46 protein-coding genes and 1 pseudogene are annotated in these 49,343 nt (G+C 65.0%); 19 read left to right on the top strand and 28 right to left on the bottom strand.

Annotated elements, in window-relative coordinates:
- Positions 1–459: 459 nt before the first annotated feature.
- The 3 genes from Q0R27_RS10885 to Q0R27_RS10875 all read right to left on the bottom strand — a co-directional run bounded on the left by Q0R27_RS10885 (position 460) and on the right by Q0R27_RS10875 (position 2,895).
- Positions 460–981, bottom strand: coding sequence for a superoxide dismutase family protein (locus Q0R27_RS10885; RefSeq protein ID WP_293944400.1), 522 nt, complete (start codon positions 979–981; stop codon positions 460–462).
- A 313-nt stretch (positions 982–1,294) separates the two neighbouring features.
- Positions 1,295–2,056, bottom strand: coding sequence for an SDR family oxidoreductase (locus Q0R27_RS10880; RefSeq protein ID WP_293944398.1), 762 nt, complete (start codon positions 2,054–2,056; stop codon positions 1,295–1,297).
- Between the two features lie 26 nt (positions 2,057–2,082).
- On the bottom strand, positions 2,083–2,895 hold the full coding sequence (locus Q0R27_RS10875) for an SDR family oxidoreductase (protein WP_293944397.1): 813 nt from the start codon (positions 2,893–2,895) through the stop codon (positions 2,083–2,085).
- A 283-nt stretch (positions 2,896–3,178) separates the two neighbouring features.
- Here Q0R27_RS10875 and Q0R27_RS10870 point away from each other — a divergent pair, with 283 nt between their 5' ends.
- Positions 3,179–3,988 carry an SDR family oxidoreductase gene (locus tag Q0R27_RS10870; protein ID WP_293944406.1) on the top strand — a complete coding sequence of 270 codons (810 nt, stop codon included), beginning with the start codon at positions 3,179–3,181 and terminating at the stop codon, positions 3,986–3,988.
- Here Q0R27_RS10870 and Q0R27_RS10865 read toward each other — a convergent pair.
- Positions 3,985–4,497 (bottom strand): VOC family protein, encoded by a 513-nt coding sequence (locus tag Q0R27_RS10865; protein ID WP_293944395.1) that lies wholly within the window; start codon positions 4,495–4,497, stop codon positions 3,985–3,987. The genes Q0R27_RS10870 and Q0R27_RS10865 overlap by 4 nt on opposite strands.
- Positions 4,494–5,309 carry a TIM barrel protein gene (locus Q0R27_RS10860; RefSeq protein ID WP_293944392.1) on the bottom strand — a complete coding sequence of 272 codons (816 nt, stop codon included), beginning with the start codon at positions 5,307–5,309 and terminating at the stop codon, positions 4,494–4,496. The genes Q0R27_RS10865 and Q0R27_RS10860 overlap by 4 nt, the downstream gene beginning before the upstream one ends.
- A gap of 80 nt (positions 5,310–5,389) precedes the next feature.
- Between Q0R27_RS10860 and Q0R27_RS10855 the strand changes: the two genes are divergently transcribed.
- The 4 genes from Q0R27_RS10855 to Q0R27_RS10840 are packed head-to-tail and all read left to right on the top strand — an operon-like array spanning position 5,390 to position 9,009.
- Complete coding sequence (locus Q0R27_RS10855; RefSeq protein WP_293944391.1) at positions 5,390–6,601, top strand: aromatic ring-hydroxylating dioxygenase subunit alpha; 1,212 nt, start codon at positions 5,390–5,392, stop codon at positions 6,599–6,601.
- Positions 6,602–6,626: 25 nt separating this feature from the next.
- Positions 6,627–7,787 carry an acyl-CoA dehydrogenase family protein gene (locus Q0R27_RS10850; protein ID WP_293944389.1) on the top strand — a complete coding sequence of 387 codons (1,161 nt, stop codon included), beginning with the start codon at positions 6,627–6,629 and terminating at the stop codon, positions 7,785–7,787.
- Between the two features lie 2 nt (positions 7,788–7,789).
- Positions 7,790–8,101, top strand: coding sequence for a Rieske 2Fe-2S domain-containing protein (locus Q0R27_RS10845; protein WP_293944387.1), 312 nt, complete (start codon positions 7,790–7,792; stop codon positions 8,099–8,101).
- Positions 8,098–9,009: a glutathione S-transferase family protein gene (locus tag Q0R27_RS10840; protein WP_293944385.1), complete on the top strand. Its 912-nt coding sequence runs from the start codon at positions 8,098–8,100 to the stop codon at positions 9,007–9,009. The genes Q0R27_RS10845 and Q0R27_RS10840 overlap by 4 nt, the downstream gene beginning before the upstream one ends.
- Here Q0R27_RS10840 and Q0R27_RS10835 read toward each other — a convergent pair.
- Both Q0R27_RS10835 and Q0R27_RS10830 read right to left on the bottom strand, forming a co-directional pair.
- Positions 8,964–9,458, bottom strand: coding sequence for a MaoC/PaaZ C-terminal domain-containing protein (locus tag Q0R27_RS10835; RefSeq protein WP_293944384.1), 495 nt, complete (start codon positions 9,456–9,458; stop codon positions 8,964–8,966). The two genes, Q0R27_RS10840 and Q0R27_RS10835, sit on opposite strands and share 46 nt — an antisense overlap.
- Before the next feature lie 7 nt (positions 9,459–9,465).
- Positions 9,466–10,812: an aromatic ring-hydroxylating dioxygenase subunit alpha gene (locus Q0R27_RS10830; RefSeq protein ID WP_293944382.1), complete on the bottom strand. Its 1,347-nt coding sequence runs from the start codon at positions 10,810–10,812 to the stop codon at positions 9,466–9,468.
- A gap of 153 nt (positions 10,813–10,965) precedes the next feature.
- Between Q0R27_RS10830 and Q0R27_RS10825 the strand changes: the two genes are divergently transcribed.
- Positions 10,966–11,499 (top strand): VOC family protein, encoded by a 534-nt coding sequence (locus Q0R27_RS10825; protein WP_293944380.1) that lies wholly within the window; start codon positions 10,966–10,968, stop codon positions 11,497–11,499.
- Here Q0R27_RS10825 and Q0R27_RS10820 read toward each other — a convergent pair.
- On the bottom strand, positions 11,496–13,604 hold the full coding sequence (locus tag Q0R27_RS10820; protein WP_293944377.1) for a PQQ-dependent dehydrogenase, methanol/ethanol family: 2,109 nt from the start codon (positions 13,602–13,604) through the stop codon (positions 11,496–11,498). The genes Q0R27_RS10825 and Q0R27_RS10820 overlap by 4 nt on opposite strands.
- A 153-nt stretch (positions 13,605–13,757) precedes the next feature.
- Here Q0R27_RS10820 and Q0R27_RS10815 point away from each other — a divergent pair, with 153 nt between their 5' ends.
- Positions 13,758–14,318 (top strand): carboxymuconolactone decarboxylase family protein, encoded by a 561-nt coding sequence (locus tag Q0R27_RS10815; protein WP_293944375.1) that lies wholly within the window; start codon positions 13,758–13,760, stop codon positions 14,316–14,318.
- A gap of 56 nt (positions 14,319–14,374) precedes the next feature.
- Here the strand turns inward: Q0R27_RS10815 and Q0R27_RS10810 are convergent, their stop codons facing one another.
- Positions 14,375–16,867: a TonB-dependent receptor gene (locus Q0R27_RS10810; protein ID WP_293944373.1), complete on the bottom strand. Its 2,493-nt coding sequence runs from the start codon at positions 16,865–16,867 to the stop codon at positions 14,375–14,377.
- 259 nt (positions 16,868–17,126) lie between these two features.
- Between Q0R27_RS10810 and Q0R27_RS10805 the strand changes: the two genes are divergently transcribed.
- Genes Q0R27_RS10805 through Q0R27_RS10790 form a run of 4 tightly spaced genes read left to right on the top strand, consistent with a single transcriptional unit; the run spans position 17,127 to position 19,948 of the window.
- Positions 17,127–17,423 (top strand): antibiotic biosynthesis monooxygenase family protein, encoded by a 297-nt coding sequence (locus Q0R27_RS10805; RefSeq protein ID WP_293944370.1) that lies wholly within the window; start codon positions 17,127–17,129, stop codon positions 17,421–17,423.
- Positions 17,420–19,060: a class I adenylate-forming enzyme family protein gene (locus Q0R27_RS10800; RefSeq protein ID WP_293944368.1), complete on the top strand. Its 1,641-nt coding sequence runs from the start codon at positions 17,420–17,422 to the stop codon at positions 19,058–19,060. The genes Q0R27_RS10805 and Q0R27_RS10800 overlap by 4 nt, the downstream gene beginning before the upstream one ends.
- The gene (locus Q0R27_RS10795) at positions 19,057–19,362 is read left to right on the top strand and encodes an antibiotic biosynthesis monooxygenase family protein (RefSeq protein WP_293944366.1); all 306 of its coding nucleotides are present in this window, start codon (positions 19,057–19,059) and stop codon (positions 19,360–19,362) included. Before Q0R27_RS10800 ends, Q0R27_RS10795 begins: the two co-directional genes overlap by 4 nt.
- Positions 19,363–19,366: 4 nt before the next feature.
- Complete coding sequence (locus tag Q0R27_RS10790) at positions 19,367–19,948, top strand: nuclear transport factor 2 family protein (RefSeq protein ID WP_293944365.1); 582 nt, start codon at positions 19,367–19,369, stop codon at positions 19,946–19,948.
- Positions 19,949–19,955: 7 nt separating this feature from the next.
- Here Q0R27_RS10790 and Q0R27_RS10785 read toward each other — a convergent pair whose 3' ends face one another.
- The 6 genes from Q0R27_RS10785 to Q0R27_RS10760 are packed head-to-tail and all read right to left on the bottom strand — an operon-like array spanning position 19,956 to position 26,250.
- Positions 19,956–21,353, bottom strand: a complete 1,398-nt coding sequence (locus tag Q0R27_RS10785) for a dihydrolipoamide acetyltransferase family protein (RefSeq protein ID WP_293944364.1) — start codon at positions 21,351–21,353, stop codon at positions 19,956–19,958.
- 10 nt (positions 21,354–21,363) lie between these two features.
- Positions 21,364–22,374: an alpha-ketoacid dehydrogenase subunit beta gene (locus Q0R27_RS10780; RefSeq protein WP_293944362.1), complete on the bottom strand. Its 1,011-nt coding sequence runs from the start codon at positions 22,372–22,374 to the stop codon at positions 21,364–21,366.
- Between the two features lie 12 nt (positions 22,375–22,386).
- Positions 22,387–23,316 carry a thiamine pyrophosphate-dependent dehydrogenase E1 component subunit alpha gene (locus Q0R27_RS10775; RefSeq protein ID WP_293944403.1) on the bottom strand — a complete coding sequence of 310 codons (930 nt, stop codon included), beginning with the start codon at positions 23,314–23,316 and terminating at the stop codon, positions 22,387–22,389.
- Between the two features lie 53 nt (positions 23,317–23,369).
- Complete coding sequence (locus tag Q0R27_RS10770; RefSeq protein ID WP_293944360.1) at positions 23,370–24,698, bottom strand: aromatic ring-hydroxylating dioxygenase subunit alpha; 1,329 nt, start codon at positions 24,696–24,698, stop codon at positions 23,370–23,372.
- A 28-nt stretch (positions 24,699–24,726) separates the two neighbouring features.
- Positions 24,727–25,488: an SDR family oxidoreductase gene (locus tag Q0R27_RS10765; protein WP_293944358.1), complete on the bottom strand. Its 762-nt coding sequence runs from the start codon at positions 25,486–25,488 to the stop codon at positions 24,727–24,729.
- Positions 25,489–25,500: 12 nt separating this feature from the next.
- Positions 25,501–26,250, bottom strand: a complete 750-nt coding sequence (locus tag Q0R27_RS10760) for an SDR family oxidoreductase (RefSeq protein WP_293944356.1) — start codon at positions 26,248–26,250, stop codon at positions 25,501–25,503.
- 173 nt (positions 26,251–26,423) lie between these two features.
- Here Q0R27_RS10760 and Q0R27_RS10755 point away from each other — a divergent pair, with 173 nt between their 5' ends.
- Positions 26,424–27,098: a TetR/AcrR family transcriptional regulator gene (locus tag Q0R27_RS10755; RefSeq protein ID WP_293944354.1), complete on the top strand. Its 675-nt coding sequence runs from the start codon at positions 26,424–26,426 to the stop codon at positions 27,096–27,098.
- Here Q0R27_RS10755 and Q0R27_RS10750 read toward each other — a convergent pair.
- Positions 27,086–27,817, bottom strand: coding sequence for a ThuA domain-containing protein (locus Q0R27_RS10750; RefSeq protein WP_293944352.1), 732 nt, complete (start codon positions 27,815–27,817; stop codon positions 27,086–27,088). The genes Q0R27_RS10755 and Q0R27_RS10750 overlap by 13 nt on opposite strands.
- 74 nt (positions 27,818–27,891) lie before the next feature.
- Here Q0R27_RS10750 and Q0R27_RS10745 point away from each other — a divergent pair, with 74 nt between their 5' ends.
- From Q0R27_RS10745 to Q0R27_RS10735, 3 genes are read left to right on the top strand one after another with little or no spacing between them, the layout of a single operon-like run.
- Positions 27,892–29,097 carry a CoA transferase gene (locus Q0R27_RS10745; RefSeq protein ID WP_293944351.1) on the top strand — a complete coding sequence of 402 codons (1,206 nt, stop codon included), beginning with the start codon at positions 27,892–27,894 and terminating at the stop codon, positions 29,095–29,097.
- The gene (locus tag Q0R27_RS10740; protein ID WP_293944350.1) at positions 29,094–29,450 is read left to right on the top strand and encodes an OB-fold domain-containing protein; all 357 of its coding nucleotides are present in this window, start codon (positions 29,094–29,096) and stop codon (positions 29,448–29,450) included. Before Q0R27_RS10745 ends, Q0R27_RS10740 begins: the two co-directional genes overlap by 4 nt.
- Before the next feature lie 2 nt (positions 29,451–29,452).
- Complete coding sequence (locus tag Q0R27_RS10735; RefSeq protein WP_293944349.1) at positions 29,453–30,604, top strand: thiolase; 1,152 nt, start codon at positions 29,453–29,455, stop codon at positions 30,602–30,604.
- Between the two features lie 5 nt (positions 30,605–30,609).
- On the opposite strand, the gene Q0R27_RS10730 is transcribed toward Q0R27_RS10735, so the two are convergent.
- Positions 30,610–31,362: an enoyl-CoA hydratase-related protein gene (locus Q0R27_RS10730; protein WP_293944348.1), complete on the bottom strand. Its 753-nt coding sequence runs from the start codon at positions 31,360–31,362 to the stop codon at positions 30,610–30,612.
- A gap of 77 nt (positions 31,363–31,439) precedes the next feature.
- Between Q0R27_RS10730 and Q0R27_RS10725 the strand changes: the two genes are divergently transcribed.
- Together Q0R27_RS10725 and Q0R27_RS10720 are read left to right on the top strand one after the other, a co-directional pair.
- The gene (locus Q0R27_RS10725; protein WP_293944401.1) at positions 31,440–32,318 is read left to right on the top strand and encodes a ThuA domain-containing protein; all 879 of its coding nucleotides are present in this window, start codon (positions 31,440–31,442) and stop codon (positions 32,316–32,318) included.
- Positions 32,311–33,489, top strand: a complete 1,179-nt coding sequence (locus Q0R27_RS10720) for an acetyl-CoA C-acetyltransferase (RefSeq protein ID WP_293944346.1) — start codon at positions 32,311–32,313, stop codon at positions 33,487–33,489. Before Q0R27_RS10725 ends, Q0R27_RS10720 begins: the two co-directional genes overlap by 8 nt.
- Before the next feature lie 42 nt (positions 33,490–33,531).
- Here Q0R27_RS10720 and Q0R27_RS10715 read toward each other — a convergent pair whose 3' ends face one another.
- Genes Q0R27_RS10715 through Q0R27_RS10695 form a run of 5 tightly spaced genes read right to left on the bottom strand, consistent with a single transcriptional unit; the run spans position 33,532 to position 38,924 of the window.
- A complete protein-coding gene (locus Q0R27_RS10715; protein ID WP_293944345.1) occupies positions 33,532–34,935 on the bottom strand; it encodes an aspartate aminotransferase family protein in 1,404 nt (467 codons plus the stop codon).
- Complete coding sequence (locus Q0R27_RS10710) at positions 34,935–36,041, bottom strand: ABC transporter ATP-binding protein (protein ID WP_293944344.1); 1,107 nt, start codon at positions 36,039–36,041, stop codon at positions 34,935–34,937. The genes Q0R27_RS10715 and Q0R27_RS10710 overlap by 1 nt, the downstream gene beginning before the upstream one ends.
- On the bottom strand, positions 36,041–36,877 hold the full coding sequence (locus Q0R27_RS10705) for an ABC transporter permease (RefSeq protein ID WP_293944343.1): 837 nt from the start codon (positions 36,875–36,877) through the stop codon (positions 36,041–36,043). The genes Q0R27_RS10710 and Q0R27_RS10705 overlap by 1 nt, the downstream gene beginning before the upstream one ends.
- Before the next feature lie 10 nt (positions 36,878–36,887).
- Positions 36,888–37,790 carry an ABC transporter permease gene (locus tag Q0R27_RS10700; protein WP_293944342.1) on the bottom strand — a complete coding sequence of 301 codons (903 nt, stop codon included), beginning with the start codon at positions 37,788–37,790 and terminating at the stop codon, positions 36,888–36,890.
- 6 nt (positions 37,791–37,796) lie between these two features.
- Positions 37,797–38,924 carry a spermidine/putrescine ABC transporter substrate-binding protein gene (locus tag Q0R27_RS10695; RefSeq protein ID WP_293944341.1) on the bottom strand — a complete coding sequence of 376 codons (1,128 nt, stop codon included), beginning with the start codon at positions 38,922–38,924 and terminating at the stop codon, positions 37,797–37,799.
- Between the two features lie 160 nt (positions 38,925–39,084).
- Here Q0R27_RS10695 and Q0R27_RS10690 point away from each other — a divergent pair, with 160 nt between their 5' ends.
- On the top strand, positions 39,085–39,987 hold the full coding sequence (locus Q0R27_RS10690; protein WP_293944339.1) for a LysR substrate-binding domain-containing protein: 903 nt from the start codon (positions 39,085–39,087) through the stop codon (positions 39,985–39,987).
- Positions 39,988–40,156: 169 nt separating this feature from the next.
- Here Q0R27_RS10690 and Q0R27_RS10685 read toward each other — a convergent pair whose 3' ends face one another.
- The 4 genes from Q0R27_RS10685 to Q0R27_RS10670 all read right to left on the bottom strand — a co-directional run bounded on the left by Q0R27_RS10685 (position 40,157) and on the right by Q0R27_RS10670 (position 46,894).
- Entirely contained in the window at positions 40,157–41,536 is a 1,380-nt protein-coding gene (locus Q0R27_RS10685; protein WP_293944338.1) for a glutamine synthetase family protein, read from the bottom strand.
- On the bottom strand, positions 41,533–42,798 hold the full coding sequence (locus Q0R27_RS10680) for an FAD-binding oxidoreductase (protein WP_293944337.1): 1,266 nt from the start codon (positions 42,796–42,798) through the stop codon (positions 41,533–41,535). Before Q0R27_RS10680 ends, Q0R27_RS10685 begins: the two co-directional genes overlap by 4 nt.
- Before the next feature lie 3 nt (positions 42,799–42,801).
- A complete protein-coding gene (locus Q0R27_RS10675; RefSeq protein ID WP_293944335.1) occupies positions 42,802–44,151 on the bottom strand; it encodes a glutamine synthetase family protein in 1,350 nt (449 codons plus the stop codon).
- A 439-nt stretch (positions 44,152–44,590) separates the two neighbouring features.
- Positions 44,591–46,894 (bottom strand): TonB-dependent receptor, encoded by a 2,304-nt coding sequence (locus tag Q0R27_RS10670; RefSeq protein WP_293944333.1) that lies wholly within the window; start codon positions 46,892–46,894, stop codon positions 44,591–44,593.
- A gap of 279 nt (positions 46,895–47,173) precedes the next feature.
- Between Q0R27_RS10670 and Q0R27_RS10665 the strand changes: the two genes are divergently transcribed.
- Positions 47,174–48,484, top strand: coding sequence for an aspartate aminotransferase family protein (locus Q0R27_RS10665; protein ID WP_293944331.1), 1,311 nt, complete (start codon positions 47,174–47,176; stop codon positions 48,482–48,484).
- A gap of 9 nt (positions 48,485–48,493) precedes the next feature.
- Here Q0R27_RS10665 and Q0R27_RS10660 read toward each other — a convergent pair whose 3' ends face one another.
- The gene (locus Q0R27_RS10660) at positions 48,494–49,129 is read right to left on the bottom strand and encodes a zinc-binding dehydrogenase (RefSeq protein ID WP_293944329.1); all 636 of its coding nucleotides are present in this window, start codon (positions 49,127–49,129) and stop codon (positions 48,494–48,496) included.
- A gap of 49 nt (positions 49,130–49,178) precedes the next feature.
- A pseudogene (locus Q0R27_RS13475) lies at positions 49,179–49,253 on the bottom strand (hypothetical protein); the annotation flags it as partial.
- Positions 49,254–49,343 lie beyond the last annotated feature (90 nt).

Raw genomic sequence — 49,343 nt, 5'->3', positions numbered from 1 at the left:
CAGCCCCACCCCATCAAAATCACCCCGCAGCCCGACCGCCGACGCCATCGCAAACCTCCCACAGCTTGCGATGTTGAATCAGATCATAGCCGTCTTGGGAATCCCCCGCGTTGAGTCAGAGCCCAAGGGACTTGGTATAATTTCCCGAAATTACGGTGTCAGTGCGCTAAACTCCCCGCACCAACCGCTCCACCACCCGTCGCAACTCCGCCGGTGTATCCCCCGGCACCACCTCGACATAGCCGATCCCCGCCCGCCGCAGCGCATTACCGTGCTCGCCGGTTCCCCGGACAGGCTGCGCGCGGCAATTTCTTGACCGCACCGCTGCCCGCCCGCCCGCCCGTTCGCCGCGACGTGATGCGGGTCGTGGTTATGGGCAGTGCGTAATTGAACGAAGGGGCGAGTTTGACCAGTGCAGTCCAGAAGCGTTCAACATTGCCATGGCACGTTGAAACTCCCCTACCGCGCCGCCCCAACCACCGCGCACGCCACCCGGTCGCCGCTCGCCCCGCTCGGGTCGGTCCGGTAGTCGTCGGGCTTCGCATGGACGACCAGCGCGGTGCCGTCGGCATCGTCGAGTTCGCCCCCAAGCGGCGCGATCCACGCCGTGCCGCCGTCAGTGCCGACCTCGACATTGGGCAGGTCGCCGAGGTGCGCGCCCAGTGGGTTGTCGCGACCGTGCTGCTTGCCGCCGGGATTGAGGTGCCCGCCGGCGCTGGCGAACCCCGGGCCGGTGCATAGCCCGACCGCGTGGAGGTGCAGCCCGTGCATCCCCGGCGCCAGTCCGCCCGCCGCAACCCGCACCGTCATCGCCCCGTCGGCCGCCACCACGACCGCTCCGATCACTCGCCCGTCGCCCGCGATCAGCGCCACGCTCCGCCCCGGCGCAGCGCTTATCGCGCCGCCGCCGATCGGCGCGCAGCCACTTGCCATCGCCGCCATCAACACCCCGCCGATCAACGCCCGCGTGCTTCGCTTCATCGTCCTGCTCCGTGGTCCACTGCCATCCGCCCACCATGCACCAGCGGCGGGCAAGAAAACACTGTCCTACAGCCCCTGCTTTCTGTCACCGTCCGCGGATGCCGAGTCGCCGAACCAGCCCTGTCGTGCCGCTGCTTTCCGGCCCGTCGCTTGGTCCGAACTTAACCCACGTCAGTGCGAACATTCGGAACATTCGCCGCGTGAAGCAGACCGCGCGACGGCTGGCGCGGTGTACTTTTCTGCTGTCGGGGGGCGCGCGAACCGACCGCACCGGTTCCGATCCTGCTCGCAAGGTTGATGGTTTACACGCTGGTCAGAAGGGTCGAATTGTTACCGCGTTATCGATCACCAGTTCGGCACCGTTGACGAACCTCGATTCGTCCGAGGCGAGATACAGGACCATGTTGGCGACGTCTTCGGGCGCACCCTTCGCGCTGGGCGGGAGGACCCCGGCAACGACCGGCTGTTCCTGACCGACGCGGCCCTCGGCTTCCTGGACCATCGGGGTTTCGATCGCGCCCGGGTGAACCGAGTTGCAGCGGATGCGATAGCCTTTTTCCTGGCACATCACCGCGATCGACTTGGTCATCGACCGCACCGCGCCCTTGGCCGCCGAGTAAGCGAAGAAGATCGGGTAACCGAGCAGCGCGCCGGTCGACGACATGTTGATGATCGAGGCATTGTCGGCACGCTTCAGGAGGGGAAGCGAGTGTTTGCAGCCGAGGAAAACGCCTTCGTTCATGATCGCGTTGACCCGGCGGAACTGGTCGAGCGTGACGTCCTCGCAGTCGGCCATCTGGACGATCCCTGCATTGTTGACGAGGATGTCGAGCTTGCCGAAGCGGCGATCGATTTCGGCGATGACCGACAGCCAATTGGCTTCGTCGGCGACATCGAGCGCGAGCGCGAGCGCGCCGTTGCCGATGCGGTCGGCAACGCGCTGCGCGGTGTCGAGCGCGACATCGGTAACGATCACCGTCGCTCCCTCTCGCGCCAGCGCAGCGCAATCGGCGGCGCCGAGACCAGATCCGCCTCCGGTGACCAGGGCAATCTTGCCCGCAACGCGACCCGTCATCTGTCTCTCTCCTGCTGTACCAACACTCAGGCGGCGCCGGTTTCGTTGAAATAATCGGGCATTCCGCCCGGCCAGATCACGCCCCATTGCGCCTGGCCGCCATCGATGATGCTGAGCTCGCCGTTGACGAAGCGCGCGGCGGGCGAGGCGAGGTAAATGATCTTCTCGGCGACATCCCAGGCATCGCCCCGCATCTTCATCGGGTTGGCCTTGTGGAAACGGACGAGCGCTTCCTCGGGGTAAACGCCGAAACCCTCGGTCTCGATCACGCCGGGTCCGACGCAATTCACCCTGATGTTGAGCGGAGCCCATTCGGTGGCGAGTGTCTTCGAGAGGTAAATCACGCCAGCGCGTGCGGCGCAGGTATGCGCGGCCTGGGGCATGCCGCGTTCGACGTTGGCGACGATATTGACGATGTTGCCGGGGACGCCGGCCTCGCTCCAGCGCTTGGCGGCCTCCTGCATCATCCACCAACTACCGTTGAGATTGGTGTCGATCACCGCGAGCCAGCCCTTGCGGCTGAACTCGATCGCGTCCTGCGGAAACTGGCCGCCGGCATTGTTGACTAGCGTGTCGAGACCACCGAACTCGTCGTGGATCTCGCCGATGAATGCCTCGACTGCATCGGGATCGCGTATGTTGACGCTGCGTGCGAGAACCGGACGATCGGTCGCCTCGCCGATTAGCGCTTGGACGCGCTCGAGCTTGTCGAAATTGCGGCCGCAGATGGCGACGGTGGCGCCGAGTCGGGCGGCGAGGACCGCAGTCGCCTTGCCCATCCCACTGCCGCCACCGGTGACGAGGATTCGCTTGCCGACAAGGAGATCGGGCCGGAACACCGAGTCGCGGCGGAGGAGTTCGTCGTCACTTATGCCTCGACTTGGCCGACTGGGATCATTGGGATCCGGCCGCACATGATGTTTTGCCGGGCTGTCCATCCGCACATCCACTCCTCGTTATCGGAGTTTCATCGACGTTTTTGGAAAAACAATCAATTGTGTCTTTTTGTGGAGAGAAGTTCGTGCCATCATTTTGGCTTGCCGTGGCGGGCCGGAGAGGCAAATCGGTGCATCGGGGCGCCGCGATTTTCCAGTCAGGACTGACGGCGAACGGGAGGGCATGATGAGCCAGCTGGACGGCAAAGTCGCGATCGTGATCGGGGCGGCGGGGCGCGACAATATGGGGCAGGCGATCGCGCGCGCCTTTGCCGGGGCCGGCGCACGCGTCGTGGTCGCCGGGCGGAGCGAGGCGCCGCTCGAGGAGCTCGTCAGGGAGATCGGCGGCGCCGCGGTGGTGTGCGACATCGGCGACGAGGCCGACCTCGCGCGGCTCGCGGCGACGGCGCTCGACCGCTTCGGCGGAATCGACGTTGCGCTGAACGCTACCGGCTGGGGGCTGCTCAAACCGTTTCTCGAGACGAGCAAGGACGAGATCGAGCGGATCGTCGCGCTCCAGTTCACCGGTGCGATCCTGTTTTACCAGGCGATTCTGCGGGTGATGCGCGACGGCGGGTCGCTGATCCAGATCTCGTCGGCGACGGCGTCGATCATGCTCGAGGATCATGCCGCCTACATGGGTACCAAGGCAGGTTGCGATCATGTCATTCGCTGCATCGCCAACGAGTTCGGCTATCGCGGGATCCGCGCCAACTCGATCGCGCCGGGGTTCACGACGACCCCGATGACCGAACGCGCGTCGCGCAATCCGGCGATCATCGAGGCCTTCGTGAAGGAATATCCGCTGGGCCGCGTCGGAACGAGCGAGGACATTGCCGCGGCGGCGCTGTGGCTGGCGTCGGACGAGTGCTTCATGACCGGGCAGGTGTTGCAGGTAAACGGCGGGCTGACACTCCGGCGCAACCCGCGCAATGCCGAGATTGCCGCTTCGGTGAAGGCAGCGCGAACGGCGGCAGCCGCCGGAGGCGCTGGCTAGAGCACGCGGACAAGGGTTGCGGGGTCGCCGTCCCACCGCTCGGCGGCCTTGCGGATGGCGGCGAAAAAGGCCCGGATGGCGGGTCGGTCCTCGAGGATCTCGAGCATCGCGCCGAGCGTCGCGCTGGTATCGAGATAGACAAAGCGGATGTCGCCGAAACGGCCTTGCGCGGCGATCTCGACATCGGCGTAGCGGGCGAGCGCGGCGTCGAAATCGTCGGCGATGATCGCGACATGGTGGAAGCGGGTCTCTCCGGCCGGGACGGTGTCGCGAAATGCGGAAGGGCCGTCGTCGTGCTGCTCGACAAGCTCGATCTGGACGCTGCCCGACTGGGCGACGGCGGTCGAGAAGCGGACCGCGCGCGGTTTCCCGCGATGGAGCGCGTCCGCGATCTGGAGGTCGCGATTGACGAGAAACGGACCGACCCCGAACGTGCGATGCCACTCGTGCATCGCGGCATCGAGGTTGGGGACGACGAAGGCATATTGGAGGATGTCGAGTGAGATCATGGCGCGGAATCCTGGCGGTGGCGGGCAAGGAGCGCTCGGCTGGCTGTGACCGCGCGGAGGCAGCGGTCGAGCGCGGGAACTCCGGCCTTGTGCGCGGCGGACTGGGGCACTTCGACCTCGAACAACGTGCCGTACGCGAGCGGGGCGATCAGCGCGGCGAGCGGGAAGTCGCCGTCACCCGGCGTTAGGCGTTCGGCGACCGCTTCGCGCCAGCGTTCCTCGCCGGGCATGAAGGCGGGGCCGTCGCTTAGCTGAGCATAATCGATGAGTTCGGCGGCACGGGCAACGTCGCCGGCCGTGCCGCCGCTGCGCACGAGATGGAGCGTGTCGAGGACAACCGATCCCACACCGGCGGCGCGGACGATGCGGGCGGCCTCTCCAAGATCGGTGACGGCGGAAAAATTGTTGAACTCGAGCCCGGCGATGAGGCCGTGGTTCGCGGCTTGGGCGGCGAACGCAGCGAAACGATCGCTCGCCTCTTGGTCGCTCGCGATATTGTGGACGTGGGCGGTAGCGCGGGTCGCGCCAAGCTGCGCGCCAATCGCCAGCGCGGGTTCGAATTCATCGCGCGGTCCAGAGCGGTCGAGCGGGAAGACCTCGACATTGCCGAGGCGAACCCCATACTCGTCGAGGGCGGCGCGTAACGAGTCCACATCCGCCCGATCGACGAACGGGTAGCGACCGGCTGCTGCGTCGGGGACATGGGTGAACAGGCAGACGAACTCGACCTCGAGCTCACCGGCGATGGCGACCAGCTCGAGCGGCGAGGCGTCGAGCGCGGTCAGCTGGTGAAGCGACAAGGCGATCGGCACTGGCTCCTAAAAAAGACATTCGTGATTGTTTTTATCACAAGCTGTGCTAGGCGCAACCCAGTGCAACCAAGGTAATGACGATGGATGCCGCGACGGCTGAAGGGTTCAAGCAAGCAATGGATTACGAGCGTGGCCGCAAGGCTCCGCCCGAGAATTTCCCGAGCCTGCCCGACATCCCTGGCGTGCGCTATACCAACCCCGAATTCCTCGAGCTTGAGCGTGAGCGGATGTGGCGGCGGGCGTGGCTATATGCGGGGCACTCCGATCAGCTCCCGGAACCGGGCAGCTGGTTCCTGACGCGCGATCCGGGCGCGCCGATCCTCGTCGTGCGCGGTCTCGAGGGCGACATTCGCGCCTTCTACAACACCTGCCAGCACCGCGGCGCGCCGCTCGTCGCCGAGATGAGCGGAGAATCGCGGGGGTTCGTCTGCCCCTATCATGGCTGGAGTTACACGCTCGAGGGCAAGCTGGTCGCGGTGCGCGACAGGCGCGATTTCGTTGATCTCGATTTCAGCTGCCGGTCGCTCGTTGCGGTGCGCTGCGAAAGCATCGGCAACCTCATCTTCATCAACGAGGACCCCGAGGCTGAACCGCTGGCCCAGCACGTCGCGCCGATGGCGAAGGAATTCGAACAATATCAGTTTGGCACGCTGCGGCTGGTCGATTCGCGCAGCTATGAGGTCGAATGCAACGTGAAGGTGCTGCTCGACGCCTTCCTCGAAGTCTATCACGTCCAGTCGATCCACCAGAAGACGGTCGCCCGCTTCCTCGATCATCGCGGGATGGTGATCACGCTGTGGCCCAACGGGCATAGCCGGATGATCACGCCCAACAGCCGGCCCGAATGGCAGGACCCGGGGACGATCGGGATGCCCAAGATCGCGACCGTGACCGAGGTGCCGGCAAACAACAATGTCAGCTATCTGATCTACCCCAATTTCGTGATGCCGCCGTCGGACAGTGGGGTGCCGCTGCTCCAGTTCTGGCCGGTGACCGACCGAAGCTGCCGCGTGGTGTCGACCTGGATCGGACCCGATTATGACCCGGCCGCGTCCAACCCGCTGTGGGACACGCGGATCGCGAATTGGGAGCGCATCCTCTACGAGGATTTGCAGTTCGCACCGCAGATCCAGGAGTCGCTCGAAAGCAGGGGGTTTCGCGGCATGCCGCTCAATTACCAGGAGCGGCGGATCTATCATTGGCACGAGGAACTCGACCGGCGGATTGGCCTCAACCAGGTTCCGCCCGACGCCCGGGTGGCGCAAGTGCTGGGTGATGTCGTCGAGGCGTGACGGCACGAGCGAAAAGGGACGAGCATTGAATTTTCGACTGACCGACGAGCAACGCCAACTGCAGGCCACCGCGCGCGACTTCGCCCGCGCTGAACTGCCGGCGATCGCCGCCGAATTGGAGCGCGACAACAAGCCGCCGAGCCATGAACTGGTTTTGCGCTATGCCGAGATGGGGTTCCTCGGGATCAACGTGCCGACCGCGCTTGGCGGACTTGGCGCGGGAAATATCGAAGCGCTGGTCGTGCTCGAGGAATTTGCCAAAATCTCCTCGGCGGTGGCTTTCCCGATCTTCGAATCCTCGGTCGGACCGGTGCGCGCCATCGAGTATTTCGCGCCCACGGCGTTACGCGATCGGGTGGTGCCGATGGTCTGTCGCGGCGAGATGGTGATCGCGGTATCCATGTCGGAGCCCGACGCCGGCTCTGCGCTGACCGACCTCAAGACCAAGGGCGTCGTGCGCGGCGACAAGATCGTGCTCAACGGCACCAAGCGCTGGTGCTCGGGCGGGGGGCACAGCGATGCCTATCTCGTCTATTGCCGCCTTTCCGACGAGCCCGGCGCCCGGTCGATCGGCGCGGTACTGGTCGAAAAAGGCGCGCCGGGATTGTCGTTCGGCCCCAACGAGAGCCTGATGGGCTTTCGCGGCATCCCTTCGTCGGATCTCAACTTCGACGATTGCGAAGTGCCGGTCGGCAATATCGTGGTCCCCGCCGGGGGCTTCCGCAAACTGATGGAGGCGTTCGACCTGGAGCGCTGCGGCAATGCGACGATGGCGCTCGGCCAGGCGTCGGGCGCGCTCGACGACGTCAAGGAGTATGTCTTGCAGCGAAAGCAGTTCGGCAAGCCGATCGCCGATTTCCAGGCGGTCCAGATCAAGCTCGCCGAGATGCAGATGAAGGTCGATGCGGCACGGCTGCTGATCTGGCGGGCCGCGGCCAATGCCGAGGACGGGCTGCCGTCGGTGCTCGAAAGCTCGATCGGCAAATGCTTCAGCAACACCATTGCGCGCGAAGTAACCGGTGACGCGCTGCAGCTGATGGGCGCCTATGGTTATTCAAAGGAATTCCCGATGGAGCGGCGACTGCGCGACAGCTGGGGATGGGGAATCGCAGGCGGAGCGATCGACATCCAGAAGACCAATATCGCAAGCGCCATGCTCGGCCGCCGCTTCGACCAGCGACGCTAGGCATGGCGCGGGTCCGCATCGCCGCGCTCGATGAGTTGGCAACGAACGGAGGGACTCCAGTCGAGGTCGCAGGGCGTTCGCTGCTCGTCTGCCGGTCGAGTGCGGGAACGTTCGTGATCGAGAATCGCTGCAGCCACCAATTCACGCCGCTGGCGGGCGGCAAGATCAAGGGACCCTTCATCTTCTGCCCGTTGCACGGCGTGCGCTTCGACCTTCGCGACGGGTCGCCGAGCGGGACGCTGACGAGCAAGCCGATCGGAGTGTTCGCGGCGAGCATCGAGGACGATGTGCTCTATGCCGAGTTCGGCGAATGAACCTCGCGACCCCCATTCTTCACCATCATGATCCATCGCCGTTCGCGGAGAAGGCCAGGCTGGCATTCGGGATCAAACGGCTGGCGTGGCGCTCGGTGCAAATCCCGATGGCCATGCCCAAGCCCGATCTGCTGGCGTTGACCGGAGGCTATCGCGGGACACCGGTGCTTCAGGTCGGGGCCGACATCTATTGCGATTCGCGGCTGATCATTGCCGAGATCGAGCGACGCTTTCCCGACCCGCCACTGCTTCGCTCGGGGCCGCTGGTCAATTTCGGACTGCAGCATTGGAGCGACGAGGCGGTGTTCCCGCCCGGCGCGGCACTGGCGATGCACGAAAATGCGGCGGCGATGCCCGACGGATTGCTGACCGAGCGGTCGGCCTATTTCACCGACCTCGACTTTGACAGCTTTGCCCACGACGCCGATCATTTCCGCGCGCAACTCGCGGCTCATGCGGCGCTGATCGAAGCCCAGCTCGGCGACGGGCGTGCATTCCTTCTCGGCGAGGAGCCCGAGTGGGCCGACATCGGCGCTTACTTTCCCTTGTGGATGCTGGGCGGCCATGTTGCGAGCGGGCCGTCAATCCTGGCGGGAAAACCGGCGATTGCGCGGTGGTGCGAGCGGATGGCGGCATTCGGGACGGGGGAGCGATCGGAAATGACGGCTGAGGAAGCAATCGCGGAGGCCCGGTCGGTGGGCCTTACCGATGACGCCGGCGGAGACACAGTGCGCGTCTTCCCGGTCGCGCATCCCCAGACAGCGGCGGAAGGGAAGCTGATTGCCGCAAGCGACGACGAGATCATCATCCGCCGCCGCGATAATCGCGCCGGGGTCGTCGCCTTACATTTCCCGCGGATCGGCTACCGGATCGAGTCTGCCGATCGGTCGCGTCCGCCGCGGGTGTAGACGAGGTTGATGCTGGTGAAGGTGACCGCGTCCTCGCCGCGCTGGTTGATGACCGCATAGCGGGTAATCGCGGTGCCGCGGGCGGTGTTGCTATTCGAGGGACGAAGATCGATGATTTCCGACGTCACGTGGATCGTGTCGCCGGGCCGCACGGCGTGCTTGAGGCGAAGCTCGTCCCAGCCGATGCCGCACACGAAGTCGATATCGCCGTTGATCTCGTGATCGAGGATTCGCCACATCGCCATGACGTGAATTCCGCTCGCCACGACCCCGCCGAACGCCGATTGCCTGGCCAGTTCGGGATCGACGTGAAACCATTGTGGATCATAGGCGCGCGCGAAGTCGAGCACCTCGCCAAGCTCGACATGCTTGTCACGCGAACGGCGCTTCTCACCGACCGCGAGATCCTCGAACGCGCGGTGGGGGAGCGCGAGTGCCGGATCGCCCATCCGCCGGTCAGTTCGCCATCATCCGGTCGAGCTCGGCGTGGAAATGGCGAAGCCGGGCTTCCTGCTCGCTCCACAAAGGACCGCGGAAGCCGCGCGAGCGGGCGCCAGCCTGGACGATCGGCAACAAGTCCGAGTCCTGATCGAGTACTTCACCCAAGCCCGGCGGCTCGCCGAGCCCGGTGTGCACGACGTCGGGACGAGTGTCGCCGGTCACATCGAGCTCGGTGCTCAGCCCCATCCACGCAGGGGGTGCATAGCCCGGAGCCTCGACATGCGAATAAAGGATGATGGTGTCATAAGTGAACTGGTTCGGGTCGTCAGCATTGGGGAGGAAGCGGTGGAGGAAGACCGCTTCGGGATGACAGCCGATCTGGGCGTTGGGAAACACCGAATAGATCGTCGAGTCGCTCAGTTGTGTGTCACTGAAGCGGTCGTAGCCGAGGTTGTACTGGACCGAGCGAGCGCGCTTGGCTTGCTGGATCGCCGCGCGGCTGTCCTTCGCCGAGCCCGAAAAGACGGCCGGATCGATCCCGGCGTCCTTGAGCATCATCGCGATTCCGGGATTGATGCTGTCCTGGTCGCCGAAGCGCGGCGAGGGTTGGGCGAATGGCACGAACTGGCGGCTAAACCCGCCCGGCCACAGGTCGATCTGGGTACGATCGTCCATCAGGCACTGGGTCTGGGGGTGGATCGCATGGAGGTGATAGGTTTCGGCGAATGCGTCGACCCCTCCTTTCCAGTTGGCGCCCCAATCGGACTTGCGGTGCTGGATGACGTGCATCCGATCGATCTGATAGAGCTCGAGCTGTGGCAGGATCGGCGCGAGCCATTGCTTCAGCGGCTGGATGGCGGGGTCCATCGAGACGAACACGAGGCCGGCGGCGACCTCGCACCGCAGCGAGGTCAGGTTTCGGTCGTGGCACAGCACTTCGGGGCGGAACGTCTCGGGGTCGGTGACGGCGATGCTCTCGCCTTCGAGGTTGAATTTCCAGCTGTGGAACGGGCAGCTGAACTGCGCGAGCGAGCCGGTGTCGCTGGCGACGAGCCGCGAGCCGCGATGGGGGCAGACATTATAATGGGCATGGACGTCGCCGTCATCACCGCGAACGATGATGAAGCTTTCGGTGCCGATGTCGAACGTGGCGAAGTCGCCGGCCTCGCGAACGTCGGACACCGGGCAGGCCAGCAGCCAGCTCTTGGCGAACACCTTATCCCATTCGGCGGCAGCGAAATCGCGGTCGTGATAGCGGTCGGGGCTGCAGCGGCCAGTGCCATTGTCGATCTGCGGCGCGTGGGCGTTGAACGGATGCTCCTCGCCAGCATGAATGTCCCACAGCAGGTTCGGATAATCCATCGCTCGTCTCCTGATTCTTCCATAGCAGCTTCGGGGCTTTGCTGGAACCGATAAAAAGACAATCATGCTTGTTTTACAAGTGGGCTTTTCGCGGCCATGATAATTACTTGCGATGATTCCCCGCCAGGCGGGACCAGCAGAAGGAGCGATGCGATGAGCCGTTTGTTCGGGCCGATCTTCCAAATGGCTTACGTCGTCCCCGAGCTCGAGCCGTTTCTCGACCACATGAGTCGAGTCGTCGGGGTCGGGCCCTTCTTCCTGTTCCCAACTCCGCTGCCGTTCGAATGGCTCAAGCGCCATGACGAGGCGACCACGGCCTATGACATCCTTAGCCATGCCGCGCTCGCCTATAGCGGCGACACGATGATCGAGGTCATCGTGCCGGGGAGCGATCCGTCGCCCTATCGCGATTTTCTCGACGCCGGGCGCAGCGGACTGCATCACCTGGGCAGCTGGGCGGTCGACTATGATGCGCAGATGGCGGCAGCGCGGGGAGCCGGCATCAGGGTTGCGATCGAGGGCAAGCTGCCGCTGTCGCGCTTCGCCTATCTCGAAACCGATGAAGCGTGGCCCGGGACGATGGTCGAGATCATTGAGCCGCAGCCGGCGATGCTCGAGATGTTCGCCATGATCAAGCAAGCCGCAGTTGGCTGGGATGGCAGCGAGCCGCTCAGGACGCTCGGCTAGGGGGCGGGTTTGGGCGTCGGCGGAGACTTGCGCAGCGAGCTTGCGGCGGCGCGCAGGAACTGGCGGACATCAGACCGTTCCTGGTCAGTCAATTCGTCGAACTTCGGCATTCCCTGAGAGACGAGAGCGCCGTCGTGAACGATCGCGTCGAGGCTCTGCTGCGACAGGATCGCGCCCGACATGCGCAGATCGGGGGCCGTGCCCGCAGCGGCGACCCCGCCACCGTGGCAGACAAGACAGCGCGTGTCGTAGACCATGCTGCCGCGCGCCTCGGTTGTCGGATCCGAGACAAAGTCTGGATCGTCGATCGCCTTGACGACATGGGGGATCTTGGCCGGCAGCGTCGCCCCGCCGCCGATGGCGAATGTCAGCACGCGCCGGGCCTGGGTGCGATAATCGATCTCATAGCGGGCGAGCGCCGAGCCGAGAAAGCCACCGCTGGTGCCGTTGCCGGTGATCACCGTGACATATTGCCTGCCGTTGACACTGTAGCTGATCGGCGGAGCGATCACCGGAGCCTTGGCGTCGAAGGTCCACAACAAGTGGCCATTGCGCGCGTCATAGGCGTTGAACTTCGAGTCCATCTGCCCCTGGAAGACGAGGGTGCCGCCGGTCGCCAGAACGCCGCCGTTGAAGTGTATCGGGGTCTTGACGCGCCATACTTCGCGTTGCCGGACCGGGTCCCAGGCGACGAGCGAACTCGCGCTGTCCTCATTGCCCTTGGGGAAGGCGATCGTCGGGTTGACGGCGTAGTCGAGCGCCAAGCCGCCCTTGCGCTTCCAGTTCTGCGCGGTGATGCCGCGGTCGTCATAGGTCACTTTGAGGTCGATCGCCGGGATGTAGACCAGCCCCGTCTGACGGCTGAACGCCATCGGCAACCAGCTATGCGCGCCCATCGGGCCCGGCGAGATCGTAGCAACTCCGCTTTCGTAGCGGATGCCGGGGTTCTCGATCGGGCGGCCAGTGGCGATGTCGATGCCCTTGGCCCACGTCACCGGGACGAACGGCTTGGCCGAGATGAGCTTTCCGGTGAGCCGGTCGATGACATAGACGAAGCCATTCTTGGGCGCCGTGATCAAGACCTTGCGCGGCTGGCCGGCGATGGTGAGGTCGGCCAGTGCCATGTCCATCGCGGAGTTATAATCCCAGCTTTCGCCCGGGTTGATCTGATAGTGCCATTTGTAGGCGCCGGTCTTCGCGTCGAGCGCGACGATAGAGCAGAGGAACAGATTGTCACCCTTGCCATCCGAGCGGATCTTGCGGTTCCACGGGCTGCCGTTGCCAGTGCCGATGAACACGGTGTTAGTCGCGCGATCATAGCTCATCGCATTCCACACGGTGCCGCCGCCGCCCTTGGTCCACCAGTCGCCTGCCCAGGTCTTTGCGGCCATCCTCATCGCGTCGTTCTCGAAGCCCTTGGCGGGGTCGCCGGGGACTGTCCAGAAACGCCACACCTGCTTGCCCGTTTCGGCGTCATAGGCCGTGATATAGCCGCGGATCGCGGCAACGTCGGCGCCGCCGTTGCCGATCAGCACCTTTCCATCCATGATGCGCGGTGGCCCGCTGATGAAGCGCAAGTCGCCGGGGTCGAGCGTCTGGGTAGTCCATACCGGCTGGCCGGTCTTTGCGTCGAGTGCGATCAGGCGGCCGTCCTGAGTTGCCGTGTAGATCTTGCCGTTGAAGTAGGCGATCCCGCGGCTGCCCCAGCCCTGCCGGAGGCGGACGCCCGACACTTCCGGTGCCTTGGGATCATATTTCCACAAGGGCTTGCCGGTGGCGGCGTCGACCGCGTTCACCTCGGAATAGAAGCGCGCAAAATAAAGCGTGCCGTCGACCTCGATCGGGCCGGTCGCCGAATTGCCGGGAGGCAGGTCGAGCGACCAGGCGAGGCCGAGTTTCGCGACGTTCGACGCGTTGATCTCGCCCAGCGGGCTGAAATGCTGCTCGCCCTCGGTACGGCCGAAGCCTGGCCAATCGCGACCGTCGGCCCGGTCGGTGGCCTGGTCGTCGCTGGCCACTGTGGAGACTGGAGCGCCGGACTGGGTACAGGCCGCAAGCAAAAGGCCGATCCCGGCGAGGGCGAACGATGTACTACGCGAAGTCATGATCAGTCCTCGACAGAGTAATGGCAGCAGTCATATAAGTTACAGCATTACGAGCCGGCTATTTAAAGGAACGCCGACTGCACAGAAACGAGATGATGCTCTGGTTCTATTATTATGCTATTGTCAAAACTCTTATTGGCAAGGAGAATAAATATGGCGCGAGTCGCTGTTCCTGAAAATGCGATGGGAAATCCGTTCGGCTATGTTCTTGGCCAGTACGCTCAGCCACTCGGAGCGGCCGGGGGCGCGTTTGCCAACGCCGTCTATCAATCGTCGCGGCTGCCACTGCGCGTGCTCGAGGCGGCGCGGTTTCGCACCGCCCAGATCAATGGCTGCATGGTGTGCCAGAGCATGCGCGCGGCGCGGCATGTCGACCAGTTCATCGGCGCCGGCGGAGGCGACGTGTCGCAATCGATCGTCGCGCGCGGCGGTGAGGCCCCCGATGAGGCATTCTACTTGGCGGTCGAGGGCTGGCGTGAGGCGACCGACTTTTCCGAACGCGAACGGCTGGCGATCGAACATAGCGAACGGATGGCGCAAGACCCCCACGGCTTTGCCGCGGACGAGGCCTATTGGGTCCGCCTCCACGCCGCGTTCAGCGACGATGAGATCGTCGACCTGACGCTGTGCATCGCGGCGTGGATGGCGATGGGCCGCTTCACCCATGTGCTCGAACTGGACACGGTGTGTATGGACGACATGCTCGCCGCCTGACGAGGGGGGCGGGGCGGTCGCCCCACTCCCCCTGCGCAAGGCTGGCCGAGCAGCGCTCACCGGCCGAGCTTCATGCCCAGTTCGATGCCATAGAAACGCGGCGCGCCGTATTGCGCGTTCTGCCACAGGCCAGCGACATTCTGCTCGGCGGTTTTATAGCGCTTGTCGGTCAGGTTGCGGCCGATCAAACGGGCGTAATAACGGTCGTCGGCGTTGGCCAGGGTCACCGACGCATTGACCAGCGTCCGCGCGTTGAGGAAAGTGTTACCTAGGATCTGTTGGATGTCCTGGGTGAACAAGTTCCGTCCGACATAGGTCACATTGCCGTTGAAGGTCGCCTTCAGGCTGGCGATCGGCACTTGATAAGTCCCGTCGAACGTCCACTGCCACTTGGGGGCACGGTCGAGCGGGGCGTCGGCGAGATTGTAGCCGGCGCCGGGCGCGGTATAGGTCTTGTACTTGCCGTCCTGATAGCCGAGCACCCCACGCAGAGTCAGACCGCGCATCGGCACCGCCGACGTCTCGAGCTCGAGCCCGTTGACTACCGCGCTGGCGGCATTGACGAACAGCGTTACCTGGTTCGGCTGGCCGTTGACGACGATCGGCACGTTGAGCTGCTTCTGCAGGTCCTGGTACTTAACGTGGAAGCCGGTGAGGTTGAAACGCAGCCGGTGATTGTAGAATTCACTCTTGAGACCGGCCTCCCAGCTGTCGGCGGTCTCGGGCCGGGTGGCGCGAGCGGCGTCGCGGAAGGCATTGAGGTCGGCTCCGAACGCCGCGAAGCCACCTATCTGGTCGTTGAACCCGCCCCCTTTGAACCCGCGCGAATAGGTCGCGTAAGCGAAGATGCTTGGCGCCGCCTGCCAGCCGAGGCTGACGCGATAGGTTGGCTTGTTCGACTTGGCCTTCACCGTCACGACGCCAGCGGGGTAATTGTAGACACTGGCATCGAGCGAATTGTTGACGACGATGGTCGGGTCGAACCCGCCGCCTAGTGTGGGCACAAACGCCTGTTGGCGGCCGAGCCAGGTCTTCTTTTCCCACGTGTAGCGCGCGCCGCCGGTCAGCGTGACGGTTGGCGTGATCTTGTACGTACCTTCGGCGAAAACCGCTTTCGACGATCCCTTCTGGGCGTTGCACAGGATGAAGGGCGTGTCGTTCCAGTTGCCGAACGGCAGCGGCCCGGCCACGAGATCGAGGAAACCGAGGATCTGCGCCACGCAGAAGTCGATCGATTCATGCTGGTAGAAGCCGCCGGCGACGAACTGGAACGGCCCCTGGAACTTGCTCGCGAACCGCACCTCCTGCTGGAACGTCTTGCGATTGTCGTCGCGGCTTGCGTCGAAGAAGGCCAGCGACTGGCCGTCGGCGGCGGTCGGCGCGACGCCCGCGTAGCTATTGGGCAGCCGCGTCCGCTGGAAGCGATAGCCGGTGACCGACGTCAGCGTGCCCGAACCAACGTCGAGGTCGGAATTGAGATAGAAGCCATCTACGCTGACCCGCTGGCCTTTATCGATATTGACCAGCCCGGTGTTGCGCGTCGTGATCGCGGCATTGTCGAGCGGATCGCTGCTGTTCGGGTTCGGGCGCACCGTGTGGAGCAGGTCGGTGAGAAACGCTCCGCTGCCGGTATATTCGCTATTGACATTGACCGACGGCACGCTGTCCGAACGATCGCGCAACCACTCATATTGAGCGAGCATGCGCAGCCCGCTGGTCGGCTCGAACAACAATTTCGCGCGCGCATTAGCCACCTTCCGGCCGCCGATCCGGCGTCCGTCGAGGCATCCCGACACGCCTTGAAACTTGCTCGGCACAAAGCCGGTCACCGGGCCGTAGCAGGCGCCGTTGTGGTAATAGCCGTCGTCCTTGTCGTAACCGCCGACCACGCGCAGCGCGAGCTTGTCGTTGATCAGCGGAATGTTCAGCGAACCCTGAATCTTCTGGGTGTTGAAGCTGCCGTACTGGAAGCGCGCTTCGGCGCCGAACTGGTTCATCACCGGGCGTTTGGTGCGCACGGTGACCGCGCCGCCGGTAGTGTTCTTGCCGAACAGCGTACCCTGCGGGCCGCGCAACACTTCGACCTGCGCAACGTCGAACGTGTCGAGCAGCTGGGTCTGGACCGACGGCACGACGAAATCGTCGAGCAGCACCGCGACCGGCGGCTCGAAATAGACAATGATCGACGTCTGGCCGACGCCGCGAATGGCGAACGACGCGGCGTTGAACCCGGTGATGGTCGAGGCCGAGAAATTCGGGACGAAGGCGGCCAGGTCGCCGATGTTGCGCGGCGCCGCCTGCTGGATCAGCGAAGAGTCGATCACCGACACCGCGATCGGGGTGGTCTGGAGGCGACTGTCGCGGCGGGTCGCGGTAACGACGATGTCGGCAAGGCCGCCGCTTTGCGACGCCGGTGCGGCAGTGGCCTGGCCGGCGGGAGGCAGCGCGGGATCGGCGGCGCTCGCCGTTTGCGCCTGAAGCGGGCCAGCCGTCAGGCCGACGATCAGTGCGCCAAGCGCGCTCGTTGCGCGCAGTGTTCGAATTACCATGTCCTTCTCCCCATCTTGCCCGGCCGTTTCTGCGAACGGCTCCTGTTTGCCCGCGCATCATGACCCGCGTTTTACAAAATTGCAATCAGTCGTGATTGTATTTTTTACGCGCGGTTTGCCCCGCCGTTCGCGGACGGGCGCCGTTTCGTAACGCGCCGGCTCATTTATCGAAAATGACCACTTGAAAAAGCATGCGTGATTGTTTTTGATGCAGGCCTAGCCGGTGCACCTGACGCCGGGCAACGAGAGGACCCTCCCCGTGGCTTACAGCTTCCTGTCGCGTTTCCGCATCAAGGCCGTCCGTGAGATGGATTTCATCGCATTGGCGAAGCAGATGGAAGGGCTCGTGGAACGGGAACCCGGCACGCTGGCCTTCAAATTCTTTCGGCTCGAGGAACCGCAGATGTTCGCGGTCTACGAAAGCTTCGTCGACGAAGCTGCCGACAAGGCGCATATGGAAACCGACCACGGCAAGCCGGTGATCGAACAGATGATCGGCTGCATGGACGGCAGTTATCACCGCGAGATGCTCTACGACCTGGACCCGACGACGTGAGCGGAACGGCGGCGCGAACGTTCGGCCAGCTGCTCACCACCGCGGCCCAATCGTTCGGGCCGCGCGACGCGATCATCTTTCCCGACCGGCGGCTGAGCTATGAGCAATTGGGCCAGCGCGCTCGCAGCTGGGCTAAGGCGCTAATCACGATGGGAGTGCGGCCGGGCGAGAATGTCGGGATCCTGCTGACAACGCGAATCGAGTTCATCGAGCTGTTGTTCGGGATCACGATGACCGGCGCGGTCGCGGTGCCGATCAACGCGCGCTACCAGGCGCACGAGCTTGCCTTCCTGATCAGGGATGCCGACCTGGTAGCTCTGTTCACCACCGGCCGGGTCGCTGACTCGCTCGATTTCGGCGAGCGGCTGCGCGCTGCGCTGCCCTCGCTCGAGCAAGCCGACACGGGTTCCCTGGCGCTCGACGAAGCCCCGTTGCTGCGAACCATCGTCTGCCTCGACCCGCCGTGCGCGTCCTATCTCGTCGGCGGCGAGGACGCGCTTGCCGCCGGCGCCGATGTGCCAGACACCGAACTCGATCGGCGAATCGCCGATGTCGCGCCCGAAGACATCGCCTTCATCCTCTACACGTCGGGAACCACCGCCAACCCCAAGGGGGCGCTGATCAGCCATGGCGCGCAGATCGGCAATAGCCGCAGCCTCGGCGTCCGCTACGAGGCCACCGGCGACGACAAGGTGTGGTCGCCGCTGCCGATCTTCCACATCGCCGGCATCCTGCCGATGACGATGATCCTCGACCTTGGCGGCGCCTATATGACGGTGCCGCATTTCGACGCCGGAGTTGCGATCGACATGCTCGGCCGCGAAGGTGCGACGATCGCTTATCCGAGCTTCGTGACGATCATGCAGGACCTCATCAGCCACCCGAGCTTCGCCTCGTCCGACCTCTCGCGATTGCGCGTGATGAACAGCAATTTCGCGGTGCAGCCCGACTGGATCCGCGATGCGGTGTGCGCCGCGGTGCCGCACACGGTGCAGGTCAGCACCTATGGGCTGACCGAGGCGGCGGGGACGGTGACGACCAGTCGGCTCGGCGATCCGTGGTCGCTTCGTACCGGCCGCTGCGGCGCGCCGCTCGACGATTGGCAAGTGCGGATCGTCGATCTCGAGACGGAAGAGGAATGCGCGCTTGGCGAGCGCGGGGAGATCGTCATTCGCGGGCCGGGCATGCTGTCAGGCTATTACAACGCGCCCGAGAAGACCGCGGAGGTGATGCGCGACGGCTGGTTCCACACCGGCGACATCGGTTCGTTCGACGAGACCGGGCACATCATGTTCCACGGCCGAACCAAGGACATGCTCAAGGTCGGCGGGGAGAATGTGGCGGCGGCTGAGATCGAGTCGATGCTCCAGTCGCATCCCGCAGTGAAGCTCGCGCAGGTCGTCGGCATTCCCGACGAGCGCTATGCCGAAGTGCCCGCTGCCTTCGTCGAACTCGCCGAAGGGGAAAACGCGAGCGAGGCCGAGCTCATCGCCCACTGCCGCGGCAAGCTCGCGAGCTTCAAACTGCCACGCCATGTGCGGATGGTGACAAGCTGGCCGATGTCGACCAGCAAGATCCAGAAATTTCGATTGAGAAGCGAGCTGATCGACGAGCTCGAGCAAGGGAAAACATCATGACCGGCAAGAGCTTCATCGCCTATCTGCGGACGAGCCCGGAAAGGCGCGACGAGATGATCGCGCTGCAGACCGAACTGAAATCGCTGGTGTTCGAGCAGGAGCCCGACGCGATCGTCTACGAACTACTCCAGTCCGACGAGAACCCCGACCGGTTCGCGGTGGTCGCGACCTTCCGCGACGACGCCGCGTTCGACAAGCATATGCACATCGACTTCCACGATCGGCTGGTGCCGCCGATCGTCGCCTGCCTCGCCGAGGAGATGACCCTCGATTTCTACCGTTCGCACGGGCAAGGAGCCTGACACCATGACCGACAACCAAGCCGATCTCGAAGATCTGGTCGCGCGGCGCGACTGCTATGCGGTGCTGACCAACTATTGCCGGGCACTCGATCGATGCGACGCGGACCTGATGGCGAGCGTCTATTGGCCCGACGGGATCGACAATCACGGGGTGTTCAACGGCAACGCCGCCGCTTTTGCCGACTACATCGTCCGCGAGATCCAGAATTGGTTCGAGGTCACGATGCACGCGATCATGAACGTCCACATGGAGGTCGCCGGCGACGTGTGCGTCAGCGAAGCCTATCTTTTCGCCTATCACAAGGTCCGTGCCGACAAGGCCGACGAGATTTTCGGATCCGACTATATGGCGAAATTCGATTGCGCCGGGCTCGATCCGAACCACCATCATTTCTATTTCGGCGGCCGCTATCTCGACCGGCTGGAACGGCGCGACGGCGAGTGGCGGATCGCCAAGCGACAGGTCGTGATGGACTGGAACGACAACAGCCCGTCGGGTGAGATCCTGGGCCAGGGAATGTTCGCGACGCTGCGTCCGCTTGGGGAACGCGGACAGGGCGACCTGGTGTTCGCCAACCGCCCCTAGGCCATGATCAGAGCAGGTAGGGCGCCTCGATCAGCGCAGCGAGTGCGGCCATGAAGCGCGCGCCGTCGGCACCGTCGATCGCACGATGGTCGCACGACAATGACAGGTGCATCATCGGCACGAGGCGGATCGCGCCCTCGTCGTCGATCGGTTCGGAGCGCGCCGCGCCGACCGCAAGGATCGCGCCCTGCGGCGGATTGATGATCGCGTCGAACTGGTCGATGCCGTGCCCGCCGAGGTTGGACAGCGAAAAGCTGCCGCCGCTGATTTCCTCCGAGGCGAGACGGCCCGAACGGGCACGCTGGGCAAGGTCGGCGACGATCCGCGAGATGTCGGCGACACTCAGCGCCTGCGCGGCGGTGACGATGGGGGTCATCAGCCCGCGCTCGGTGGCGACCGCGACCGCAATGTCGGCGTCGGCGAAACGATGAATGTCATTGCCGTGGACTTGGATGTTGACCTGCGGCACTTCCGTCAGGGCCAGCGCGCAGGCCTTGACCAGATAGTCGTTGATCGTCGGCCTGGGCCCATCGATCGCCTTGCGCAGCGCGACGAGCCGATCAACCCTGACACGGCGGCGAAGGTAGAAATGCGGGATGGTCTGCTTGGACTCGGTCAGCCGTCGGGCGATGGTCCGGCGCATGGCGCTCATCGGCACGACCTCGACCTTGCCTGAGGGCGGCGGCACGGGCGGCCGAGTGGAGGGTACGGGGGACGGTTCGGCGGGCGCGACGGCGGCGAGCACGTCGGCCTTGCCGATGCGGCCCTTGGACCCCGAGCCCGTCAGACCTGCGAGATCGACGCCGTGGAGATGGGCGAGGCGGCGGGCGAGCGGGGTGGCATAGGCGCTGCCCAGCGGTGTCAGTGGATAGGGACCGCGCAGGTTGGGGCGGGCTTCCGGGCAAGCCGCCTGGTCGACGTCTTGCGCGGTGATCCGGCCGCCGCGGCCCGTGCCGGCGATGGCGGCGACGTCGATCCCGCGGCTCTCGGCGGCGAGGCGCGCCGCGGGGCTGATCGCGATCCCGGAGGGAATCGGCTTTAAAGCTGCCGGCGGGGGAGCAGCGGGGGCTGGAGGCACCGCGTCCGCCTCTTCGCCGAAGCTCGTGTCGGCCTGGCGGAAACCGGCCACAATTGCATCGATCTCGGCCTCGCTTGCCTCGTCACCGTCGGACAGCACCGCCAGCAACGCGCCGACCGGATAGGTCTCGCCGGCCGTGGCGATCAGGCGAACGAAGCGGCCGTCGGCCTCGGCCTCGATCTCGTTCGTGATCTTGTCGGTCTCGATCAACGCCAGCACCGCACCCTTGGCGAATGGCTCGCCCTCGGCCACGCCCCATTCGGCGATCGTGCCTTCAGCCATCTCGATGCCCCATTTGGGCATGGTGAAGGTTCTGAGATTGGCCATCGCGCGGCCCTTAGCGGAAAGCGAGGGTGCGGCGGACAGCATCCTCGATCTTCTGGGGAGATGGCAGCCACGCCCGTTCGAGCTCACGCGCGAACGGGATCGGGGCGTGCGGCCCGGTGACCAGGGCGGGCGGCGCCTTGAGGCTGGAGAAGGCTTTCGCGGCGACAATCGCGGATACGTCGGCAGCGAGGCTGCAGCGCGGCGGGCTTTCGTCGACAACCACCAGCCGGCCGGTCTGTTCGACCGAGTCGAGGATCGCTTCCTCGTCGATCGGGCTCGTGGTGCGCAGGTCGATGAGATCGATGCCGATGCCCTCGGCGGCGAGCTTGTCGCAGGCCTTTTCGGAGAAGTTGACCATGCGACCACAGGCGACGATCGTCACGTCGCCGCCCTCGCGGACCATGCGCGCCTCGCCGAAGCGCTGGCGATGCTCGCCGTCGGGCACCTCGCCCTTCAGGCCGTAGAGCGCTTTGTGCTCGAAGAACATGACCGGATCGTCCCCGCGCAGGGCCTCGGTCAGCAGCCCCTTGGCGTCGGCTGGCGTCGCCGGGAGGACGACCTTCAGCCCGGGCATCGAGGTCAGCAGCGCATAGACCGACTGGCTGTGCTGCGCCGCCGAGTTCATTCCCGCGCCATAGATCAGCCGGACCACCGCCGGGCATTTGGTCTTGCCGCCGAACATGTAGCGGAACTTGGCCATCTGGTTCCACAATTGGTCGAGGCTGACGCCGATGAAATCGGCGAACATCAGCTCGGCGACGGGGCGCATCCCGGCGAGCGCCGCGCCAGCCGCCGCGCCGATGATGGCGCTTTCGGAAATCGGCGTGTCGATCACCCGGTCGGCGCCGAACTTGTCGTAGAGCCCCCCGGTGGTGCCCCAGATGCCGCCGATCGCTTCCTGCCCGCCAGCGGTCCCGGCGCCGCCGACGACGTCCTCACCAAGCACGATGATCGATGGATCGCGCGCCATTTCCTCGTGGAGGGTGAGGTTGATCGCCTCGCGGATGTTCATCACGGCCATGACGCACGCCTCTCAATAATCGACATAGACGTCTTCGGCTACGGTGGCGGGGTCGGGGGGAGCGGCGGCGCGCGCTTCGGCGGTTGCTTCCTCGATCAGCTGTGCGACCTCGGCCTCGATCGCGTCGAGCGGCGCGAGGTCGGTGAGGCCGGCGCCGGGGGCGCGGTCGCGGAAGATCTTGAGCGCGTCGCGTTCGGCGCGGATCCGGTCGAGCTCGCCGGGGCCGCGGTAGCGCTGCGGGTCGCCCTCGAAATGGCCGTAGAAGCGCTCGGTATCGAGCTCGATCGCGGCGGGCAGGTTGGTCGAGCGCACATAGTCGAGCAATTCGCCCATCACGGCATAGGTGTCGAAGAAATCGCACCCGTCAGCGCGCCACACCTTCATCCCGAACGCCTCTGCCCGGCTGGCGATGTCCCGGGCAGTGCCGACCGCATAATCGACCCCGGTATGCTCGGAATAATGGTTGTTCTCGAACACGAAAATCGCCGGGACCTTGGTCACGACGGCAAAGTTCATCGCTTCGAAGGTCGTCCCCTGGTTGCACGCGCCGTCACCCGAAAAGGCAATCGCGACGCGCCCCTTGCCCTGCAGCTTGGCGGCAAGCGCGGCGCCGACCGCCTGGGGCGCGCCGGCGCCGACGATGCCGTTGGCACCGAGCATGCCGATCGACAGGTCGGCGATGTGCATCGACCCGCCGCGCCCCTTGCAGAGCCCGTCGGCGCGGCCGTAAATCTCTTTCATCATCCCCTTCACATCGCAGCCCTTGGCGATGCAGTGCCCATGGCCACGATGCGTCGAGACGATCATGTCCTCGGTGGTAAGATGGTCGCAAACCCCGACGGCGGCGGCTTCCTGCCCGCAGTAGAGGTGGGTGAAGCCGGCGATCTCGCCGGTTTTAATCTCTTCGTGAAGCCGTTCCTCGAATTGGCGGATTGTTGCCATGCGGCGATAGGCGCCGAGCAGCGCCGTGTGGTCGAGCGTGTGAGCCTTGCCTGTCACAGGTCGCTTGCCCCTTGTCCGGCGGGATAGATGTAGTCGGTCAGTGCCTTATGGAAGCCGCGGATGCGAAGCTCCTGGTCGCCGATCCACAGGCCGGGGAAGGCGTCGGACTGCATTCCCTTCTGGACCGTCGGCAGGTTGAACGCATCCTGGTCGAGCACCTGCCCGATCGAGCGGTCGCCGTGGGCGAACCGCTGGTGGCGCGGCCGCTCCGGCCATTCCTCACCTTCCGGGATCAGCTCGAACATCCAGATGTCGTAAAGCATCTTGTTGGGGTCGGTTGCGTGGGGGCGCATGCGGAACATCATCACGTCGTCGGCATGGACGTTCATCGAGACGTTTGGGAAAATCGAATAATGATAGTCGTCGGTCAGCTGGTCATCGTTGAGGCTTGAATAGTCCTTGCCCTGGTCCGGGCCATGCTTGCGCTTGAATTTCTGGACGTCGAGGCGGATGTCGCTGACTCGTCCTTCATAGTCGGCCGGGTCCATCCCCGCCTTGACCATGATGTCGTGGATCGCGGGCGGGATCGCCGAGGGCAGCGCGACGCGGCCGGAGACGGTGGCGAAGGGTACGAGATAGCGGCTGTGCTTGCCGTAGAGGTCGATCTGGCAATTGGTATCGTCGAGATACCATTGCAGCTGGGGGTGGATGCCCTGGACGTGATAGACTTCGCTGAACGCGTCGACCGCGGCCTTCCAGTTGCAGTTCCATTCGACCGTGCTGTCGCGCACCCATGCCATCCGCTCGATATGATAGGGGCTAAGGTGACGCTGCATCGGCTCGAGATAGTCGGCGAGCGGGCCGGCGTCGGGGTTGAGCGAATACCACACGAACCCGCCCCATTCCTCGGCCGGATACGCGGGCAGCGCAGCACCCGGCGGGGCGCCTTGCGGGAAGGTGCCGAGGTCAGGGATGCGGCAGATCTTGCCGCCAAGATCGTAGGTCCAGTGATGATACATGCACTGGAACTGCTCGGCGTTGCCACGGCCTTCGGGACGGAGCCGGTTGCCGCGATGGAGGCAGACGTTGGGGAAGGCGCGGACCGAGCCATCGGCCTGGCGGACGATCAGCACCGATTCCTTGCCGATCTCGGTACAGATATAGTCGCCCGGCTCGGCCATGTCGTCGGAGCGGCCGCCGAGCAGCCAGGCCTTGGTCCACATCCGCTCCCATTCGAGCTTCATGAAGGCCTCGCTGGTGTAGCGCGCCGCCGGGATGATCGCGGAGCCGAGGTCGGGATCCTCCTCCTTCCACGCCGGTGTCCCGTCGGGCCAGTCCTGCGGGTTGACCCGCACGATGTCTATCTTGCGCTTGACGTCCATCAGCCTGCTCGTCTTGCTCCTCGTAGGGCTAGAAATGGGTGCGGTTGGTGAAGCCGCCGTCGACGGTGAGATGCGATCCGTTGCACCAGCTTGCCGCCGGGCTGGCAAGGAAGGCGATGCAGCGGGCGATTTCCTCGGGCGTGCCCAGCCGACCGGTCGGCTGCTGGCGCAGTTGCGACTGGTAGAATTTCTCCATCGTGCCCTTGATCATTTCCCAATTGCCGCCCTCGAACTCGACCGGGCCGGGCGAGACGACGTTGACGCGAATGCCGTCCTTGCCGTGGAACAGCGCGAGTTGCTTGCCCCAGGTGACGAGCGACGCCTTCATCGCATTATAGGCCTGGGGCCCGCCCATCGCCTCGCCCGCCGAGGTGGTGGCGATGAGGACGATTGATCCCGACTGCTGCTCGGTCATCTTGGGAATAACCGCCTCGACCGCGCGGACCGGGCCCATGACGTCAACCTCGAACGCGTTGGTCCAATATTTCTCGCTGCCCATACCGCCGCCCGACGACGAGATGGGGATGAGGATGTCGACCCCGTCGAGCGCCTCGATCGCCCATTCGAGCCAGGCCTTGTAGTCATCGGCCTTCTTGACGTTGACCGGCTTGCCGACGACCTTCCCGCCGTAACGCGAGAGGTGCGCGACGGCATCCTTGACGCTGTCCTCCGAGCGAGCGGTGATGGCGAGGTCGCAGCCTTCGCGCGCCAGCGTCTCCGCAGTGGCCATGCCGATGCCGCGCGCCGCGCCGACCAGGATCGCCTTTTTCCCCTGAAGTCCAAGGTCCATCGCTACTTCCTCTCAAGTCTTCATTTCGTCGGAGCGCGGCAGTCGGCCGAGTTGCGCTCCGCCGCTTACCTGTACGATTTCGCCGCTGATAAAACAGTCCGGTGCGGCGAGGTGGGCGACCGTCGCCGCGACCTGCTCGGGCGTGACCAGCGCGCCGAGCGCGGACTCGCGGCGGTAGAGTCGCTCGAAATGGGGGTTGGCGAGGAAGCCCTCGGTCATCGGGGTGCGCGAGAAGCCCGGCGCGACGGCGTTGACGCGGATCCCTCGCGGGCCGAACTCGATCGCGGCGATGCGCACCACCTGATCGAGCGCCGCCTTGGCCGCTGCATAGGCGGCTAGCCCCTCGCCCGCGATCCGCGCAGTGAGCGAGGAGAAGAGGATGATGCTCCCGCCACTCGGCATTGCCGGCACGACGTGCTTGAGAAGCAGCAGGTTGGCGGTGACGTGGATCGCATATTGCTCGTCGATTGCCTCGCGTCCGAGCTTGAGGATCGACCGCGCCGAGTTCGTGCCGGCGGCGTTGACGAGAATGTCGACCGGACCAGCGGCGGCGGCGAGCGCGGAGATCGATGCTTCATCGGTCAGGTCGCAGGCGAGCGCTCTGCCGTCCAGCTCAGCGGCGAGCGCCAGGAGCGGCTCGATCCGGCGCCCGGCGACGATGACCCGCGCGCCCTCGGCAGCCAGGCGACGTGCGACTGCTTCGCCCAGCCCGCCGGGGCTCGACGCGCCAATCACCAATGATGTGCGAGCCTCTCGCTTCATGTCTGGCTAGTGCATGACGCGCTACAAACGATCAAGCAAAACATACATGATTGTTTTTTTATTTGACGAGCATATGATCGCTCCCGCTCGGAGATTTGGACCTGCGTCGAAGCCGGCGGCAGCTTGACACGCACTCGCGCCTGTCATCAAGCGAGGTTTGCAAGGAGATGAATTTGGCTCGCGCAGAAGTTCGTACCGCGTCCACGCCACGGCCCGCACGGCCGGCCGGCGTTCCTCCCACGCTCCAGTCGGTCAAGAGCGCGCAGACCCGCGCCAAACTGATCGAGGCGACGATCCGCTGCATCGTCAAGCTGGGCTATGCCAAGACCACCACCCCGCAGGTCGCGGCCGAGGCCGGCCTGTCGCGCGGGGCAATGCTGCACCATTTCGAAAATGGCGCGGCGCTGATCAAGGCGGCAATCGTCGAGCTTCACGAGAAACGGCTGCGCGCCTTTCGCCGCGCCGCGGATACCGAGACACACGATACGGCGACGCTGGTGCGCACCTATTGGAAGCAGCTGCAGAAGCCGGCCTTCGTCGCTTTTCACGAGCTGGCGCTGGCGGCGCGGTCCAACCCCGAACTCGCACGGATCCTCCAACCGCTGCAGGTCGAGTTTCGCGAGCGGTTCAACCAGCAGGCCGACTCATTGTTTCCCGAATGGGGTCCCGATCGCCACCGCTTTCACCTCGCGATGACTCTGTCGCAGACGATGCTCGAGGGGATGGCGATCCAGCGGCTGACCGGCGCGACCGACGAGGCGATGGTCGAGCCGATGCTCAACCTGCTCGAGGAGCAGGTCGCGTCGATGAACCCCGCGCTCCACCCCGAAATCGTTCAGTCGAGCTGAGGAAGTCCCCAGCGGATACCGCGGCGAAGCAGCTCGTAAAAGACCGGATAGTTCCAGCCGCAATGCTGGGGATGAGGCCAGAAACGGCTGAGTGGACGAAGATCATAATGCCCGCGGCAGTGGCCAAGGGTGAGGTAGAGGACCCCGCCGTGACCGACGCGACGTTCGTAAAGCACCGGGACCTGAGGATCGTCCCACTCGGCGTCACGAAATTCGGGGCAGCTGCCGGTGAAGCTCGTGTGGAGCAATACGTCGATCTCGGCGGTGCGGTGCGACAAATAGAGCTCATCCTCGATGCTGAAGTCACGAAGGCCGTGGGTCATGGCGTGGTCGGCGCGAGTCACCTCGACCTTGAACGGGGCGATCGGCGGATGGCCTGCGAAGCGCGTTCCGAGCAGCGCCATGAAGGTCGGATTGTCGTCGGGGCAGTCGACCTTGCCGTCGTCGGCAAAGCGCAGCAGCGAATTGGTGCCGTGGAGCGCGAGCCAGCGGCCGCCGCGCTCGAGCCAGCCGGCGATCGCTTCGGTCTGGGCGGCATCGGGAACGAGGTCGCAGGTATAGGTGACGAGCAGGTCGGCGGCGGCGATCCGGTCGGTGTCGGCATAGTCGCTGCTCACCGAAGTGCGGATTGCGGCGTGCTCGGCAAACAGCTTGAGCAATTCGAGCCGCGCGAAGTCGATGTCGTGATATTTGCCCGCTGCGACCAGATGAACCTGCACGGCCTAACCTCCTCCTCGCACGTGCGCACGATCCTATGCCCGTCGCGCGTGATGGCAAGCACGGGTGATCGGGCATGAGCGGCGGGCGTGGCAAGGGGCCGCTCGCGGGGGTCCGCATCCTGGATCTGACGAGCGTGCTGATGGGGCCCTACGCGACCCAGATCTTCGCCGATCTTGGCGCCGACGTAATCAAGGTCGAAAGCCCCGACGGCGACACGACGCGTCACCTGCCCCCTGGCCGAGACGAGGGGCGCGGGGGCATGTTCCTCAACGTCAATCGCGGCAAGCGCAGCCTGGTCCTCGACCTCAAGCAAGCCGCCGCACGCGACGCATTGCTGGCGCTCGCGCGGGACGCCGACGTGTTTGTCCATTCGATGCGCGCGCAGGCAATCGGGCGGCTCGGGCTCGACTATGCCGCGCTCAAGGCGGTCAATCCGCGCATTGTCTATGCCAACCTTTACGGCTTCGCGCGCGATGGGCCGTATCGTGACTATCCGGCCTATGACGACATCGTCCAGGCGGCATCGGGGCTGGTCGATCTTCAGGCGCGGCTGTCGGGCGGTCAGCCGACCTATCTCGGCACGGTCGTCGCCGACAAGGTCGCCGGGCTGACCGGAGCCTACTCGATCATCGCCGCGCTGTTCGCGCGCGAGCGCAGCGGTGAGGGCCAGGAAATCGAAGTGCCGATGTTCGAGACGTTGGTGTCGTTCACCATGGTCGAGCATCTGTGCGGATCGCTGTTCGACCCGCCGCTCGGCCCGCCCGAATATCCGCGGGTCGTGGCCGCCTCCCGGCGGCCCTATGCGACTAGCGACGGCCACATCGGGGTGATGATCTACAACGACAAGCACTGGCGCGCCTTCTTCGCCGCGCTCGGCGACCCCGACTGGTCGAAGGACGAGATGTTCGCCTCGATCGGCAATCGCACGCGCAACATCGGCGCGGTGCTCGACCGCGTCGCCGAGGTGCTTGCCGCGCGCACCACCGCCGCGTGGCTCGAGTTGTTCCGCGAGGCGCATATCCCGGCGATGGCGATCGCCAGCCCGCAGGACCTGCTCCACGACCGGCACCTGGTCGAGACCGGCTTCTGGGTCGAGCGCGATACCGAGGCGGGGCAGCTTCGCTATCCGGGGATCCCGACCGCTTTCTCGGCGACCCCGGGCGAGATCGGTGATCCGGCGCCGATGCTGGGCAGCGACAGCCGCGCGGTGCTAGCCGAAGCCGGGCTCGACGAAGCGGCGATCGACGCGTTGTTCGCGAGCGGAGCGGCGCGCGAATGAGCGCCTCGCCCGAAACGGTGTGGCGCGAGGCGCTCGCAGAGGGTCGGCTGCTGCTCCAGCGGGCTCGGGGTAGTGGGTCGATCGTCTTCCCGCCGCGGCTTGCCGAGCCGGGTTCTGGCGAGGAGGATCTCGAATGGGTCGAGGCGTGTGGAATGGGCACGGTTTATTCAGTGACGATGATCGGCCGCAAGCCCCCCGCCGAACCCTATAACGTCGTGCTGGTCGATCTGGACGAAGGCGCGCGGGTAATGAGCCGGGTCGAGGGTAGTGCCGGGGTTGCGATCGGACTTCGCGTTCGCGCGACGATCGACCTTGGCGGCGACGAGCCGTTGTTGCTGTTCGAGCCGGCCTGACGATGGGCGGCAACTTTCCGCGCGGACGGACCGCGATCGCCGGGGTCGCCACCTATGGGCTTGGCGAGGCACCGGGCTATTCGTCGATCGAACTCGCCGCGAAGGCCGGGCTGCTCGCGGTCGCCGACGCGGGGCTCACCCTGCCCGAAGTCGACGCGCTGTTCATCTGCCTGCCCGACGATTTCTTCGCCGGCCTGTCTTTCGCCCAGTATCTCGGCCTGTCGCCGCGCTTCACCGACAACAACCGAACCGGCGGCTCGGCGTTCATGAGCCATGTCGCGACCGCGGCGATGATGCTCGATGCGGGCTATATCGACTGCGCGCTGATCGCTTACGGATCGAACCAGCGCAGCGGCGGGGGAAAGCTCGCCACGCCGTTTAAAAGCAATGCCTGGGAAGCACCCTACCGGCCGCTGTTCCCGGTCTCATCCTATGCGCTCGCCGCGGCTCGCCACTTCCATGAATATGGCACGACCCGCGAGCAGTTGGCCGAGGTCGCGGTTTCCGCGCGAAACTGGGCGAACACGAACCCGGAAGCCTTCGCCAAGGGGCCGCTGACAATCGAGGATTGCCTCGCCGCGCGGATGATCTCGTCGCCGCTCGGCGCGCGCGACTGCTGCCTGGTGACCGACGGCGCGGCGGCGATCGTTATGACCCGGACCGACCGCGCGCGTGACCTCGCCAAGCGCCCTGTCGCCGTGCTCGGCGCGGCGGCGGCGACCTGGTACAGTGCCATCTCGCAAGCCGCCGACCTCACCACCACCGCCGCCGCCGAGAGCGGCCCGCGCGCCTATGCGATGGCCGGGGTCGGGCCGCACGATATCGACGTCGTCCAGCTCTACGACGCCTTCACCATCAATCCGATCCTGTTCCTCGAAGATCTCGGCTTCTGCCCCAAGGGCGAGGGCGGGCGGTTCGTCGCGGACGGGCGAATCGGCCCGGGGGGCGAGCGGCCGGTCAACACCGATGGCGGCGGCCTATCGTGCGCCCATCCGGGCATGTACGGGCTGCTCGCGATTGCCGAGGCGGCGCGGCAGTTGCGGGGCGAAGCGGCCAACCAGCTGCCCCGTGCCGAGGTGGCGCTGGCCCACGGCAGTGGCGGGACGCTGTCGAGCCAGGCGACGATCATCCTCGGCGGACCGGCGACGCTGTGACGAGGCTAGTCTTTGGGGCCGGCGAAGGCAGCGATCCCGGCGCGGATCGCCTCGCCGTCGAGCGTCGCTTCGCCCCACGCCCGGCCGAAGCGCAGGCTGTCGTCGATCGCGGCATCGGCGGCGAGGTCGTGGAGCAGCTTGGCGTTGCGCACCCCTTCCTGGGGATAAGCAGCGATCATCTCGCCGATCGCGATTGCCCGGTCGAGAAGGTCGGCGGCGGGGACGACTTCGCTGGCGAGACCGAGCTCGACCATCCGCCGCGCACCGATCGGCTCGCCGGTCAGGATCAGCGCAAGCGCTGTCTGGCGCGGGACCATCCGCGCGAGCCGCTGGATCCCGCCCGAGAAGGCGAACATGCCGTGGCGAACCTCGGCCAGCGCGAACACCGCATGGTCGGCGGCGATGACGATGTCGCAGGCGAGCGCGATCTCGAAGCCGCCGGCGACCGCGGCGCCGTTGATCGCGGCAATCAGCGGTTTGGTCCGTCGGCGCTGGGTAATGCCGCCGAATCCGCGGCCGGGGATGAGCCCCGATCCGGGGCCGTTGGCGGCGGCTTCCTTCATGTCCATCCCCGAACAGAAGGCGCGGGGGCCCACGGCGGTGAGGATCAGGACGGCGACCCCGGGATCGCGCTCGCCCTCGTCGACCGCTTGGTCGAGCGCTGCCGAAGTCGCGCTGTCGAGCGCGTTGCGGCGATCTTCCCGGTCGATCGTCAGGATCATCAGCGCGCCGCGCCGCTCGATGCGCAATCCGGTCATGGCTCGTTCCCTTCGTGGTGGGCCAGCGTAACCGAGCGCGCACGCACGGCCAAGCGGGCGGATGCGGCGTGAACGGGATGCGCGTGTTCGTCGCGACCGGCGGACATGCTTTCGCGCGCGATGCGTTCGAAGAAATGCTTCGCGCGGTCGGGATCGTGCCGACCTTCGTCGATCAGCCGGCGGCGGCGATGCTGATGAACCCCGACGCGATGCGCGGTTATGACGCACTCCTGCTCTACGACATGCCGGGATTGGATTTCGCATCGCCGGTCGAATCGCGGCCCGAGCCGGTCGCGCCGCCGCCCGAATTCGTGAACGGGTTTCGCGCGCTGCTGGACGAGGGCAAGGGCATCGTCGCACTGCACCACGCGATCGCCGGCTGGCCCGGCTGGCCGGCTTACGCCGAGACGCTGGGCGGGGCGTTCCTCTATCGGCCGGCAATTGTCCGCGGGGTGCAGCGGCCAGGATCGGGCTATGTCCCACAGGCGCGCTTGGCGGTGATTACCGCGCCGCCACACCCGGTGCTGGAGGGCGTTCCTCAGAGGTTCGAGATCGAGGACGAGCCCTATCTTTTCGAGGTTTTCGACGATGTGGTCGAGCCGCTGTTGCGGCGCGATCCGATCGCCGGCTCATTCCGCTCGGCGTGTCATGCCGTGCGCAGCATTGATGACGAGCGCGACTGGGTACCGCCCACCGATTGTCGCGTTATCGGCTGGGTCAAGGCCGCGGGGAACAGTCCGCTGGTCTATCTCCAGCCCGGGGACGGGCCGGCCGCCTTCGCCAATCCCGCCTACCGCACGCTGGTCGGCAACGCACTGCGCTGGGTCGCCTCGCCCGCGGCGCGCGCGTGGTTGGACGAGCGGAGACACGGGCGCGATCATCATCCCTCGACCGGCATGGCGTCCTCCATCGATCATTCCGCCGCGGCGGCACCAACAGGAGCAGAATATGACTGAAGCCTATATCGTCGACGCACTTCGCACCGCTGGGGGGCGCCGCAACGGCGCACTGCGCGACTGGCACCCGGCCGACATGGGCGCCGCGGTGATCGACGCGCTGCTTGCGAAAAGCGGGATCGACCCCGCCGCGATCGAGGACGTCATCGTCGGCTGCGTATCCCAAGTCGGCGAGCAGAGCTTTCACGTCGGGCGCAACATGGTGCTCGCCTCGTCGCTGCCCGAGAGCGTACCGGCGGTGACCATCGATCGTCAGTGCGGAAGTTCGCAACAGGCGCTGCATTTCGCGGCGCAAGCGGTGATGTCGGGGACGCAGGACGTGATCATTGCGGCCGGGGTCGAGCATATGACGCGCGTGCCGATGGGTTCACCGACCATGCTCGCGATGCAGGCTGGGGTCGGGGTCGGTCCGTGGAGCGAGGCGATTCTCGAGCGGTTCGGGGTGACACAGTTCAGCCAGTTCACCGGCGCGCAAATGATCGCCGACCGCTATGGCTTCACCCGCGACCAGCTGGACGCCTTCGCGGTGGAATCGCATCGCAAGGCCGCCGCGGCTACCGACGCCGGGGCATTTGGCGAAGAGATCGTTCCGCTCCTAGTGGTCGACGCCGACGGACATGAAACGCTTCATACCCGCGACGAGGGCATTCGCCGCGACGCGTCGCTGGAGGGACTGGCGCAGCTCAAGACGCTCCAGCCCGGCGGGGTCATTACCGCCGGCAACGCCAGCCAGATCTGCGACGGGGCATCGGGCGTGCTGATCGTCAACGAGCGCGCGTTGAAGGCGCATGGCCTCACCCCGATCGCGCGGATCGAGCAGCTTACGGTCACCGCCGGCGACCCGGTGATCATGTTGATGGAGCCGATCCCGGCGACACGCCGCGCGCTCGAGCGGTCGGGCCGCGCGATCGGCGACATCGACCTGTACGAGGTCAACGAGGCGTTCGCGCCGGTGCCGCTGGCGTGGCTCAAGGAGCTCGGCGCGGACCCCGCGCGGCTCAATGTCAACGGTGGGGCAATCGCGCTCGGTCACCCGTTGGGCGCGAGCGGAACCAAGCTGATGGCGACGCTGGTCCACGCCTTGCGCGCCCGCGGCAAACGCTTCGGGCTGCAAACGATGTGCGAGGGCGGCGGGATCGCCAATGTCACCATCATCGAAGCGCTCGGCTAAGCAGAGGGGGGCGCCAAGCCCCGTCTTGCGCAAGCACGGCGGCTATTGCGCGGAGACGCGCCGATCAATGCCCATCAGCCGCCTGAGCGTTTCGGCGGTGGCCGCAACGAGGCGGTCGGCGTCGGCGTCGCTGGTGGCGGGGGAGACCAGCATCATGTTGTGAAACGGGGCGATCAGCACGCCTTGGTTGAGCAGGCCGAGGTGGATTGCCTGCTCCAGTTCGGGGAGGTGGGTCGCCGCCGCCTCTGTGCCGTTGCGAAGCGGGACGGGCGAAAAGATGAACTCGATCCGCGCGCCGACGCGGGCGACGTGCCACGGCAGGCCCACTGCCGCGACCTCGCGGTTGAGCGCGGTGGCGAGGCGCTCGGCGCGGGCCTCCATCGAGGCATAGTTGGCCGGGGTCATGACCTGCTCGAGATTGGCGCGCAGGGCGGCGAGCGACAGGGCATTGGCGGCGAGCGTCGTGCCGATCGCGCTATGGCCCGGCGGCCTGTCGCGCAACGCCTGCTCATAGCCGCGCGCGACCGCTTCGGTCATGCCCCAGACGGCGGTTGGCACGCCTCCGGCGATCGCCTTGCCGCACACCCACAGGTCAGGCTCGAGCCCGTGGACGCGGGTGTAGCCGCCGTAGCCCGACGAGATGCAGTGGGTTTCGTCGATCAGCAGCAAGGTGCCCGCCGCGCGGGTCAGACGGCGAAGTTCGTCGTGAAAGCCGGGATCGGGCAGGACCATCGATGAATTGGTCAGGACCGGCTCGGTGATGACGCAGGCGATGTCGCCAGCGGCCAGTGCGGCCTCCAGCGCGGGCAGGTCGTTGAATTCGACCACCGCTGCCTGGCTGGTCAGGTCGACGAACTGGCCGAGCATTCCGGGCCGGTTACGCGCTTCGCCATCGACCAGGCAGACGAAACATTCATCGACGGTGCCGTGATAGCAGCCGTTGAAGACGAGGATCTTCGGCCGCCCCGTGACCGCCCGCGCGACGCGCAGGGCGAAGCGGTTGGCGTCGGTCGCGGTCAGCGCGACCTGCCATACCGGCAGCCCGAAGGTCTCGCGCAACAGCTTGCCGACGACCGCGGCATCGCGCGTCGGCAGCATGTGGGTGAAGCCGCGCGTCGCCTGAGCGCTCGCGGCGACGACCACCGGCGGGCTGGCATGACCGAACATCGCGCCGGTGTCGCCAAGGCAGAAATCGGCATATTCGTGGCCATCGACATCGACCAGCCGGCTGCCCGCGCCATGCTCGATAAACAGGGGATAGGGCATCGGCCAATCGGTCATCCACTGCATCGGGACGCCGTTGACCCAGCCATCACGAGCATCGTCGGCGAGCTTAGCCGAGACCGGCCGCGCGGCGCGGTAGATCGCCTCCTGCTCGGACCGGAATGCGCGCAGGGTCGCCAGCCGGACGCCGCCGAGCACCGCCTCCTTGTTGTTCCCCCGCATCAGGACAGCAGCACCACCGGGCTAGTCGGGTGCCAGTGCAGCGCGACCTTGTCTTCCCACGTGAAATGCAACTGGTCGGTGCGCGACAGGTTGGGCCGCGACACACGTATCCGCCGCCCGCCGGTCAGTTCGACTTCATAGATGGTGATGTCGCCGAGGTATGACATGCCCTTGATCACGCCCTCGGCCTCGTTGTGCCCGTCTGGCGCATCGGCCGGCGCGGCCTCGCCCGGGCGCGACATCTGGATCTTCTCGGGACGGATCGCGACCCACAGGTCGGCGCTGTGCGACCCGGTGACGCCATGGTTGAGGTAGATTTTCCCGATCTCGGGGCAGTCGATCACCGCCCGCTCGGGCTCGTCGACCAGCATCCGCCCGTCGAAGATGTTCACCGACCCGATGAAGTCGGCGACGAAGCGGTTGGCGGGGTATTCGTAAAGGTCGGAACAGCCGGCGAGTTGCGCCACCTGGCCCTTGTTGATCACCGCGATCCGCGTCGCCAGCGACAGCGCCTCGTCCTGATCGTGGGTCACGGTGACGAAGGTGATCCCGACCTTCTCCTGGATGTCGGCGAGTTCGAACTGCATCTGCGCGCGCAGCTTGGCGTCGAGCGCCGACAGTGGCTCGTCTAGCAGCAATACCTTGGGCTTCATCACCAGGCTGCGCGCGAGTGCGACACGCTGCCGCTGGCCGCCCGACAGCTGGTCGGGCATCCGCTCGTGCAGCCCTTCGAGGCGGACCAGCGCGAGGGCTTCCTCGACCCGGTCGCGGATCTCGCTTTTTGGGGTGCGCGCGATCTTGAGACCGTAGCCGACATTGTCGGCGACCGACATGTGCGGGAACACGGCGTAGGACTGAAACACCATGTTGACCGGGCGGCGGTTCGGCGGGACATGCGCCATGTCCTGCCCGTCGATCAGGATCTGGCCTTCGGTCGGAACTTCGAACCCGGCGATCATCCGCAGCAGCGTGGTCTTGCCGCAGCCCGAAGGCCCGAGCAGCACGAAGAATTCGCCGGCCTTGATGTCGAGGCTGATATTGTCGACCGCGGCGAGATTGCCGAACCTCTTCGTGACATTCTTGATCTGGATGATCGGGTCGGCCATCAATGGGCTCCGGCTTCTCTCGTGATGTCCTGCATCTTGAGCGCGATGGTGGTGAGGATGACGGTCAGCAGGATGAGGAGCGCTGACACGGCGTTGACCTCGGGCGTGACCGAGAAGCGAACCATCGAATAGACCTTTACCGGGAAGGTGATGGTGTTCGGCCCGCTGGTGAAGAAGGTAATGACGAAGTCGTCCAGGCTGAGCGTGAACGACAGCAGCGCGCCGGCGACCAACCCCGGTTTCATGTGCGGCAGGAGCACGTCGCGAAACGTCTGCCATTCGCTCGCGCCAAGGTCCTTGGCGGCCTCCTCCTGCTCGCGGTTGAAGCTGGCGAGGCGAGCGCGGACGACGAGTGCAACGAACGGAAAACAGAAGGTGATGTGGGCGATGGTGATCGCGCCGAGGCTGAACGGCCACGGCAGGTCGTTGGGCCAGCCGATGGTCGCGAAGAACACCAGCATCGCCACCCCCATGCAGATTTCGGGGACGACAATCGGCAGCGACATGGCGCCCTCGACGCTCGCCTTGAACGGGAAGCGGAAGCGCCACAACAGCACCGCGGCGAGCGCTCCGAGCACGAGGCTGACGATGGTCGCGAGGAAGGCGATCGTCAGCGAGTTGCCGAGCGCAGTCATCAGCGATTCGTTGTGGAACACCTTTGCATAATATTTGAGCGTGAAGCCCTTCCAGACAAGGTTGGCCTTGCTGTCGTTGAAGCTGAAGACGATCAGGAAGACGAGCGGCGCGTAGAGGAACAACGCTACCGCGCCGACCCATGACCTGAGCCACAGCCGCCGGGAATATTCGAGCGGGGCGATCGGGATTCGCGCGCTCACGAGACGTGCCTCATGACCGCGACTCGGCCTTCTTGTTGCGCAGTGCCTGGAGCGCGATGAGGATGAAGGTCGCGTACATCAGGATGAACGACAGCGCCGCGCCGAACGGCCAGTCGTTGGCGCGCTTGAACTGGCGCTCGATGACGTTGGCGATCATCTGGCTGTCGGTCCCGCCCATCAAATCGGGGGTCAGGTAGGCGCCCAACGCGGGCACGAAGGTGATGATCAGGCCAGAGATGATACCCGGCGCGGCGAGCGGAGCGACGATCCGCGTGATCGTCCGGAAATGGCCCGCGCCAAGGTCGAGGCTTGCTTCGATCAGACTTTTGTCGAGCCGGTCGAGCGCGGCGTAAAGCGGCAGCACCATGAAGGGCAAATGGACATAGACCAGCCCGAAGATCACCGCGAAATTATTGTAGAGCAGGGGCACCGCCTGGAACTCGCCGAACGCGCCGAAACCCAGCAGTGCGGAGACATGGCTCGATCCATTCCACAATTTCTCGAGCCCGCCATTGGCGATCCCGCGCGTCCCCATTAGCGACAGCAGCGCGTAGGTACGGATCAGCAGGTTGGTCCAGAACGGCAGCATCACGAGTAACAGCAGCCACGCCTTCCACTTCGGCTGGGCGAAGGCGATCGCCATCGCCACCGGAATCCCGACGACGAGGCAGATCAGCGTCGTCAGCGCCGCCACCGCGACCGACTTCAGGAAGATGTTGAGGTAAAGCGGCTCGAGCGCGTGGGCGTAGTTGGAAAAAGTGCCGCTGATCGTGATCCGCGTCAGCCCGACATTTTCGCCGAAGCTGTAGGCCCACACGATCGCCAGGGGCACGAGGAAGAACAGGACCAGCCACCCCACCGGCGCTGCCGCCACCGCGGCGAACGCGCGCCGATGAAATCGCCAGTCCTGCATTGTCGCTTACGACGCCCGGACGCGCGTGAAGGCTTCCTCGTAGAGCGGCTGAATGTCCGGCCGAAACCTGGCATATTCGCACTTGGCGAGTTGCGCGGCTGGCGGAAACACCACTGAATTATTCTTGTAGCTGTCGGGCATTAGCGCCTTCGCTGCGGCGTTCGGGGTCGGATAGTGGATCGTGCTGGTAATCCCCTTGCCGACCTCCGCGTCGAGCAGATAGTTGATGAACGCGTGGGCGTTCTTGGGATGCGGCGCGCCGACCGGAATGCACAGAGTGTCCGAATTGAGCTGGCTGCCCTCCTTGGGCAGGACGAAGTCGATGTCATCGTCCTCGACCATCTTTTGCGCGATGTCGCCATTATATTCGAGCACGAGATCGATCTCGCCCTTGACCAGCAGGTCCTGGCCATTGTCCTCGTGGAAGACCTTCACGAACGGCTTCTGCTTGATCATCATTTTTTCGATCGTCGCAATGTCGGCGGGGGTCAGTTCGTTGACCGACTTGCCGAGATATTTGCCGTAAAGGCGGAACAGGTCGCCGGCTTCGCTCAGCAGGCCGATCTTGCCGGCATATTCGTTCGAATCGAACAGCACCTTCCAGCTGTCGGGCAAGCTCTTCACCTTCGACTTGCGATAGCCGATGCCGAGCACCAGCCAGGTGAAGGGCATCGAATATTTGCGGCCCGGATCGTAGGGCACGTCGATGAAGCTCGGGTCGATGTTCTTCATATTGGGGATTTGCGACTGATCGAGCGGCATCAGCATCTTCGACGACACCATGCGCTCGACGAAGTCGTTCGACGGCACGATCACGTCGAAGCCGGGGTTCCCCGCGCGCAGCTTGGCGAACAGTTCGTCGTTGGTCGCGAACAGCGACATGTTTACGTCAATGTCGCTCGCGCCCTTGAAATCGGCCAGCGTCGTCTCGCCGATGTAAGTGTCCCAATTGTAAAAATTGAGCTTCTTGTCTTCCCCTGTGGCAGCGATCTTGCCGACGCTATTTGGGCCGCTATCGCTTTTCCCGCAGCCGGCCAGGCCGCCGAAGCTTAAGCCCACCGCCGCGATGCCGAGTCCCTGCAGGATCGAGCGACGGTTGGCCTTGAGTTCCCCCAACGTGATGCGACGATCCATTGCTCTTGCTACCCTGAAGACTGTTACCGCTGATTGTTGTGCGCGTTTCGAACGACGCATTCAACCGGGCGGATGATCGACGCGCACAACCAAGCGCGCCTCGCTTCCCAAGGCCAGTCTGTTATGCGACACGACTGCCATCAGTGGAACCGATAGCTCGATGAACATCACTTTCCGACAGATGCGATATTTCATCGCGGTAGCTGAAATTCGATCAATTTCGGGCGGGGCGGCCAGTGTCGGCATCTCGCAATCGGCGGTAACCGACGCGATCCGCTTCATCGAGGCTGAGCTCGGCTGTGAAATGTTCGCGCGCCATGCGCGCGGCGTCATCCTGACCCGCGAGGGGCAGCAGTTCTTGCGTCACGCGCGCAAGATCGTCGACGCGATGAACGATATTCGCGGCGGCATCGCCCAGAATACGGACGAAGTCAGCGGCACGCTCAAGGTCGGCGCGACCCCGACCGTGACCGGCTATTTCTTGCCCGATCTGCTCGCCCGATACCGACAGGCCTTCCCGTCGGTCAAAGTCGCGATCGTCGAGGAGAAGAGCGACTATATCGAACATATGCTGGTCAATGGTGAAATCGACCTTGCCATCCTGGTCGTCCCCGGCCTCACTCGGCCCGAGGCACTGGACCATGACGTGCTCCTGCGATCCGATATGCGGGTGTGGATGGCGCCAGCACACCGCCTGTCCGACCAGGAGAGCTTCAGCCTGGCCGAACTGGCCGACGAACCGCTGATCGACATCAACCGGGAGGAGTTGCAACTGGTCTCCAGCGCGGTGTGGCAACGCCAGCCGGTGCACAGTCGCCCGGCCTATCGCAGCGCATCGGTCGAGGCGATCCGCGGCCTCGTGGGCACCAACGCCGGGCTCGCGATCCTGCCCGACCTGCTCTACCGCCCGTGGTCGCTCGACGGCGACCGGATCCTCGCGAAGCGCACCCGCGACCAGCTCCCGACGTTCGATATCGGGCTCGTCTGGCGGCGGCTGACCCGACAGAGCGAGGCGGCGACCCTGTTCATGGAGGCCGCGCGGGGCAAGCGGGTGCTGCGATAACAGAGTCAAATCTTGACATTTTGTGCGCTGCAGCATAAATAAATTGCGATAGGACACACCCGTCCGCTCTTGCATTCATCGAGTCTTTGTCATCCCCGCGCTTGCCCTGTTGTCGATCCTCAAGCTGCTTTTTCCAGCCCCGACCACGCGCCGCTGACGTCTTGCCGGCTCAGGCCGTTCGCATATACCATTCGTAATCGAGCTCGGGGACTTCCGCAAAATAGCGGTCCTGTTCCTGGCGCTTGACGATCGAATAGATGTCGACGAAGCGCACGCCCAGATACTCCTTCATCGCCTCCGACCGCGCGAAACGATCGACCGCGGCGAACCAGTTCGACGGCATCGCATCGGCGTTGGGATCGGCCGGCGCTTCATAGCCATTGCCGACAATCGCCGCGCCGGGATCGAGCTTGCCGGTGATCCCGTGGTGCATTGCCGCAAGCAATGCCGCGACCGCGAGATAGGGGTTGGCGTCGGCGCCGCACGCGCGATGCTCGACGTGGCGGCTCGACGGCGACCCGGCGGGGACGCGAAACGAGACGGTGCGGTTGTTGACGCCCCAGGTCGGCGCGACCGGCGCATAGCTGTTCGCCCGGAAACGGCGATAGCTGTTGGCGTTGGGCGCGAAGATGGCGAAACTGTCGGCGAGCAGCGCCCTCATTCCCGCGATCGCCTGCTTGAGCAGCGGCGTGCCCTCGGGGTCGTCTGACGCGAACGCGTTCTGGCCGCTCTCGTCGAGCATCGAGACGTGGAGGTGCATGCCATTGCCGGCGCTGTCGGCGAACGGCTTGGCCATGAACGTCGCCTCCATGCCGTGCTGCGCCGCGGTCGCCTTGACCAGCCTTTTGTAGGTCAGCGCATCGTCGCACGCGCGCATCGCGTCGGGCTTGTGGCGCAGGGTCAGCTCATACTGGCCGGCGGCATATTCGGAGATCGCGCTTTCGAGCGGGATGCCTTGCGCGTCGGCGCCGGCATAGAGCGAGTCGAGAAAGGCGCGCTGGTCGTCGAGCTCGGCGAGGCCGTAGACCTGGATATCGCTCCGTTCGATCCCGCCGCCCGACGCCACCCGCGGTCGCCCGTCCGGACCGCGCTTGGCGTCGAGCAGGTAGAATTCGAGTTCCACCGCGACCACCGGGGTCAGCCCGATCGCCTTCAGCCGGTCGATCACGCCCTGCAGCACGGTGCGCGGATCGAGGTCGTGGGGCGTCCCGTCGAGCTCATGGAAGCTGGTCAGGAACTGCGCCGCGCCGGGCCCGCCCCACGGCGTCGGCACGAGCGTCCCCGGCACCGGCCAGCAATGGCAGTCGGCATCGCCGGTCTCCCACAGCAGCTTGGTCTCCTCGACGTCGCGCCCGGTGATGTCAGCGAAGGTCACCGAAATCGGCAGGAACCGACCATTCTCATACACCGCCATGACCTCATGCTGGCGAAGTCGCTTGCCGCGCGGCACCCCGCACATGTTGGTGAAGATCATGTCGACCGCATCGACCTGCGGATGCTCCGCGAAAAAGGCGCGGGCTTCGTCGATCGCGTTCACGGGAGCGGTCATAGTCGGTCCTTCAGGGCGTAATAGAGGAGGCCAAGCGAGGCGAGCGGCTTGGCAAAAAAAGGGCCGCCGGGGAAGCGGCGATGCGGCAACGCGGCCAGCGTGTCGAACGCGTCGCCGTCGCCGTCGATCGCCTCGACCAGCAATTCGCCGGCAAGAGTGGTCAGGAGCGCGCCATGCCCCGAGAAGCCATGCGCGATCCAGATGTTATCGCGGCGGACGAGGTGCGGCAGACGGTTCATCGTCACGCTGACGATGCCGCCCCAGCCATAATCGATCGGGGTTCCGGATAGGCGCGGAAAGACCTCGGCCATGTAAGGGCGCACGAACTCGGTGATGCTCGACGGTGGCGACTGGCGGTACTTCTCGCCGCCACCGAAGATCAGCCGCTTGTCAGCGCTCAGGCGGAAATAATTGAGCACGAACCGGCTGTCGGCGATCGCGGCGTCGCCCGGAATTAGCTCGTCAGCGAGCGAACCGAGCGGGGCAGTGGCGATATTATAATTCATGATCGGCACGGTGAAGCCGCGCGCCGACGGCAGCAAGTCGCCGGTCCAGGCGTCGGCGGCCATGATCAGCTGGTCGGCGATGACCGAGCCGTGCGCCGTGACCGCCTCGACCGTCCGGCCTTCCCGGATTGCAGTGACGCGCGTCCCCTCGTGGATCGTCGCGCCTGCAGCCAGCGCCGCCTCGGCCAGCCCCCGCACATAGTTGAGCGGATGAAAATGCCCCCCGCGCTGGTCGAATACGCCGCCATGATAGAGCTCGGTCGAAACATGCCGTCCGGTGTCGGCGGGCTCGACTAGCTCGAGCTCGGGCCGACCAAAATCGCGCGCCAGCAATTCTGTTTCGCGCGCCATCGCCACGAAATGGCTCGGCTTCCACGCCGCCTCGAAATGGCCGTGCTTGAGGTCGCAGGCGATGTCGTGCTTCGCGATCCGCGCCGCGACCCGGTCGACCGCCATCATCGCCACTTGGTAGATCGCCTGAGCGCGCGCCAGCCCGAACGTCTCGACCAGCTCGCCCGCGCTCCACCGCAGCCCCGGGATCAGCTGTCCGCCGTTGCGCCCCGACGCGCCGTACCCGACCGTCTCGGCTTCGAGCACGACCACCTTGCGCCCGGATTCCGCCGCGGCAAGCGCCGCCGCCATCCCGGTAAATCCCCCCCCGATAACGCACAGGTCGACGCGAACCGTCCCCGCCAGCGGCGGCTGCGCGGCGAACGGATTGCCGTTGGCACGGTAGTAATTGTCGGGACCGCCCAACGGCTAGACCCGCAGTAACAAGTGCTCGCGTTCCCACGAGCTGATAACCGACTGGTAATTTTCCAGCTCGCTTCCCTTGATCGCGTAGAAGATCTCGAAGAACTCGTCGCCAAGCAGCGCGCGAACCGGGCGGCAGCTGCGGAAGCGGTCGAGCGCCGTCTCAAGGCTACGCGGAAGGGTCCGGGCGCGGGTGTAAGCATTGCCTTCGATCGACTTTGGCGGAAGCATGCGATCGATCATCCCGATATAGCCGCACACCAATGACGAGGCGATTGCCAGATAGGGATTGGAATCGGCCCCCGGCAGGCGATTCTCGATCCGCCGGTTGGCCGCGTTCGACACCGGAACGCGTAAGCCGCAGCTGCGATTGTCGGTGCCCCACTGGACGTTGATCGGCGCGTCGCTGTCCGGCCGCATCCGGCGGAAGCTGTTGACGTTGGGGGCGAACATCGGCGTGACCTGGGGGAGCAACCGCGCGAGGCCGGCGATGTAGCTGCGGAAGGCGACGCTGTCGCGGCCATCGGCACGCGAGAAGATATTCTTGCCGTTGCCGATGTCGAGCACCGACTGGTGGATGTGCATCGCTGAGCCCGGCTGGTTGCTCATCGGCTTGGCGAGGAAGGTCGCGTAAACGTCGTGCTCAAGTGCGACCTGGCGGACGATCCGTTTGAACAGCAGCACTTCGTCGGCCAGCCGAAGCGGGTCGCCGTGGAGGAAATTCACCTCGAGCTGCGCCGCGCCGGATTCGTGAATCATCGTGTCGATGTCGAGCCCGGCCCGTTCGCAATTTTCGTAGATATGCTCGATGATGTTTTCGAATTCGTTGAGCGCCTCGAGCCCGTAAGGCTGGCTGGCGGTCTCCGGACGCCCCGATCGCCCGATCGGCGGGAGCAACGGGAAATCGGGATCGGTGTTGCGCGATACGAGGTAGAATTCGACCTCGGGCGCGATGATCGGTCGCCAGCCCTTGTCGGCGTAAAGCTGCAACACCCGCTTGAGGATCATCCGCGGCGCGAAGCCGACCGCCGCGCCGTTGCGATCGAACGCGTCGGCGATGACATAGGCCGTCCGCGTCTTGAACCCCGGCGCTTCGCAGATTGTCGACACATCGGGCACCATGACATGGTCGGGGTCGGTGACCGGAACGATATGGCCGATGCCGTCCGGATATTCGCCGGTGATCGTGACCGAGAAGACGCTGCCCGGAATGCGCAGCGTCCCGTCCTTGACGCCCGACAGGAACTTGGCGGCAGGCAGCACCTTGCCGCGCTGCACGCCGTTCATGTCGGGCACGATGCATTCGACCTCGGCGATCTCATGCTCGGCGATCCAGTTCTTAAATTGGTTAGTCATGATCACTCTCTTGATTCGTGTGTCGGAGCAGGAGCGGCTCGACGAGTGGCGCTAGAGACCGGGGTCGGCGATGTTGGAGCTTACCGCCGAGCTTGATCGTGATCTCGATTGGAGGCCGCGCTGTCGCGCCGCCGCCAATCCTCACACGCCGCACGGGCGGACCGGACTGCATCGTCGATATCTGCGGCTCCTCCCGCGACGGCCTCGCCGGGCGAGTGGCCATCACCGGGGGAGCGGTTGCCAAAAAGCGCTCCATCGCGCGCGGCGGAAGGAGCGCCTTCGATCAGTGCCTCGGTGGGCAAGCACAGCGCGGCAACCCATTGCCGCACGCCATGCACTCCTTGACCCTGCTCGAAATCATCCCTTGCCCAACCTGTGATCACTCTTTGCACATTCCGCGCCACGTCCGAACGGCGAATATCGTCGAAACCTGGAGTGTTTACTGGCGATACACGAGTGTCAGCCCGATCGTCCGCGGTCTGACCGTCGAGTTTTCATACAACGCCGTATTGGAGTCTTGGTGAGTATAGCCGAGTTGGGGCGCGACATCGAACAGATTATCGACAAACAACGATACATTGGCCTTCCCGAGAAGGACCCCTGCACGCATGCTTACAAAGGTGTAAGCGACAGGGGCAATCAGCGCGGGATCGTAATTGGCGCTGTTGGGATCGCGAACAGTCGTTGGCGTCTTGAGCCGGCTCTTATACTGGGCGTCACCGCGGATATAAGCGTCGTTGCGGCCGAGCGGGAAGTCATATTGCGCTCCGAGCGCAAGCGTCCACGGCGCTCCCTCAATCGCGTCGCCGCTGTTCACCACCACTGCACCCGTGGGGGACAGGCTCGCATTCTCGGTATAGCGGGTGTGGGTATAGCCGACCGATCCGTCGATCGTCAGCCCTTGGGCTGGCCTCAAGGTCGCCTGAAGGTCGAACCCGCGGCTTCGCGCCTTGCCAAGGTTGGCGATGAAGCGGATCGCGCATTGCGGCAGATTGACGATCTGCTGGATGTTTTTCCAATCGACCTGATAGACCGACCCGTCGAGCGACAGCGCGCCTCCGAACAGCCGGTTCTTCGACCCCACTTCATAGCTGGTCACCGTGTCCGATTTATAGGTGATCGGCGCCGACGGAATGCCGAGATTGTCGAGGCTTTCCTGGCACGGATCGATCGGGACCGGCGGGTTGGCGCCGGCTGCACGGAACCCCCGCGACCAGCTGGCATAGAACAGGTTGTTTCGGTCGGCCTGGTAGTTGATTCCGAACTTGGGCGTGAACGGCTTGTCGGATGAGCTTCCGACACCTTCGGTGCGCGAACCATTCTGCGACCCGTCGGCGAAGTTCACCACCGAGAATTTCGTGTTGGCATAGCGTCCGCCGGCGGTCAGCTTGAGCTTGTCGGTGACCGCGAACGTAACATTGGCGAAGCCGGCGATCTGTTTCTCGACTGCCTTGCTGTCGTTGATGTAGCTGTCCTGGCCATAGAGCGGATAACCGAAGAAATCCTCCAAGCTTACACCGAACACCTCGTTGAAAAAGGCGTTGCCGAGCGGGTCGATCAGCTCTTCCGTGCTGCGCTGCTTGCTGTGTTGATAGAAGACGCCGACGACCCAATTGAGCCGCGCACCCGGATTGTTGGATTGGAGGCGGACCTCTTGCGTGAATATCTGCTGCTTGTTGGTGACCTTCGAAGGGCTGAGATAGTATGGCAGTCGCGGATCGATCCCGGTCGGGGTGAGAAACGGATCGATCGTGCACCCTCCCTCACACAGGCTTTGGTAATAGGACAGGTCGTACAGCGTCCCGCTGTAACCGCTGTAATTGGTCCGCTTGAAATAGGATGTGTTCGAAATCAGCGACACCCCGCCCGTGTCGTAGCGCGCATAGAACGAGGGCAGCACGAACCGATCCTGGGTGCCGCGATACTCAGGTGTGCTCGTGCGGAACAAACCACTCCCGGGATTGGACAGACCGACAAAGAAATTATCCGAAGCGTTGGTCCTCCGCCGCTGGTAGTGGATCGACGGCGTGAAGCGCAGCCCGGCGACCGGTTCCCACGCAATCGCCCCGCGCAATACGGTGACCTCGCCATGATTGATATTCTTGTCGTCAACGATGCCGGTCTGGTTGTCGACATGGTCGATATAGCCGCCGTCACGGCGATGCCAGGCGCTGATGCGGATGCCGAGCTTGTCCTTGACCAGCGGCCCGCCGACCGCCGCGCCGGCTTCGTAGCTTAGTGCGCCATGCGCGGTCGATGACACTTCGGCGCGGTCGTAGGTGCGAAATTCAATCAGGCTCGGTTGCGGCGTGATGTAGCGGACCGTGCCGCCTTCGGAACCCGCCCCGAACAGGGTGCCCTGCGGCCCGCGCAGCACCTCGATCCGGTCGAGGTCGAAAATCGCCGGCAGGCTGTTGTCTGAACTGAAACCAAGCCCGCGAATCTGGATCGGCGTGTCGTCGATGTAAATGCCGGTCGTGCCCGCACCAGCATCGGACGATATCCCGCGGATGCTGACGTTATTTGATCCCTCGGAGAAAGTCACGCCGGGAGTAAAGCGGGCGACATCGGCGAAGGTCTTGATGCCCTTGGCATCGAGTGTCTTTTGCGAGAAAGCACTAATACTAATTGGCACTTTCGAAATCGCCTCCGACTGGCGGGTCGCAGTGACGATGATCTCGTTGGGGTCGGGCGTGGCAGGACTGCTCGTGGGGGCGGTCTGCGCGGTGGCAGCGGAAGCCATGACGAACGCGCTAGTTGCCATCAACGCCAAACGACCAAGTTTCGGCGCAATTTCAGTTCGAGAGGCAATCATGATCTATTCCCCATCTCCGCGCGGCCGTTCTACGGTCCGACGCGCTGTCACCAAGCTTACGTGGGCCATAAGGCGCACGGAAAGGCCAGCCCAATTCCTCACCGGCATGATATCGGGAAAACCGATATGAGTAGCCAATCGGATTGCAGATTGTCCCGTTGTGGCTCATCGCTAGACGAATGTCACTCAAGCGCCGGACCCCTACAAATGCAGCAAAACGACCAGCTCGCGGCTTTATGGCTGCCTTTCACCGCCAATCGCGCGTTCAAGGCCGAGCCGCGCCTGCTCGCGACGGCCAAGGACATGCACTACCACACACCCGACGGACGCGCGGTACTTGATGGCACGGCCGGGCTGTGGTGCGTCAACGCCGGCCATTGCCGCGAGACGATCGTCGAGGCGATCCGCCACCAGGCGGGGGTTATGGATTTTGGTCCGACCTTCCAGCTCGGCCACCCGATCGCATTCGAATTCGCGACGCGGGTTGGCGAGCTGATGCCCGAGGGGCTCGACCGGATCTTTTTCGCCAACAGTGGTTCGGAAGCGGTCGATTCGGCGCTCAAGATCGCGCTCGCCTGCCAGCGAGCACGCGGACAAGGAACGCGTACCCGGCTGATCGGGCGCGAGCGCGGCTATCACGGCACCGGCTTCGGCGGAATTTCGGTCGGCGGGCTGGTCAACAACCGTCGCGCGTTCGGGACATTGCTGACAGGCGTCGATCATCTTCGCCACACGCATGACATCGCCAATGCGTTCACGCGCGGCCAGCCGGCCAAGGGCGCCGAACTTGCCGACGACCTCGAGCGGATCGTCACGCTGCATGGCGCCGAGACGATCGCCGCGGTGATCGTCGAACCGATGGCCGGATCGACCGGCGTGTTGGTGCCCCCGCTGAGCTATCTCGAGCGACTGCGCGAGATCTGCACCAGACACGGCATCATCCTCATCTTCGACGAGGTCATCACCGCCTTCGGCCGGCTGGGCAAGGCGACCGCGGCCGAATATTTCGGCGTCATCCCCGACATGATTACCTTGGCCAAGGGGCTGACCAACGCCGCCGTGCCGATGGGCGCGGTCGCTGTTTCGCGAGCGATCCACGACGATATCGTCGACAACGCACCCGACGGAATCGAGCTGTTCCACGGCTATACCTACTCCGGCCATCCGCTCGCCGCCGCCGCGGGACTGGCGACGTTAGACCTTTACCGCGATGAAGCCTTGTTCGAGCGCGCGGCGGGGCTCGCCGATTACTGGGCCGACGCGGTCCACGCGTTGCGCGGCGCGCGTCACGTGATCGACCTGCGCAACCTCGGCCTCGTTGCGGGAATCGAGCTCGAGCCGCGACCCGGCGCGCCGACGAAGCGCGCGACCGAGCTGTTCCACGCCTGTTTCGACCATGGCCTGCTGGTCCGCGCGACGGGCGACATCATCGCGCTGTCGCCCCCGCTTATCCTGGAAAAAGCGCATATCGACGAGATTGTCGGGCGCATCGCCGAACTGGTCGAGACGATCGATTAGAGGGCCGGATTAGAGCGTCAGCACGATCTTGCCGACGTGGCGCTTGGTCAGGAAGGCCTGCTGCGCCGCGACGATCTCGGCCAGCGGATAAGTGGCGGCGACCAGCGGCCTGATTTCGCCGCGTTCGATGTAGCCGACCAGATTGGCAAATACCCCCTCGTCGAGGATGGTGCAGCCGAGCAGGCGCAGGTCCTTCAGGTACAGGGTCCTCAGATCGAGTTCGGCCACCGGGCCCGAGATGGCCCCCGCCACGCCATAACGACCGCCGCGCTTGAGACAGGCGAGGATTGCGGCGAATTGCGCGCCCCCGACGATATCGACCGCGGCGTCGAACACCTCGTCCCCGAACAGCGCGGCGAGATCGGCGTCGCGCGGGATGACCCGGTCTGCGCCGAGCGCGCGGACTGCTTCCGCCTTGTCGGCCCCGGCAATCGCGGTCACCTGCGCGCCGCGACGCTTGGCAAGCTGGACGGCGGCCGACCCGACCCCGCCCGAGGCTCCGGTGATGAGGACATGCTCGCCCCGCCCAAGCCCGATGCGCGCCAGCATGTTTTCGGCAGCGGAATAGGCGCAGGGAAAGCTCGCCAGTTCGACGTCGGTCAGGGCGCACTCGATGCGGTGGGCGTGGCGAGGGCACGCGCGCATAGTCGGCAAAGGCGCCGTCGACTTCGGACCCGAAATAGCGCCCGTCGAACCGCGATGATCCGCGAAACACCGGTTCGACCAGCACGCGCTCGCCGATCCGCGCAGGGTCGACACCGTCGCCCACCACAACGATGTGCCCACAGGCGTCCGCCCCCTGAATTCGCGGAAAGTGGAAGGCCGCCCCCGACCAGCCGTCATCCTCGGCCCCGACGAT

Source organism: Sphingomonas sp. (assembly GCF_025362505.1).
Lineage (GTDB): Bacteria > Pseudomonadota > Alphaproteobacteria > Sphingomonadales > Sphingomonadaceae > Sphingomicrobium.
The sequence above is the reverse complement of the archived record's forward strand: the minus strand, read 5'-3'. Positions and strand labels throughout refer to the sequence as shown.

What these genes read in the sequence shown, in the direction of transcription:
- Q0R27_RS10885 (WP_293944400.1), bottom strand. Translation starts at nt 981, where the DNA reads ATGAAGCGAAGCACGCGGGCGTTGATCGGCGGGGTGTTGATGGCGGCG.
- Q0R27_RS10880 (WP_293944398.1), bottom strand. Translation starts at nt 2,056, where the DNA reads ATGACGGGTCGCGTTGCGGGCAAGATTGCCCTGGTCACCGGAGGCGGA.
- Q0R27_RS10870 (WP_293944406.1), top strand. Translation starts at nt 3,179, where the DNA reads ATGAGCCAGCTGGACGGCAAAGTCGCGATCGTGATCGGGGCGGCGGGG.
- Q0R27_RS10865 (WP_293944395.1), bottom strand. Translation starts at nt 4,497, where the DNA reads ATGATCTCACTCGACATCCTCCAATATGCCTTCGTCGTCCCCAACCTC.
- Q0R27_RS10855 (WP_293944391.1), top strand. Translation starts at nt 5,390, where the DNA reads ATGGATGCCGCGACGGCTGAAGGGTTCAAGCAAGCAATGGATTACGAG.
- Q0R27_RS10845 (WP_293944387.1), top strand. Translation starts at nt 7,790, where the DNA reads ATGGCGCGGGTCCGCATCGCCGCGCTCGATGAGTTGGCAACGAACGGA.
- Q0R27_RS10840 (WP_293944385.1), top strand. Translation starts at nt 8,098, where the DNA reads ATGAACCTCGCGACCCCCATTCTTCACCATCATGATCCATCGCCGTTC.
- Q0R27_RS10835 (WP_293944384.1), bottom strand. Translation starts at nt 9,458, where the DNA reads ATGGGCGATCCGGCACTCGCGCTCCCCCACCGCGCGTTCGAGGATCTC.
- Q0R27_RS10830 (WP_293944382.1), bottom strand. Translation starts at nt 10,812, where the DNA reads ATGGATTATCCGAACCTGCTGTGGGACATTCATGCTGGCGAGGAGCAT.
- Q0R27_RS10825 (WP_293944380.1), top strand. Translation starts at nt 10,966, where the DNA reads ATGAGCCGTTTGTTCGGGCCGATCTTCCAAATGGCTTACGTCGTCCCC.
- Q0R27_RS10820 (WP_293944377.1), bottom strand. Translation starts at nt 13,604, where the DNA reads ATGACTTCGCGTAGTACATCGTTCGCCCTCGCCGGGATCGGCCTTTTG.
- Q0R27_RS10815 (WP_293944375.1), top strand. Translation starts at nt 13,758, where the DNA reads ATGGCGCGAGTCGCTGTTCCTGAAAATGCGATGGGAAATCCGTTCGGC.
- Q0R27_RS10810 (WP_293944373.1), bottom strand. Translation starts at nt 16,867, where the DNA reads ATGGTAATTCGAACACTGCGCGCAACGAGCGCGCTTGGCGCACTGATC.
- Q0R27_RS10795 (WP_293944366.1), top strand. Translation starts at nt 19,057, where the DNA reads ATGACCGGCAAGAGCTTCATCGCCTATCTGCGGACGAGCCCGGAAAGG.
- Q0R27_RS10790 (WP_293944365.1), top strand. Translation starts at nt 19,367, where the DNA reads ATGACCGACAACCAAGCCGATCTCGAAGATCTGGTCGCGCGGCGCGAC.
- Q0R27_RS10785 (WP_293944364.1), bottom strand. Translation starts at nt 21,353, where the DNA reads ATGGCCAATCTCAGAACCTTCACCATGCCCAAATGGGGCATCGAGATG.
- Q0R27_RS10780 (WP_293944362.1), bottom strand. Translation starts at nt 22,374, where the DNA reads ATGGCCGTGATGAACATCCGCGAGGCGATCAACCTCACCCTCCACGAG.
- Q0R27_RS10775 (WP_293944403.1), bottom strand. Translation starts at nt 23,316, where the DNA reads ATGGCAACAATCCGCCAATTCGAGGAACGGCTTCACGAAGAGATTAAA.
- Q0R27_RS10770 (WP_293944360.1), bottom strand. Translation starts at nt 24,698, where the DNA reads ATGGACGTCAAGCGCAAGATAGACATCGTGCGGGTCAACCCGCAGGAC.
- Q0R27_RS10765 (WP_293944358.1), bottom strand. Translation starts at nt 25,488, where the DNA reads ATGGACCTTGGACTTCAGGGGAAAAAGGCGATCCTGGTCGGCGCGGCG.
- Q0R27_RS10760 (WP_293944356.1), bottom strand. Translation starts at nt 26,250, where the DNA reads ATGAAGCGAGAGGCTCGCACATCATTGGTGATTGGCGCGTCGAGCCCC.
- Q0R27_RS10745 (WP_293944351.1), top strand. Translation starts at nt 27,892, where the DNA reads ATGAGCGGCGGGCGTGGCAAGGGGCCGCTCGCGGGGGTCCGCATCCTG.
- Q0R27_RS10740 (WP_293944350.1), top strand. Translation starts at nt 29,094, where the DNA reads ATGAGCGCCTCGCCCGAAACGGTGTGGCGCGAGGCGCTCGCAGAGGGT.
- Q0R27_RS10735 (WP_293944349.1), top strand. Translation starts at nt 29,453, where the DNA reads ATGGGCGGCAACTTTCCGCGCGGACGGACCGCGATCGCCGGGGTCGCC.
- Q0R27_RS10730 (WP_293944348.1), bottom strand. Translation starts at nt 31,362, where the DNA reads ATGACCGGATTGCGCATCGAGCGGCGCGGCGCGCTGATGATCCTGACG.
- Q0R27_RS10725 (WP_293944401.1), top strand. Translation starts at nt 31,440, where the DNA reads ATGCGCGTGTTCGTCGCGACCGGCGGACATGCTTTCGCGCGCGATGCG.
- Q0R27_RS10720 (WP_293944346.1), top strand. Translation starts at nt 32,311, where the DNA reads ATGACTGAAGCCTATATCGTCGACGCACTTCGCACCGCTGGGGGGCGC.
- Q0R27_RS10715 (WP_293944345.1), bottom strand. Translation starts at nt 34,935, where the DNA reads ATGCGGGGGAACAACAAGGAGGCGGTGCTCGGCGGCGTCCGGCTGGCG.
- Q0R27_RS10710 (WP_293944344.1), bottom strand. Translation starts at nt 36,041, where the DNA reads ATGGCCGACCCGATCATCCAGATCAAGAATGTCACGAAGAGGTTCGGC.
- Q0R27_RS10700 (WP_293944342.1), bottom strand. Translation starts at nt 37,790, where the DNA reads ATGCAGGACTGGCGATTTCATCGGCGCGCGTTCGCCGCGGTGGCGGCA.
- Q0R27_RS10695 (WP_293944341.1), bottom strand. Translation starts at nt 38,924, where the DNA reads ATGGATCGTCGCATCACGTTGGGGGAACTCAAGGCCAACCGTCGCTCG.
- Q0R27_RS10690 (WP_293944339.1), top strand. Translation starts at nt 39,085, where the DNA reads ATGAACATCACTTTCCGACAGATGCGATATTTCATCGCGGTAGCTGAA.
- Q0R27_RS10685 (WP_293944338.1), bottom strand. Translation starts at nt 41,536, where the DNA reads ATGACCGCTCCCGTGAACGCGATCGACGAAGCCCGCGCCTTTTTCGCG.
- Q0R27_RS10675 (WP_293944335.1), bottom strand. Translation starts at nt 44,151, where the DNA reads ATGACTAACCAATTTAAGAACTGGATCGCCGAGCATGAGATCGCCGAG.
- Q0R27_RS10670 (WP_293944333.1), bottom strand. Translation starts at nt 46,894, where the DNA reads ATGGCTTCCGCTGCCACCGCGCAGACCGCCCCCACGAGCAGTCCTGCC.
- Q0R27_RS10665 (WP_293944331.1), top strand. Translation starts at nt 47,174, where the DNA reads ATGCAGCAAAACGACCAGCTCGCGGCTTTATGGCTGCCTTTCACCGCC.
- Q0R27_RS10660 (WP_293944329.1), bottom strand. Translation starts at nt 49,129, where the DNA reads ATGCGCGCGTGCCCTCGCCACGCCCACCGCATCGAGTGCGCCCTGACC.